The 42,910-nt window shown below is 68.6% G+C and carries 40 protein-coding genes (1 of these 40 running past the window's edge); 20 read left to right on the top strand and 20 right to left on the bottom strand.

Annotation, left to right across the window (positions count from 1 at the left end):
* Positions 1-60: 60 nt before the first annotated feature.
* On the bottom strand, positions 61-1,281 hold the full coding sequence (locus JC881_RS18545) for a THUMP domain-containing class I SAM-dependent RNA methyltransferase (protein ID WP_198787171.1): 1,221 nt from the start codon (positions 1,279-1,281) through the stop codon (positions 61-63).
* A gap of 103 nt (positions 1,282-1,384) precedes the next feature.
* Between JC881_RS18545 and JC881_RS18540 the strand changes: the two genes are divergently transcribed.
* The 5 genes from JC881_RS18540 to JC881_RS18520 all read left to right on the top strand — a co-directional run bounded on the left by JC881_RS18540 (position 1,385) and on the right by JC881_RS18520 (position 5,755).
* Entirely contained in the window at positions 1,385-3,154 is a 1,770-nt protein-coding gene (locus JC881_RS18540) for an ATP-binding response regulator (protein WP_233101874.1), read from the top strand.
* Positions 3,155-3,196: 42 nt separating this feature from the next.
* Positions 3,197-3,790, top strand: coding sequence for a cytochrome b (locus JC881_RS18535; RefSeq protein ID WP_198787169.1), 594 nt, complete (start codon positions 3,197-3,199; stop codon positions 3,788-3,790).
* 13 nt (positions 3,791-3,803) lie between these two features.
* Entirely contained in the window at positions 3,804-4,379 is a 576-nt protein-coding gene (locus tag JC881_RS18530) for a YceI family protein (protein WP_198787168.1), read from the top strand.
* A gap of 76 nt (positions 4,380-4,455) precedes the next feature.
* Complete coding sequence (locus JC881_RS18525; RefSeq protein WP_198787167.1) at positions 4,456-5,088, top strand: YceI family protein; 633 nt, start codon at positions 4,456-4,458, stop codon at positions 5,086-5,088.
* Between the two features lie 19 nt (positions 5,089-5,107).
* On the top strand, positions 5,108-5,755 hold the full coding sequence (locus JC881_RS18520) for a LysE family translocator (protein WP_198787166.1): 648 nt from the start codon (positions 5,108-5,110) through the stop codon (positions 5,753-5,755).
* Positions 5,756-5,849: 94 nt separating this feature from the next.
* Here JC881_RS18520 and JC881_RS18515 read toward each other — a convergent pair whose 3' ends face one another.
* The 7 genes from JC881_RS18515 to argS all read right to left on the bottom strand — a co-directional run bounded on the left by JC881_RS18515 (position 5,850) and on the right by argS (position 14,196).
* Complete coding sequence (locus JC881_RS18515) at positions 5,850-7,460, bottom strand: phospholipase D family protein (RefSeq protein WP_198787165.1); 1,611 nt, start codon at positions 7,458-7,460, stop codon at positions 5,850-5,852.
* A gap of 10 nt (positions 7,461-7,470) precedes the next feature.
* Positions 7,471-9,060: an RNA polymerase factor sigma-54 gene (gene rpoN, locus JC881_RS18510; RefSeq protein ID WP_198787164.1), complete on the bottom strand. Its 1,590-nt coding sequence runs from the start codon at positions 9,058-9,060 to the stop codon at positions 7,471-7,473.
* A gap of 154 nt (positions 9,061-9,214) precedes the next feature.
* On the bottom strand, positions 9,215-10,009 hold the full coding sequence (gene lptB, locus JC881_RS18505; protein ID WP_198787163.1) for an LPS export ABC transporter ATP-binding protein: 795 nt from the start codon (positions 10,007-10,009) through the stop codon (positions 9,215-9,217).
* Positions 10,006-10,722: a lipopolysaccharide transport periplasmic protein LptA gene (lptA, locus tag JC881_RS18500; protein ID WP_198787162.1), complete on the bottom strand. Its 717-nt coding sequence runs from the start codon at positions 10,720-10,722 to the stop codon at positions 10,006-10,008. The genes lptB and lptA overlap by 4 nt, the downstream gene beginning before the upstream one ends.
* Positions 10,723-10,917: 195 nt before the next feature.
* Positions 10,918-11,565 (bottom strand): thiol:disulfide interchange protein DsbA/DsbL, encoded by a 648-nt coding sequence (locus JC881_RS18495; RefSeq protein WP_198787161.1) that lies wholly within the window; start codon positions 11,563-11,565, stop codon positions 10,918-10,920.
* 166 nt (positions 11,566-11,731) lie between these two features.
* Positions 11,732-12,499, bottom strand: coding sequence for an SPOR domain-containing protein (locus JC881_RS18490; protein ID WP_198787160.1), 768 nt, complete (start codon positions 12,497-12,499; stop codon positions 11,732-11,734).
* An 11-nt stretch (positions 12,500-12,510) separates the two neighbouring features.
* Positions 12,511-14,196, bottom strand: coding sequence for an arginine--tRNA ligase (argS, locus tag JC881_RS18485; RefSeq protein WP_198787159.1), 1,686 nt, complete (start codon positions 14,194-14,196; stop codon positions 12,511-12,513).
* A 131-nt stretch (positions 14,197-14,327) separates the two neighbouring features.
* Here argS and JC881_RS18480 point away from each other — a divergent pair, with 131 nt between their 5' ends.
* Positions 14,328-14,672, top strand: a complete 345-nt coding sequence (locus tag JC881_RS18480) for a hypothetical protein (RefSeq protein ID WP_198787158.1) — start codon at positions 14,328-14,330, stop codon at positions 14,670-14,672.
* Positions 14,673-14,738: 66 nt separating this feature from the next.
* Here JC881_RS18480 and JC881_RS18475 read toward each other — a convergent pair whose 3' ends face one another.
* The 6 genes from JC881_RS18475 to JC881_RS18450 form a co-directional block, all read right to left on the bottom strand.
* A complete protein-coding gene (locus JC881_RS18475; protein WP_198787157.1) occupies positions 14,739-16,778 on the bottom strand; it encodes a spermidine synthase in 2,040 nt (679 codons plus the stop codon).
* A 6-nt stretch (positions 16,779-16,784) separates the two neighbouring features.
* Positions 16,785-17,237 (bottom strand): DUF2214 family protein, encoded by a 453-nt coding sequence (locus JC881_RS18470; RefSeq protein WP_198787156.1) that lies wholly within the window; start codon positions 17,235-17,237, stop codon positions 16,785-16,787.
* Positions 17,238-17,430: 193 nt separating this feature from the next.
* Positions 17,431-18,357 carry a LysR family transcriptional regulator gene (locus tag JC881_RS18465; protein WP_198787155.1) on the bottom strand — a complete coding sequence of 309 codons (927 nt, stop codon included), beginning with the start codon at positions 18,355-18,357 and terminating at the stop codon, positions 17,431-17,433.
* 40 nt (positions 18,358-18,397) lie between these two features.
* A complete protein-coding gene (locus JC881_RS18460) occupies positions 18,398-19,384 on the bottom strand; it encodes a Bug family tripartite tricarboxylate transporter substrate binding protein (protein ID WP_198787154.1) in 987 nt (328 codons plus the stop codon).
* Between the two features lie 5 nt (positions 19,385-19,389).
* Positions 19,390-20,589 carry a CaiB/BaiF CoA transferase family protein gene (locus tag JC881_RS18455; protein WP_198787153.1) on the bottom strand — a complete coding sequence of 400 codons (1,200 nt, stop codon included), beginning with the start codon at positions 20,587-20,589 and terminating at the stop codon, positions 19,390-19,392.
* Positions 20,582-21,517, bottom strand: a complete 936-nt coding sequence (locus JC881_RS18450) for a hydroxymethylglutaryl-CoA lyase (RefSeq protein WP_198787152.1) — start codon at positions 21,515-21,517, stop codon at positions 20,582-20,584. The genes JC881_RS18455 and JC881_RS18450 overlap by 8 nt, the downstream gene beginning before the upstream one ends.
* 127 nt (positions 21,518-21,644) lie before the next feature.
* On the opposite strand from JC881_RS18450, the gene JC881_RS18445 reads away from it, so the two are divergent.
* Positions 21,645-22,385 carry an IclR family transcriptional regulator gene (locus tag JC881_RS18445; RefSeq protein WP_198787151.1) on the top strand — a complete coding sequence of 247 codons (741 nt, stop codon included), beginning with the start codon at positions 21,645-21,647 and terminating at the stop codon, positions 22,383-22,385.
* A 3-nt stretch (positions 22,386-22,388) separates the two neighbouring features.
* On the opposite strand, the gene JC881_RS18440 is transcribed toward JC881_RS18445, so the two are convergent.
* A complete protein-coding gene (locus tag JC881_RS18440) occupies positions 22,389-23,357 on the bottom strand; it encodes a Bug family tripartite tricarboxylate transporter substrate binding protein (RefSeq protein WP_198787150.1) in 969 nt (322 codons plus the stop codon).
* A 53-nt stretch (positions 23,358-23,410) separates the two neighbouring features.
* On the bottom strand, positions 23,411-24,388 hold the full coding sequence (gene hisC, locus JC881_RS18435; RefSeq protein ID WP_198787149.1) for a histidinol-phosphate transaminase: 978 nt from the start codon (positions 24,386-24,388) through the stop codon (positions 23,411-23,413).
* A 264-nt stretch (positions 24,389-24,652) separates the two neighbouring features.
* On the opposite strand from hisC, the gene JC881_RS18430 reads away from it, so the two are divergent.
* The 3 genes from JC881_RS18430 to JC881_RS18420 all read left to right on the top strand — a co-directional run bounded on the left by JC881_RS18430 (position 24,653) and on the right by JC881_RS18420 (position 29,303).
* Complete coding sequence (locus JC881_RS18430; protein WP_198787148.1) at positions 24,653-26,827, top strand: malate synthase G; 2,175 nt, start codon at positions 24,653-24,655, stop codon at positions 26,825-26,827.
* Between the two features lie 132 nt (positions 26,828-26,959).
* On the top strand, positions 26,960-28,237 hold the full coding sequence (locus JC881_RS18425; protein ID WP_198787147.1) for an MFS transporter: 1,278 nt from the start codon (positions 26,960-26,962) through the stop codon (positions 28,235-28,237).
* Between the two features lie 43 nt (positions 28,238-28,280).
* Positions 28,281-29,303, top strand: a complete 1,023-nt coding sequence (locus JC881_RS18420) for a hypothetical protein (RefSeq protein ID WP_198787146.1) — start codon at positions 28,281-28,283, stop codon at positions 29,301-29,303.
* A gap of 15 nt (positions 29,304-29,318) precedes the next feature.
* Here the strand turns inward: JC881_RS18420 and JC881_RS18415 are convergent, their stop codons facing one another.
* On the bottom strand, positions 29,319-30,098 hold the full coding sequence (locus JC881_RS18415) for a hypothetical protein (RefSeq protein ID WP_233101873.1): 780 nt from the start codon (positions 30,096-30,098) through the stop codon (positions 29,319-29,321).
* A gap of 4 nt (positions 30,099-30,102) precedes the next feature.
* A complete protein-coding gene (locus tag JC881_RS18410) occupies positions 30,103-30,330 on the bottom strand; it encodes a hypothetical protein (RefSeq protein ID WP_198787144.1) in 228 nt (75 codons plus the stop codon).
* A gap of 402 nt (positions 30,331-30,732) precedes the next feature.
* Between JC881_RS18410 and JC881_RS18405 the strand changes: the two genes are divergently transcribed.
* Positions 30,733-31,311 carry a fasciclin domain-containing protein gene (locus JC881_RS18405; RefSeq protein ID WP_198787143.1) on the top strand — a complete coding sequence of 193 codons (579 nt, stop codon included), beginning with the start codon at positions 30,733-30,735 and terminating at the stop codon, positions 31,309-31,311.
* A 25-nt stretch (positions 31,312-31,336) separates the two neighbouring features.
* On the opposite strand, the gene JC881_RS18400 is transcribed toward JC881_RS18405, so the two are convergent.
* The gene (locus JC881_RS18400; RefSeq protein WP_198787142.1) at positions 31,337-32,272 is read right to left on the bottom strand and encodes a LysR substrate-binding domain-containing protein; all 936 of its coding nucleotides are present in this window, start codon (positions 32,270-32,272) and stop codon (positions 31,337-31,339) included.
* A gap of 82 nt (positions 32,273-32,354) precedes the next feature.
* On the opposite strand from JC881_RS18400, the gene JC881_RS18395 reads away from it, so the two are divergent.
* The 4 genes from JC881_RS18395 to JC881_RS18380 all read left to right on the top strand — a co-directional run bounded on the left by JC881_RS18395 (position 32,355) and on the right by JC881_RS18380 (position 35,074).
* The gene (locus JC881_RS18395; RefSeq protein ID WP_233101872.1) at positions 32,355-32,690 is read left to right on the top strand and encodes a DUF2917 domain-containing protein; all 336 of its coding nucleotides are present in this window, start codon (positions 32,355-32,357) and stop codon (positions 32,688-32,690) included.
* A 32-nt stretch (positions 32,691-32,722) separates the two neighbouring features.
* Positions 32,723-33,526, top strand: a complete 804-nt coding sequence (locus tag JC881_RS18390) for an enoyl-CoA hydratase-related protein (RefSeq protein WP_198787140.1) — start codon at positions 32,723-32,725, stop codon at positions 33,524-33,526.
* Positions 33,527-33,590: 64 nt separating this feature from the next.
* A complete protein-coding gene (locus tag JC881_RS18385) occupies positions 33,591-34,847 on the top strand; it encodes a 6-phosphofructokinase (RefSeq protein WP_198787139.1) in 1,257 nt (418 codons plus the stop codon).
* Positions 34,844-35,074 (top strand): cysteine-rich CWC family protein, encoded by a 231-nt coding sequence (locus tag JC881_RS18380; RefSeq protein WP_198787138.1) that lies wholly within the window; start codon positions 34,844-34,846, stop codon positions 35,072-35,074. The genes JC881_RS18385 and JC881_RS18380 overlap by 4 nt, the downstream gene beginning before the upstream one ends.
* Here the strand turns inward: JC881_RS18380 and JC881_RS18375 are convergent.
* Positions 35,065-36,411 (bottom strand): zinc-binding metallopeptidase family protein, encoded by a 1,347-nt coding sequence (locus JC881_RS18375; protein ID WP_198787137.1) that lies wholly within the window; start codon positions 36,409-36,411, stop codon positions 35,065-35,067. The two genes, JC881_RS18380 and JC881_RS18375, sit on opposite strands and share 10 nt — an antisense overlap.
* 128 nt (positions 36,412-36,539) lie before the next feature.
* Here JC881_RS18375 and JC881_RS18370 point away from each other — a divergent pair, with 128 nt between their 5' ends.
* The 5 genes from JC881_RS18370 to JC881_RS18350 all read left to right on the top strand — a co-directional run.
* Positions 36,540-38,051, top strand: a complete 1,512-nt coding sequence (locus JC881_RS18370; RefSeq protein ID WP_198787136.1) for a DHA2 family efflux MFS transporter permease subunit — start codon at positions 36,540-36,542, stop codon at positions 38,049-38,051.
* Positions 38,052-38,121: 70 nt separating this feature from the next.
* Positions 38,122-39,264, top strand: coding sequence for an ABC transporter substrate-binding protein (locus tag JC881_RS18365; protein WP_198787135.1), 1,143 nt, complete (start codon positions 38,122-38,124; stop codon positions 39,262-39,264).
* Between the two features lie 41 nt (positions 39,265-39,305).
* Positions 39,306-40,073, top strand: coding sequence for a class II glutamine amidotransferase (locus JC881_RS18360; protein ID WP_198787134.1), 768 nt, complete (start codon positions 39,306-39,308; stop codon positions 40,071-40,073).
* 114 nt (positions 40,074-40,187) lie between these two features.
* On the top strand, positions 40,188-42,389 hold the full coding sequence (locus tag JC881_RS18355; RefSeq protein WP_198787133.1) for a TonB-dependent receptor: 2,202 nt from the start codon (positions 40,188-40,190) through the stop codon (positions 42,387-42,389).
* Positions 42,389-42,910: the beginning of a PepSY-associated TM helix domain-containing protein gene (locus JC881_RS18350; protein ID WP_198787132.1), read on the top strand. 801 nt of this gene lie beyond the right edge of the window; 522 of the gene's 1,323 nt are visible here — the first part of the coding sequence; its start codon is at positions 42,389-42,391; its stop codon lies beyond the right edge, outside the window. The genes JC881_RS18355 and JC881_RS18350 overlap by 1 nt, the downstream gene beginning before the upstream one ends.

Raw genomic sequence — 42,910 nt, 5'->3', positions numbered from 1 at the left:
GGCCGGGGGACATTCGCGAAACAGAGCCCACCGTCGGCGGGAGTGCCGCCCCGAAGGAGCCTATTTCCGCGCAGACCCCGCGACCATGTCGAAGCGGAACAGCCGGCATTCGATCGGCCCGTTCCACATCGGCACGCGGCGCGATTCCTTCAGCCGCATCTGCTTGGGCAGCTTCAGGTCCGGCGTCAGGACCCAGGCCGTCCACCCGGCATAGTTCTTCTTCCAGTGGGTGGCCAATTGAGGGAAGAAATCGCTGCCGTCGCCCTCTTCGGTCTGCGCGGATTCGCGTGCACCCGCACGCGCCACGCCACCGACTTCGATCCGTTCGCCATAGGGCGGATTGAGCATGATCACCCCACCCTCGGCCGGCGGCATGCGCTGCAGCGCGTCGCCGCCGCGGAACTCGATGGCCTCGGCCACGCCGGCGCGCTCCGCGTTGCGCTCGGCGAAGTCGACCATGCGGTGCGACACGTCCGAGCCGAAGATCGCGACGCTGCCCGGCTTCACGGCCGATTGCGCTTCCTTCTTGATCGCGTCCCACACGTGCGCCTGGAACGGCAAGAGCTTCTCGAAACCGAAGCGCCTGAGCGAGCCGGCCGCGATGCCGCGCGCGATCTGGGCCGCCTCGATGGCGATGGTGCCGCTGCCGCAGCAGGGGTCGTACAGCGGCTCGTCGGCCACAGCGCCCGTCTCGGGGTTCCACCAGCCGCTGGCCGCTAGCATGGCGGCGGCCAGGGTTTCCTTCAGCGGGGCATCGCCCTTGTCCTGGCGCCAGCCGCGCTTGAAGAGCGGCTCGCCCGAGGTGTCGATGTAGAGGGTGCAGCTGTCGGTGGTCAGGTGGGCAAACACGCGGGTGTCGGGCCACTGGGTCTCGATGCTGGGGCGCACGCCGTTGGCCTTGGCGCGAAAGCGGTCGGCGATGGCGTCCTTGATGCGCAGGGTGGCGAAATTCAGGCTCTGCAGCGGGCTGTGCTGGGCGGTGGTCTCGATCTTGAAGGTCTGCTTGGGCGTGAACCAGATCTCCCAGGCCACGCCGCTCGCGATGGCGTACAGGTCGTTTTCGTTGCGGTAGGGCGCATGGGCCAGCTCGACCAGCACGCGCTGCGCGAGCCGGCTGTGCAGGTTCAGCTTCAGGGCGTCGCGCCAGTCGGCGCGCACTCTCACGCCACCGCGCAGCGTGAGCAGGTCTTGCCCGACGCGGCCGGTGAGGGCGTGCACCTCCTGGGCGAGGAATTCCTCGACGCCGGCGGCGCAAGGCAGGAAAAAGGAAAGATCGTTCACGGAAAGTTGGCCATCGGGAAGCCCGACTAGGGGCCTGCATTGTCGCCGCGTCACAGAGCTTCTCTATATAGTCGATTTGCCGATGAATCCCACCCCCGCACCCATGGTCGCCCCGCCCGCCGACGCCAGCAGCGACCGCTTTGCGATCCAGTGCGAGGTGCTGCGGCTCTCGATCCGGCCCATCGGGCCGGTGCTGCTGGTGCAATACCTGCTCAATTGCGGCGTGGCGGCGCTCTTCGCCTGGCAGTACTCGCTCACCCGCGCGCTGGTGTGGATCGCGCTCATCACCGGGGTGACGGTGATGCGCGGCTTCTTCCCCCAGCGCCTGCCCGACCCCTTCACGCCCCCGAGCCTGCGCCGCGCCCAGCGCGTGCACACGCTGCGCACCGCCATCTGGGAGCTGGCGCACGGGCTGGCCGGCGTGCTGCTCTTCAACCCCGAGCGGCCCGACCAGCAACTGCTGCTCGGCCTGATGCTGATGGGCATGACGCTGTCGTCGGCGTTCTCGGTGTCGTTCTATACGCCGGCCACGCAGCTGGCGATCACGCTCTTGCTCGCGCCGGTGATCGTCACCGGCCTCACGCTGGGCGCGCCGACGATGATGGCCGTCTCGGTGATCGGCATCGGCCTCACGGCCATGATGTGGAAGCTGGTGGCCGAGCGCTCGCGCCAGCTGGAGGAAAACATCGGCCTGCGCCTGAACGAGCGCACGCTGCGCGAGCAGGCGCTCGCGGGCCTGCGCGCCTCCGAGCAGGCGCAGGCCGAGCGGCTGCGTTTCTTCTCGGCGGCCAACCACGACCTGCGCCAGCCGGTGATGGCCATCGGCCTGCAGGCCGAGGTGCTGCGCCAGCAGCTGGACACCGGCGCGGACGCCGGCGCCGTGCAACACACGGTGGTGTCGCTCGCGCGGGCGCAGCAGGCGCTCGAAGGGCTCACCAACCAGTTGCTCGAAATCGGCCGCATCGAGGCGGCCGTCGATCCGCTGCGGCCGGTGGCGGTGGCGCTGGCGCCGCTGCTGCAGGACCTGGCGCGCCAGGCCGGCGATGGCCGCGTGACGGTGCGCTGCCCGGCCGGGGCCGTCGCGTGGACCGATGCCGTATCGCTGCGCCGCGTGCTGGCCAACCTGGTCGACAACGCCGTCAAGTTCACGCCGCGCGGCCGCGTGCTGCTGGCGGTGCGGGCGCGGCACCGGGGCGCCGAGCGGGCCTGGCGCGTCGAGGTGCGCGACAGCGGCATCGGCATCGCGGCGGATTCGCAGGAGCGCGTGTTCAACGACTTCGAGCAGATCGGCAATGCCGAGCGCAACCTGCAGCACGGGCATGGCCTGGGCCTGGCGATCGTGCGGCGGCTGGCGGCGCAGCTGGGCATCGAGGTGTCGCTGCGCTCGGCGCCGGGCCGGGGCTCGGTGTTCGGCTTCGAGCTGCCCGCAGCGCTGGGCTACGGGGCGGCGGCCACGCAGATCGCCCCCGCGCCGCTGGCCACCCCCGGCGCCGCGCTCGCGCTGCGCCCGGGCCTCGCGGTGCTGGTGGTGGAAGACAACGCGGTGGTGGCCGACAGCCTGTTCGCGCTGCTGCGGCAATGGGAGGCGCAGCCGCGCGTCTATGCGAGCGCCGCCGAGGCGCTGGCGCTGGCCGACCTGCAGGCGATCGACGTGGCGCTGTGCGACATCCGCCTGCCGGGCGCGCTCGACGGCGTCGCGCTCGCGGAGCGGCTGCAGAAACAGAACCCGGCGCTCACCATCGCGCTGATCTCGGCCGACATCAACGAGGCCACGCAACGGCTTGCCGCCGAACGCGGCTGGCATGCGCTGCGCAAGCCCGTGCAGCCGGACGAACTGCGCGGCGTGCTGCTGCGGGCCCAACGGCCTGCCTGACCTCCGGGATATGCTCCGCGCACAGGCCCTCCCCTGCACCCGATGTCCGCCGACACCCCTCTTCACCCCCAAGCCGCCCGCCTGCGCTATGGCACCGTGGCCATCGTGCTGCACTGGCTGCTCGCGGCCATGATCGTCGGCTCGCTGGGCGTGGGGCTCTACATGACCGGCCTGCCGTTCTCGCCGCAGCGCATCAGGCTCTACAACTGGCACAAGTGGGCCGGGGTAACGATTCTTCTGCTGTCGGCGCTGCGGCTGCTGTGGCGGCTCTCGCACCGCCCGCCCGTGATGCCCACGCAGGTGCTGGCCGCCATGCCGCGCTGGCAGCGCGCGGGCCGCCGCGCGAGCCATGCGCTGATGTACCTGCTGTTCTTCGCGGTGCCGCTCTTCGGCTGGGCCTACACCTCGGCGCTGGGCATTCCGGTCGTGTGGTTCGGCGTGCTGCCGCTGCCCGACTTCATGCCGGTCGACAAGGACCTCGCCGAGGCCCTGCTCAAGCCGCTGCACAAGGCGAGCGCCTTCACGCTGGCCGCGGTGGCGCTGCTGCACACCGCGGCGGCGCTCAAGCACCACTGGATCGACCGCGACGGTCTTTTGAAACGCATGTGGCCCGCGTCCGACCGCCCACGCCACTGAAGGAACCCGCCCGATGACGCGCCTCTTTTTCCCGAGCCTCGCGGCACTGGCCTTCGCGGCGGCCATGCCCGCCGCGGCCGATCCCTCCGCGAAGCTGGTCGCCGACAAGAGCCAGATCGCCTTCGTGAGCAAGCAGATGGGCGTGCCGATGGAAGGCGCCTTCAAGAAGTTCGACGCGCAGATCGCCTTCGACCCGAAGAAGCCCGAAGGCGGCAGCATCGCGCTGCAGATAGCCATCGCCGGCGCCGGTTTCGGCGTGGCGATGAGCGATGCCGAGTTGCCCAAGGCGCCGTGGTTCGACGCCGAGAAATTTCCCCAAGCCACGTTCCAGTCGAGCGCCATCAAGGCGCTGGGCGAGGGCAAGTTCGAGATGGCGGGCAAGCTCACCATCAAGGGCACGTCGAAATACGTGACGGTGCCCTTCGCCATCGCGCCGGCCGGCGGCAACTATTCGGTGGCCACCGGCAGCTTCACGCTCCAGCGCCTGGACTACAAGGTGGGCGACGGCGAGTGGACCGACACCTCGGTGGTCGGCAACGACGTGCAGGTGCGCTTCAAGCTCACGCTCGCGGGCCTCGGGCCGCTCTGAGATTTCAACCCTTTCGACTGCACACCCCGCTCTCACATTCCATGCCCCTCATTCCATGCCCCACATTCCCACCGCCATGAAGAAGCTCCTCCTCGCCTCGATGCTGTCGGCCACGGCGCTGCCGTTCGCCGCTGTCGCCCAGGAATACACGGCTCCCGCCGTGGCCGCCAAGCCCGCAGGCGGCCCCGTGAAGAACGGCAACTACGTGATCGACCCCACGCACACCTTCGTGATGTACGAGATGGGCCACTACGGCACCACCACCAACCGCGGCCGCTTCAGCACCAAGGACGGCTCGGTGCAGATCGACGGCACGGGCGCCAGCGGCAAGGTCGACATCACGATGGACATCGGCACCATCAACACCGGCGTGGACCTGCTCAACCGCCACGTGCAGAGCAAGGACTTCTTCAACGTCGCCGAATTCCCCACCGGCCGCTTCGTGGCCGACCGCATCGACTTCAGCGGCGACAAGGTGGTCGACGTGCCGGGCACCCTCACGCTGATGGGCCAGACCAGGCCCGTGACGCTGAAGGCCGTGCGCTTCAACTGCTACCTGAATCCGCTGATCAACCGCCAGGTGTGCGGCGGCGACTTCGAGACCACCGTGCAGCGCAGCGACTGGGGCATCAACTGGGGGCTGAACTTCGGCTTCGAGAACAAGGTGAAGCTCCTGGTGCAGGTCGAAGCGGTGAACGTGCAGCAATGACGACGCAAGGACGCACGCGATGATGGACACCACCCTCTCCCTGCTCGGCATCGCCGGCGCGATGACCGTGGGCGCGATGAGCCCCGGCCCGAGCTTCGTCATGGTTGCGCGCACGGCCGTGGCGTCGCGCAGCGACGGGCTCGCGGCGGCACTGGGCATGGGCGCGGGCGGCCTCGTGTTCGCGATCGCGGCGCTCGCGGGGCTGCAGGCGGCGTTTCTCGCGGTGCCGGGGCTCTACCTCGCGATCAAGGGGTTCGGCGGCGCTTACCTGATCTACCTGGGATTTCGCATCTGGCGCGGCGCGCGGCAGCCGCTCGCGATGGCACAGGACGCCGATGCCTCGTCGGCCCGGCCGCAAGGCCGCGGCGGGCGCACCTTCCTGCTCGGGCTGGCCACGCAGGTCAGCAATCCGAAGACGGCCGTGGTCTACGCGAGCATCTTCGCGGCGTTCCTGCCGCGCGAGGTGCCACTGGTGCTGGCGCTCGCGGTGCCGGTGGTGATCTTCTGCATCGAGACGGGGTGGTACGCGATCGTCGCGCTCGCGCTGTCGTCGGCGGCGCCGCGTTCGGCGTACCTGCGCTACAAGGCCTGGATCGACCGCGCAGCCGGCGGCGTGATGGGCCTGCTGGGCCTGCGGCTCGTGTGGTCGGCCGTGCGCGAAAGCTGAGGCCCCACCCGTTCGGGCTGAGCTTGTCGAAGCCTCGCGCGGCGCTTCGACAAGCTCAGCGTGAACGGCACTTTTGCAAGCAAGCCGCCAGGGATCACAGCAGGCTCTCCGGCGTCAGCGGCGCCAGCAGTTCGAGCATCGTGCGGTCCCAGAAGCCGGAGTCGGGCTCCTCGTTCAGCACCGTGGTCTTGCCCGCGTCCTCGCTGATCCATTCGATGTGCGCTTGCCCGCTGCCTTCCACGAAGCGCAGCCGGTAGGCGCCCTGCTGCTTGAGCACATCGATGAGCTTGAGCGCCTGCTGCGCCATCTCGGGGCTGCGGATGAAGAGGCCGATCTCGGTGTTGTGCGTCTCCGAGCGCGGATCGAAATTCATCGAGCCGACGAAAAGGATGCTGCGGTCGATGACGGCCGACTTCGCATGCAGCCGCCCCACCGAAGTGCCGAACAGCCCGAGCCGCACGCTGCGCCGCGTGCGCGTGGTGCTCAGCTCGTAGAGGTCGGCGCCGAGCTTGAGCATCTCGGGCCGGTAGCGGCGGTAGGCGGTGTGCACCAGCGGCTCGTCGGTGGCCGCGAGCGAGTTGGTGACCACGCTGATCTTCACGTTGCGCTGTCGTATCTCCTTCATCACCTCCAGCCCCGCGGCGCCCGGGATGAGGTAGGGCGAGACGATGGTCACCTCGCTGCGCGCGCGGCGCATCTGCTCGACCACGTTGTAGCGCACGCTGTCGACATCCAGCAGTGGCACGCCGCCGTACGACGCGGCCTTGCCGATCACGCGGTCGGGCGAATCGGCATAGGCCTCGGCCAGCGTCCAGATCAGGTCGAGCTTGCCGGCGTTCAGGTCCTCGGCCATCGGGCTGTAGCCCAGCAGGTCGTTGGGCGCGGGCCTGGGCGGCGGGGGCGTGGTGTCGGGGCCGGTGGCGGCGTCGAAGCGCCTTTGCAGTTCCTCGCGCGAGAGGTCGCTCGCGACGATCGCCTCGACCGGCCGCACGTAGATGCTGTTCCAGTACTGGTCGAACAGCACGCCCAGGCGCGGGACGAGCGCGCCGGCCACGAAGGTGTCCAGGTCGAGAAAGTTCTTGCCGGCCGTGCGCGTGAAGTACTGGTTGCCGATGTTTCGCCCGCCCGCCACCGCCATCGCGCCGTCGGCGATGAAGAGCTTGTTGTGCATGCGCCGGTTGACGCGGCTGAAGTCGAACAGCGACGCGGCAAAGCGCTTGAGCAGGCTGCCGCGCCCGGCCGGGAACGGATTGAACAGGCGCAGCTCCACGTTCGGCGTGGCGGCCAGGCCGCGCAGGAGTTCGTCTTCGCCCGACGTGTACAGGTCGTCCATCAGGAGGCGCACGCGCACCCCGCGCTCGGCCGCGTCGCGCAGGGTGCGCAGGAGGTAGCGTCCTGTCTCGTCGTTCTCGATCTGGTAGTACTGCACGTCCAGCGTGCGCTGGGCGCGGCGCGCGAGCTGGATGCGGGTGTCGAAGGCGAAGTCGCCGCCGGGCATCAGGCGAAAGCCGCTCAGGTCCGCATCGGGCTGCGAGGCCAGCGCGATGCGGCCGAGCGCGGTGTCGGTGGAAGCGGCGATGGCCTTGGTGGGCGCGCGCGGCGCCTCGTCGGGCAAGGTGGCGCAGCCGGTGAACAGCAACGCGGTTGCGATGGCGAAGACCCAATGCCCACAACGCGACCAACGCGACAGCAGGCGACGGGTCATCGGCGGCTTTCTACAGGGCCTTGCGCAGGTTGGCCGGCGCGATGCGCAGCGCCTCGCGGTACTTGGCCACGGTGCGGCGCGCGCACTCGATGCCCTGCTCCTTGAGCATCTCGGAGATCTGGCTGTCCGACAGCGGCTTCTTGATGCTCTCGGAGCTCACGAACTGCTTGATGAGCGCGCGCACCGCGGTGCTCGACGCATTGCCGCCGGTCTCGGTGCCCAGCGCCGAGCCGAAGAAGTACTTGAGCTCGACCGTGCCGAACGGCGTGGACATGTACTTGGCGGTGGTCACGCGCGAGATGGTCGATTCGTGCAGGCCCAGCTCGTCGGCGATCTCGCGCAACACGAGCGGGCGCATCGCGAGCTCGCCGTGCACGAAGTAGCTCTTCTGGCGCTCCACGATGGCATTGCTCACGCGCAGGATGGTGTCGAAGCGCTGCTGGATGTTCTTGATGAACCAGCGCGCCTCCTGCAGCCGCTGCGACAGCGCCTGGCTGCCCTCGCCCTTGTGCGACTTGAGTGCGCCCGCGTAGATGTCGTGCACGCGCAGGCGCGGCATCACCTCGGGGTTGAGCATGACGCGGAACTTGATGTTGGTGCCGCGGCCGGTCTTGGTGACGATCACGTCGGGAATGACGATGTTGCGCTCGACGTCGACGAAGCGGCGGCCCGGCTTGGGCTCCAGGCGCGCAATGATCTGCAGCGCCGAGCGCACCAGCTCTTCGTTGGTGCGCGTGAGCGTGGCCAGGCGCTTGAAGTCGCGCCGCGCGAGCAGCTCCATCGGCTGCTTGCAGATCGCGATGGCGGTCTTGCGGACAAGTTCTTCGTCCTCGGTCTCGTCTTCGCTCGCGAGCGCGCGCAGCTGGATGCCCAGGCACTCGCCCAGGTCGCGCGCGCCGACGCCCACAGGCTCCAGGCTCTGCAGCAGGCCGAGCGCCACCTGGAAGTGGTGCACGAGCTCGTCGAACTGGTCGTTGTCGTCGCCCGCCAGGCCCGAGGCCAGCGCGGGGAGCGAGTCTTCCAGGTAGCCGTCGTCGTTGAGCGATTCGATCAAGAAGCGCAGCGCGGCCCAGTCGTTCTCGTTCAGGCGCAAGCTCAGCGCCTGGCGGTGCAGGAACGATTGCAGCGACTCCTGGCTGCGCGCGAGTTCGGTGGCGTCGGCGCGTTCGTCGTCGCCCAGGTTGTTCTGGCGCGCGGGGGCGTCGCTGCCCCACTCGCTGTCGTCGGGCGCCATGTCGACGGTGCCGTCGCCTTCCCAGTCGGGCTCGCGCTCGGCGATTTCGGCGGCGGGGCCGTCGGTGTCGGGGGTCGAGGTGGTTTCGCTGGAAGTGGTCGCGCTGCTGGGTGGGGCCGAGGCGAAATCGCTCTCGCCGTTTTCACCCACGTCGTCGCGCGGGGGCGGCGTGTCGACGGCGTCGAGCCCGAATTCCTCGCGCGCCGCTTCTTCCGCGGTGCGTTCGAGGAACGGGTTCTCGTCCAGCATCTGCTCGACCTCCTGGCTCAGTTCGAGCGTGGAGAGCTGCAGCAGGCGGATCGACTGCTGCAGCTGTGGCGTGAGCGCCAGATGCTGCGAGACGCGAAGGGACAGCCCTTGCTTCATGAAGAAATGGCTCCCCCCCAGGCTGCGCGCTGCGCGCTGCGCCTACCCCCTACCGGGGGCGGGCCGGCCGCTTCGGGCGGCCGTGCGCGGCGGCCCCCGCGAAAGAACTCCGCGCGGGCGCTGACCACGTCCATCCTTAACCCTCGCCGCACGATCACATCCGGAAGTGCTCGCCCAGGTACACCCTGCGTACCTCGGCGTTGTCGACGATCTCCGAGGGTGTGCCTTGTGCCAGCACGTGCCCGTCGCTGATGATGAAAGCGTGATCGCAGATGCCCAGCGTTTCGCGCACGTTGTGGTCGGTGATGAGCACGCCGATGCCACGTTCCTTCAGGAAACTGATGATCCGCTGGATCTCGATCACCGCGATCGGGTCGATGCCGGCGAAAGGCTCGTCCAGCAGGATGAAGCGCGGTTGCGTCGCCAGCGCGCGCGCGATCTCCACGCGGCGGCGTTCGCCGCCCGAGAGCGCGAGCGCGGGCGAATCGCGCAGGTGATCCACGCGCAGGTCGGTCAGCAACTCGGAGAGGCGCTCTTCGATGTGCTTTTTCGACAGCGCCACCACCTTGCCGCTCTCGTCGGGCTCGCGCTGCAGCTCGAGCACGGCGCGCACGTTTTCCTCGACCGTGAGCTTGCGAAAGATCGACGCTTCCTGCGGCAGGTAGCTCAGGCCCATGCGGGCGCGGCGGTGGATCGGCATGTGGGCGATCGGCTCGCCGTCGATGGTGATCTCGCCCGCGTCGGCGCGCACCAGCCCGACGATCATGTAGAACGACGTGGTCTTGCCGGCGCCGTTGGGGCCGAGCAGGCCGACGACTTCGCCCTTCTGCACGTCCAGCGAGACGTCCTTCACGACGGTGCGGCTGCCATAGCTTTTCTGCAGGCCGCGCGCGACCAGGCGGCTGCCCGGGACGTTGTTGGCTTCCTGGATTCCGGCGTGTTCGATCACTTGCGCCCTTCTCCCTCTCCACCGAGCGTAGTGGTCGAGCGCAGGCCGGTGCCGGGCGCGGGGGTGGGAGCCGGTGCCGCGGGCTTCGCGCCGGCCGGGGCCGAGGCGCCTGGCTTGGGCGCGGTGGCGGCCTTCGGGGTGAGGATGGTCTTGACGCGGCCGCTGGGGGTCGATGCGTTCACGGCGGTGTTCGGCGGCACGGTGGAGCCGTTGACCGTGTAGGTGTCGTTGCTCTGGTCGTAGACGATCAGCGCGCCCTGGCTCTCGTCGTTCGGCGTGGCGCCCAGCAGGCGGCGCATGGTGGCGTTGCGGATGAACTTGACGTTGTCGGCGCGGCTGTCGTACTCGATGACTTCGGATTCGCCTTCGATCCACTCGTCGGGCGCGTTGCGCTTCTGCTTGTAGTAGGCCCGCTTGCCGGGTGCCGCCGTGACCACGCCGTACTGGTAGCCCTCGGCGTCCTGGCGCACATCCAGGCGCGCGCCGCGGATGATGATCGTGCCCTTGGTGACCAGCACGTTGCCGGTGAACACGCTGGTCTGCTTCAGGTCGTCGTACCGCATCGCATCGGACTCGATGTTCATCGGCTTGGTGCGGTCGGCGGTCTCGGCCAGGGCGCCCGAGGCGATGCCGGCCAGCAACAGCGCGCCGATGGCCAGGCGGCCGATGCGACGAATGAGGGGGGTGTGGTGTGGGTAGGAGGGCAATGTCATAGAGGCACGAAACTTGCTCTGAACCATTGTATGCGGCGGATTAACACTGGTTACCAGCGCCGATGAAAAAGGCCCGCCAAAGCGGGCCAGGTGTCCCTCTCGGGAGACACCGCGCAACCGGCTCCGCCGGACCGCAAGTGTCGCCCCCTGCAAGGGGGCAGGCGCAGCGGACACGAAGCGCCGCGCAGCCTGGGGTCAGCCCTTCTTCGCTTCGCCGACCAGGAAGTTGACGACCTGCAGCACGTTGCTCATGTTGCCGGCGGTCTCGCCGTCCACGTACCAGCGGCCGGCCACAGCCATCGCCGGCACGCCGGCCACCTTGTAGGCATCGGTCATCTGCGAGGCGCGCTTGGCCTTGCTGGCCACGCCGAACGAGGTGAAGACTTCCTTGAACTTGGCGCCGTCGATGCCGTTGGCCGCGACCCAGGCAATGATGTTGGCGTCGCCGTTCACGTTCTGGCGCTGCTTGTGGATCGCGTTGAAGACCTTGGGCTGGAATTCGTCGACCTTGCCCAGCGCCTCGAGCGCGTAGTACAGGCGCTGCTTGGCTTCGACGTCGTTGCCCACGAAAGGCACCGGGATGCGGCGGAAGGCGACTTCCTTGGGTGCCGTCTTGGCCCAGGCTTCGAGGGCGGGCTCGAAGTCGTTGCAGTGGGGGCAGTTGTACGAGAAGAACTCGACCACCTCGACCTTGCCGGCCGGCGCATCGACCGGCACGCGCTTGTCGAGCACGAGGTACTCGGAGCCGGCCTTGGGCGTGCGCGCCTGGGCGTGGGCCGGATTGGCGGCCAGCGAAAGCAGCCCGAGCGAAGTGGCGGCCAGCGAAAAGTCACGACGTTTCATTGAAAGGGTTCTCCTGTTGGTACGGCAGACTGAGCCGGCGCGCGGCGAGGAGTTCCTCGCAAGCTGGACACACGGCGCGCCCGGGGCGCTGAATGGTGGCGGTGAATGGCGGCGACAAGCGCCGCGCGGCGAAGCTTAAAGGCTATTCGTGGCAGCCGCAGCCCGGTCAGCGCTGCACGCGGACCAGGGCCGATTCCAGACCGCCACCATCGAGCCGTTCCTTGAGCCGGTCGGCGTCGTCCTTCTTGTTGAACGGACCGGCGCGCACGCGGTAGACCGTGCGGCCGGCTTGCTCCCGCTCGGTGACCCGGGCCTCGACGCCCATCAGCGACAGCTTGGCGCGCTGCGCCTCGGCGTCGTCGGTGGTGCGGAAGGCGCCGGCCTGCACGAAGTACATGAACGGATCGGCGCCGCCGGAAGACGCCGCCGCGGCGCTGTTGCTGCTGCTCGGCGCGGCGGACGCCACGGTCGTGCTGCCCGAACCGGTGCCCGCGCGGGCCCGGGCGAGGTCGCCCAGCGGATCGTTCGACGCCGGCAGCGCATTGGCTTCGGCCGGCACGGGCGCCGCGCGCGTCGGCTTGGGCGCGACCACCACGGGCACCGGCGCGGCGGCCGGGGGCGGCGTGCCGGGTGCGACGGCGGTGGTGCTGGTGGCGGGTTCGCCGGTGATCGGGTTGACCGGGCCGGTGGCGGCCGGCGGTGTCGGCCTGGCGGCGCCGGCCTTGCCGGCCAGTGGCGCGTTGGGGTCCCAATCGCGGTTCTTGCGGGCTTCGGCTTCGTCCTGCTCGGCGCCGCCCTTCTGCGTCTTGGTCACGAACGGGATCGGCACCTTGGTCACGTAGACCGCGATGCCCAGCGCGACGCCCAGGCCGAGCACCAGCCCGATGATCAGGCCGATGACGATGTTGCCGCGTTGTCTGGTTGTCTTCTTCATGGGAGTGAGGTTCACATCTTGCTCGGCGCACTGACGCCGAGAATCGCGAGGCCATTGTGCAGCACCTGCGCGATCGCGGCGACAAGCGCCAGGCGGGCCAGCTTGACCTTTTCGTCGTCCACCAGGATGCGTTCGGCGTCGTAGTAGCTGTGGTAGCTGGCCGCCAGTTCACGCAGGTAGAAAGTGACGTCGTGCGGGGCGAAATCCTTCGACGCAGCAGTGAGCATGGCCGGGTACTTGGCCAGCAGCAGCATCAGCGCCTGCGCGGCCGGGCTCTCCAGCGGCGACAGGTCCACATCCTTGAGCGTGGCGGCGTCGCCACCCCAGCCGGCCAGCACCGAGCAGATGCGCGCATGCGCGTACTGCACGTAGTAAACCGGGTTGTCGTTGTTTTTCGTCACCGCGAGATCGACGTCGAAGGTGTATTCGGTGTCGGGCTTGCGGCTCAGGAGGAAGAAGCGCACGGCGTCCGTGCTGGTCCACTCGATCAGGTCGCGCAGCGTGACGTAGCTGCCGGCGCGCTTGCTGATCTTGACCTCTTCGCCGCCCTTCATCACACGCACCATGGTGTGCAGCACGTAGTCCGGGTAGCCCTCGGGGATGCCCTCGCCCGCGGCCTGCAGCCCGGCGCGCACCCGCGCGATCGTGCCGTGGTGGTCGGTGCCCTGGATGTTCACGACCTTGTGGAAACCGCGCTCCCACTTGGCGATGTGATAAGCGACGTCGGGCACGAAGTACGTGTACGTGCCGTCCTTCTTCTTCATCACGCGGTCCTTGTCGTCGCCGTAGTCGGTCGACTTGAGCCAGAGCGCGCCCTCTTCCTCGTAGGTCTTGCCGGCCGCCACGAGCTTGCCCACCGCGGCTTCGACGCGGCCGCTGGTGTAGAGGCTGGACTCCAGGTAATAGTTGTCAAAGCGCACGCGGAAGGCCTGCAGGTCCAGGTCCTGCTCGCGGCGCAGGTACGCCACGGCGAATTCGCGGATCGAATCGATGTCCTCGATGTCGCCGCTCGCGGTGTATTCGCGGTCGTCCGACTTGACGGTCTTCTTCGCCTTGAAGTCCTCGGCGATGTCGGCGATGTAGTCGCCGTTGTAGGCCGGGGCCTTCTCGCCGCTCGGCCATTCGGCGTCGCCGGGCTTGAAGCCGCGGGCGCGCAGCTGGGTGCTGTTGGCCAGCGTCTGGATCTGCACGCCGGCGTCGTTGTAATAGAACTCGCGCCAGACGCTCTCGCCCTGCGAGGCGCGCAGGTTGCAGATGGCGTCGCCCAGCGCCGCCTGGCGGCCGTGGCCCACGTGCAGCGGGCCGGTCGGGTTGGCCGAGACGAACTCGACCAGCACCTTCTCGCCGGTGGCCGGCTGCTGGCCGAAAGTGCTACCCGCGGACAGCACCTCGCGCACGATCTGCTGCTTGGCGGCGGTCTTCAGGCGGATGTTCAGGAAGCCGGGCCCGGCGATCTCGATGGCCTCGACCCATTGGCCGAAAGCGGGGGTGGCGAGCAGCGCAGCGCTCAGTTGCTCGGCCAGTTCGCGGGGCTTGCGCGCGAGCGGTTTGGCCAGCTGCATGGCGGCCGTGCTGGCGAAATCGCCATGCGCGGCCACCTTGGGCGATTCGAACGCGGCTTTGGCGCCGGCACCGGGGGAGAGGGATTCGAGCGTGTTCGCGAGCGCCGCGAGCAGCTCCTGTTTGACCAATAGCATCCGCGAATTTTACCGGGGGCAAACCCGGGCGCAGTTGACGATGGTCATCCGATCGTTGCCGCCGCCCGTTACGATGGGCAGCCCCGGGGCGGGGCACCTGTCACAACTCCACCTTGCAAGGACATATCACCATGAAGAAGTTCCTTTCCCTGATCGCCCTGGGCGCCTGCCTTTCCTTCGGCGCCGCGCAGGCACAAGACAAGGCCCCGGCGCCCGTCACAGCCCCCGCTGCCGCCGCTCCTGCTGCCGCAGCGCCCACCGCCGGCGCCACCTGTGACGCCAAGGCCATCGACAAGAACGGCAAGCCCCTGGCCGGCGCCGCCAAGGCCAGCTCCATCAAGAAGTGCGAGAAAGACACCAAGGCCGCCGCCGCCCCCGCATGTGCCGCCAAGGCCATCGACAAGAACGGCAAGCCGCTGGCCGGCGCCGCCAAGAACAGCTTCATCAAGAAGTGCGAAAAAGACGCCAAGGCCTGAAGCCCGCGCCACTCTGAAAGCAAAGCCCGCCCCGCGCGGGCTTTTTTCATGGCCGCCCGGCGGCCGCTACTTCAGCACGCCCAGCAGGTTGTTGAAGTCGTCGGTCCAGGGCCGGGCGCCAGCCACCGGCGCGATGGCCGACGCCGCGGTGCCCACTGGTTCGCGCGCCAGCGTTTGTGCCTCACGCGCGACCAGCACCCAGTCGGTGTCGCGCAGCCAGGCGACGTCGGCGGTGTCGTCGTGCACCAGCACCGCGTGCAGCCCTTTGCTCTCGGCGATCTTCGCGACCACCGGCGCCAGCGCGAGGAAGCGGTTGGTCACGTGGAAGGCGACGATGCCGCCGGGCCGCAGGTGACGCAGGTAGACCTCCATCGCCTCCGCGGTGATCAGGTGGATCGGCACCGAGTCGCCCGAGAACGCATCGACCGCCAGCACGTCGAAGCCCTGCGCGGGCTCGCGCTCCAGCGCCAGGCGCGCGTCGCCCAGCACCCGCTCGATGCGGGCCGGGCTGTCGCGCAAAAAGCTGAATTCGCTCTCGGCCAGCGCGAACACCTGCGGATTGATCTCGTAGACGCGGTAGACGTCGCCCGCCCGGCCGTAGCCCGCGAGCGTGCCCGCGCCCAGCCCGATCAGCCCGACGCGGCGCGGCCCCGCGGGCGCGGCGGCGATCGCGCGGCCGACGCCCGAGGTGCGGCCGTAGTACGAGGTCGGCTCGCTGCGGCGCGCCGCCAGCAGGAACTGCTCGCCGTGCTTGACCGAGCCGTGGAACATCTGCCGCACATCGTCGGCCGGGTCGTCGCGCCGGTGATCGATGGTGACCAGCGTGCCGTAGAAATTGCGCTGCATGACGCGCGCGCCGGCCGAATCGCCCTGCACCTGCAGCACCAGGAACCACGCGCAGCAACCCGCGACCGCCACGCAGGCCCCCTGCAGCCAGCGCCGGCGGCGCAGCACCGCGGCCGCCACCAGCGCCGTGAGCACCAGGCCGATGCCCAGCTCGTAATAGGCGGGCAGCACGTGCGGTGCGACCAGCCCCACCGCGACGCCGCCGAGCGCGCCGCCCAGCGACAGCATCAGGTAGAAGCGCGTGAGGTACCGCGGCCCCGGCCGCAGCCGCGCCATCTCGCCGTGCAGGAACATGCACAGGGCGAAGAGGCCCGCCGCGTAGATCGGCAGCGCCGTCTTCACGTTGGTGCCGACGGCGTCCTGCAGCCCGAAGGCGCACAGCAGCAGCATCGCGGCCGCGAGCGGCAGGAACACGCCGCGCCGGTACCAGCGGTCGCTCTCGAAGCACAGCACGAAGGTCAGCAGGTAGAGCGTGAGCGGGAGCACCCAGAGGAAGGGAACGGCCGCCACGTTCTGGGTGATGTGGTTGGTCACCGCCAACAGCAGCCAGGAGCCCAGCGCGGGCAGCGCGAGCCACAGCAGGTAGTCGGCGGCGCGCGGCGGTTGCTCGGCAGGGGCAGCCGCCGCATCGCCGGCTGCTTGCGGCAGCGCCGCGTCGGCCCAGCGTCGCGCCACGTACAGCGTGGTGCCGCTGCACAGCGCGACGAACGCCCCGTAGCCCCACGACCATCCGTGCGCCTGCTGCAGCAGCGAACTGCGCGGCTCGATCAGCACCGGATAGCTCAAGAGCGACAGCAGCGACGCCAGGTTCGACAGCGAAAAATACCGGTACACCTGCGCGCCCCACGGCGTGCGCGCCACCCACGACTGCACCAGCGGCCCGGTGGTCGAGAGCAAGAAATACGGCAGGCCGATGGTGCCCAGCAGCAGGCCCAGGATCCACAGCGTCGGGTCTTCGGCGCCCGTCGGCTTCCAGCGCGCGCTGGTCACGATCGGCAGGAAGGCCAGGCTCGCGAGCAGGAGCGCAACGTGCAGCGCCGCCTGGGCGCGCACCCGCAGGTGGCGCGTGATCCAGTCCGAATACGCGTAGCCCGCGAGCAGCACGACCTGGAAGAACACCATGCAGATCGACCACACCGCGGCCGAGCCGCCGAACCACGGCAGGATCTGCTTGGCGATGAGCGGCTGGACCAGGAACAGCAGGAACGCGCTGCTGAAGATCGTGCCGGCAAACAGGAACTGGATGCCGGCGGGTCCCATGCCGGCTTACTTGCCGAAGCCGCGCGCGAGGAACACGGCGACCAGCGGAATCAGCGCGATCAGGTGGGCCTGCACCATCACCAGCTTGCGCGTCTTCCTGATGTCGTCTTCCAGCGGCAGCTTGCCGGTGGAGCGCAGCGTCTTGCGCCAGCGAAAGTAGGTGAGCGTCGGAAAGATCGACAGCACGCCCACGATGATGAAGAGCCCCAGCTTCACGTGCAAGAGCGGGTTGGTCCAGTACCAGGCCGTGCCCTTCACGCCCCACCAGGTGCGTGCGATGCCGGTGACGAGCACCGCGATGGCGGCGATGCCGTAGACCATGTCGACCTTGGCGAGCCGCTCGACGACCGCGGCATTGAGCCACTGCACGCGGCACAAGGCGGCCTCACTGGAAATGAACACGACCATCGTGAGGATGGCCAGCAAGTGCAGGTAGGCGAGGATGGCTTCGAGGGTCATCGATGGCTTTCAAGACTAGAGCTCGCCCCCAGGCTTCGCGCACTTCGTGTCGCTTCGCCAACCCCCTACCGGGGGCAACACCTGCGGCCCGGCAAAGCCGGTTCCGCGGTGTTTCGCGAAGAGAGCCGTGGGGACATCGGCCGTTTTTAAATGCAAACTGATTGTGACGCCGCTAACGCCGCTTCAGGCCGCTTCAGGCCGTTCGTCCCCAGAATTCCGGTTGTCCGTACTGGTCCTTGAGGAAATCAAGCCACAGTCGCACCCGCAGCGGCAGGTGCTTGGCGCCCGCGAACACCGCGTAGATGCCGTTGGGCGGCGCGGCGAATTCGTCGAGCACCGGCACCAAGAGGCCCGCATCGATCTCGGCCTCCACCTCCCAGGTGCTGCGCCAGGCGATGCCGTGGCCGGCCAGGCACCAGTCGTGCAGCACCTGGCCGTCGGAGCAGTCGAGCGGGCCGCTCGGGCGCAGGTGGATCAGCTCTTCCACGCCCGCCTCGCTGGTGACCCGAAAGGCCCAGCCGCGCGTCTGCGAGGCATCGCTCGATAGCGTGAGGCAGGCGAAGCGCGACAGGTCGCCGGGGTGTTTGGGCGTGCCGTGGCGGCGCAGGAAATCGGGCGTCGCCACGCAGCGGCGGCGGTTGTCGGCCAGGCGCACGCTCACGAGCGAGGAGTCGGGCAGGTCGCCCACGCGCACCGCGCAATCGAAGCTCTCACCGGTCACGTCGACCACACGGTCGCTGAGGTTCAGCGAGATGGTCACTTCCGGGTGCATCGCATGAAAGCGCGGCACCAGCGGCGCGACGTGGCGGCGCCCGAAGCCGGCCGGCGCCGTCACGCGCAGGTGCCCGCTCGCCTTGACGCCGCCGGCGCTCACGCTGGCCTCGGCATTCGCGAACTCGGTGAGCAGCCGCTGGCAGTCTTCGAGGAACGCGCTGCCCTCGTGCGTGAGCGTGATGCGCCGCGTGGTGCGCACCAGGAGCTTCACGCCCAGCCGCTCTTCCAGCGCATCGAGCCGCCGCCCCATGATCGCGGGCGCCACGCCCTCAGCCTTGGCCGCGGCCGTGAGGCTGCCACGCGTGGCGACCGAGACGAAGGATTCGAGTTGCTTCAGGCGGTCCATGGGGCGGAAACTATATCGCCCACCGCCCGGAAGGCACTTCTTATTCGGGCCTCACGCCCGCGTCGCGCACCGCCACGCCCCAGCGCTCGTGCTCCGCCTTGATGTACTGCGCCGCCCGCTCCGGACTGCCGCCCACCGGCACGCTGCCCTCGGCCTGCAGCTGCGCGATGGTCGCGGGCTTGGCGAGCGCCTTGTCGATGGCGGCGTTGAGCTTCTTCACGATGTCGGCGGGCGTGCCGGCCGGCATGACGACGGCCTTCCAGTCCACCGCCTCGAAGCCCTTGTAGCTCTCGCCCACGGTCGGCACGTCGGGCATCACCGGCAGGCGCTGCGCCGAGGTGACGGCCAGCGCGCGCAGCTTGCCGCCCTTGACCATCGCGAGCGCGCCCTGCGGCGTGGCGAACATGTAGTCGGTCTGGCCGCCCAAGAGGTCGGTGATGGCCGGCGCGGCGCCCTTGTACGGCACGTTGAGCACCTTGAAGCCCGCGCGCTTGGCGAGCACTTCGCCGGCCATGTGGCCGAGCGTGCCGGTGCCGGCGAGCGCCTGCTTGATCTCGCCGGGCCTGGCCCTGGCGGCGGCCACCACGTCGGCCAGCGTCTTGAAGGGCGCATCGGTGCGCACCACCAGCACGACCGGCTGCGCCGCGACGATCGACACGGCCACAACGTCCTTCAATGCGTCGTAGGGCATCTTCGGAAAGAGCGTCGGGTTGATCGCGAGGTTGGCCGTCTGGCCAAGGCCGATGGTGTAGCCGTCGGGCTTGGCCTTGGCCACCACGTCGATGCCGATGTTGCCGTTGCCGCCCGCGCGGTTGTCCACGATGAAGGTCCACTTCGTGTCGTCGGTCACCTTCTGCGCGATGAGGCGCGCGACGATGTCGGTGGCGCCGCCCGGGGTGTAGGGCACGACCAGGCGCACGGGCTTGTCGGGCCAGGCGGCGGTGTCTGCGGCAATGGCCGGCAGAGCGGAAAGGCATGCAGCGGCTGCGGCGCAAGCCAGCAAGGCGCGCCGTGGGGTGAGAAACATGGGGATCAGTCTCCGAGGGTGATGTGGTGTGACTTGAGGGCCGCGATCTCTTCGTCGCTGTAGCCCACTTCCTTGAGCAGCTCATGGCTGTGCTCGCCGATGTGCGGCGGCTGCAGCCGGATGCCGGGGCGCTGGCCGCCCAGCGTGAACGGCGCGAGCGGCACCTTGGCCATGTGGCCGTCGTTCATGCGCACGGGCGCCAGGCCTCCGGTGGCGTTCAGGTGCGGATCGTCGAACAGCTCCTGCGGCTTGGTGATGGGCGCGAAGGGCAGCTCGTTCTGCTCGAACACCGCGGCGAGCTCGGCCGCGCTGCGCCCGGCCAGGTGCGAGCGCAGGATCGGCATCATCCATTCGCGCGCGCGCACGCGGTCGTTGTTGGTCTTCAGGCGCGGATCGGCCAGCATGTCTTCCAGGCCGAAGGCCTTGCAGAAGATGGCCCACTGCTTGTCGCTCACGGCCGCCAGAAAGATCTGCTCGCCGTCCTTCACCGTGAAGACGTCATACACCGCCCAGGCCGAGATGCGGCTGGGCATCGGGTCGGCCGCCTTGCCGGTGGCGGCGAACTGCATCATGTGCTGCGCGACCAGGAACACGTTGTTCTCGAAGAGCGCGGCCTGCACCTCGCAGCCCTTGCCCGTGGCATCGCGCTGGCGCAGCGCGGCCATCGCGCCGATGGCGCCGAACATGCCGCCCATGATGTCGTTCACGCTGGTGCCCGCGCGCAGCGGGTCGCCCGAACGGCCGGTCATGTAGGCGAGGCCGCCCATCATCTGCACCACTTCGTCCAGGGCCGTGCGGTGGTCGTAGGGGCCGGGCAGGAAACCCTTGTGGCTCACGTAGATGAGGCGCGGGTTGAGCTTGGAAAGCGTCTCGTAGTCGAGCCCCAGTTTCTTCATCGTGCCGGGCTTGAAGTTCTCGCTCACGATGTCGGCGGTGGCGATCAGGCGCAGCGCGGCCTCCACGCCTTCGGGTTGCTTCAGGTCGAGCGCGATGCTCTTCTTGTTGCGGTTGAAGGTCGGAAAGAAGCCCGAGCCCGAGCCGAGCAGGCGGCGCGTGTTGTCGCCCTCGATGGGCTCGACCTTGATGACCTCGGCGCCGAGGTCGGCCAGGAGCAGCCCGCAGGTCGGGCCCATGACCATGTGGGTGAATTCGACGACGCGGATGCCCGCATAGGGCAAGGAGGGCGGAGGATTGGCTTCAGACATGTGCGTGGTGTTCCTGGACAAAGCCCTTGGGCAGGCCGGCCTCGGGCGTCATGCCGTAGACCGGTTCACCGGGCAGGCCCGCCATGAGCGGCGCGCGCGCCGCGATGAGTTTCTCGATGTCGATGCCGGTGCGAACGCCCATGGCCTCGAACATGAAGACGAGGTCTTCGGTCACCGCATTGCCCGAAGCGCCGGGCGCGTAGGGGCAGCCGCCCAGGCCGCCGAGCGAGGCGTCGAAGGTGCGCACGCCCTCGTCCCACGCGGCCAGGCAGTTCGCGATGCCCAGGCCCCGCGTGTTGTGCATGTGGGCCGCGCCGGCGTGCGTGCCGAGCTCCGCGCGCAGGCGCTTGAAGAGCCGGCGCACCTGCGCGGGATTGGCGTAGCCCACGGTGTCGGAGAGCCCCGCTTCCTCGGCACCCGCTTCGATGCATTGCGCGGCGAGACGGATCACATCGTCTTCCGGCACCAGCCCTTGCAGCGTGCAGCCGAAGGCCGTGGAGATGCCGGCTTCGAGCTTGACTTGCGGCGCGAGCGCGCGGCGCAGGTCAGAGATGGCGCGCACCTCCTCGACCATCTCGGTGGGCGTCTTGCGCACGTTGGCCAGCGAATGCGCCACGCTCGCCGACACCGGCATCGTGAGCTTGTGCACGCCCGCTTCCAGCGCGGCCTCGGCGCCCTTGCGATTGGGCACCAGCGCCATCACGACGAGGCCGGGCAGCGTGATCGCGTGGCGCACCACGTCGGCGGCATCGGCCATCTGGGGCAGCAGCTTGGCGGGCACGAACGAGGCGACCTCGATCTCGCGCACGCCGGCGGCGTAGAGCGCGTCGATCCAGCGCAGCTTGTCGGCCGTGGGCATGGTGGCCTTGACCGATTGCAGGCCGTCGCGCGGGCCGACCTCGCTGATGAGGACGTCGGGGGGTGTCATCGACTTCGTCTCCTTTGGAGCGATCCGGGATAAATCGTGGTGATCGCTTGACAGTTCTATTAGACAGAACTAGATTCCGTTTAACAGAATTAAACCGCCGATCGACTTTCCCTGTCAAGCGACGCCCATGCCCCGCAAAGCCCAGACCGAATCGGTTTCCGACCTCAACGCCGCCCCCGGCGGCGCCGCCGCGGTCGATCGCGCGCTGAGCCTGCTGTCGGCGTTCCAGGCGGGCGACGAGGCGCTGTCGCTCGCGCAGTTCGCCGAGCGCACGCAGCTCTACAAGAGCACGGTGCTGCGGCTCCTGGCATCGCTCGAACACGCGCGATTGATACGGCGTCAGGACGACGGCCGCTACGCGCTCGGCATGGAGATCGCGCGGCTGCACGGGCTCTACGCCGCGTCGCAGTCGCTCGACCGCATCGTGCTGCCGGTGCTGCGCGCGCTGGTCGCCGCCACCGGCGAAAGCGCGGCGTACCACGTGCGGCAGGACCAGGGCGAGAGCTGGGTGCGGCTGTGCCAGTTCCGCGTCGATTCATCGCATGTGGTGCGCGACCACGTGCGCGCGGGCGACCTCCTGCCCAACGACCGCGGCGCCGGTGCGCGCGTGCTGATCGCCTTCGGACCCGAAGCCGAGCGGCCGCGTGGCGCAAAGGAACGCAAGCTCTACGACGCGATCCGCGCGCAAGGCTTCTGCGCGCTGGTGGGCGACCGCACGGCGGAGCTCGCGGGCATCTCGGCGCCCGTGTTCCATGCGGACGACCGCCTCGCCGCGGCAGTCACGCTCACGATGCCGACGCACCGCTACGACGAGGGCTACATCGAGCCCGTGCGCGCGGCGGCCAAGGAGCTCAGCGGGCAGGTCTGAAATTCAGGATTCGGCCTTGAAGCCCGAGTTCTTGATCGGCATCTCCCAGCGCTTCAAATGCGCTGCTTGGATCGCGGCGAGTTCAGTCGGCCCCGCGTGCGCCGGCACGAGCCCCAGCGCGTAGATCCGATCCTGCACATCGGGCATGCGCAGCGCGTCGGCCACGGCCTTGTCGATGCGCGCCACCACCTCGGGCGACATGCCCGGCGGGCCGTAGAGCCCGAAGAACGCATCGGCCGTCACGTTGATGCCCGCCTCCTTCAGCGTCGGCACCTCGGGCAGCGCGCGGCTGCGCTGCTCGCCCGTCACCGCGAGGATGCGCACCTTGCCGGCGCGATGGTGCTCGATGGTTTCGGAGGCGGTGTCGACCATCAGCGGCACCTGCCCGCCGATCAGGTCCTGCGCAGCTGGCGCGCCGCCGCGGTAGGCGACGTGCGTCATCGGCACGCCCGCCGCCTGCGCCAGCAGTTGGCCCGCGAAGTGGGGCACCGTGCCCGCGCCCGAGGTCGCGTAGTTGGCCTTGGCGGGGTTGGCCTTCATCCACGCCAGCACCGTCTTCAGGTCGCCGGGCGGCGCGCCCGGGCCGGCGGTCACCGCGAAGTCGAAGGTGCTGCCGAGCGCGATCGGCGTGAAGTCCTTCGCTGGGTCGTAGCCGAGGTTCGCATAGAGCCACGGGTGGATCACCATCGCGCCGCTCGGCGAGAAGACCAGCACGCTGCCGTCCGGCGGCGAGCGCTTGAGCTCGGCCAGCGCGAGGCGCCCCGCCGCGCCTGGCTTGTTGTCGATGATGACGTTCTGCCCGAGCGAGACGCGCATCTTGTCGGCCAGGAGGCGCGCCACCACGTCCGCCGAGCCGCCCGGCGGAAACCCGATCAGGATGCGCGTGGTGCGCTCCTGCGCGAAGGCCGATGGCGCAAGCGCCGTGGCGGCAATGACGGCAGCGGCTTGCGCTGCGAACTGGCGGCGTTTCATGCTTCTGTCTCCTCGGGGGTCGTGGTGGAAATGAGGGCGGGCGCGACTGCCGCTCAGCGCAGCGCGGCGAGCAGCGCCTTGTTTTGCTCGGGCAGGCCGACGCTCACGCGCAGCCACTGCGGCAGGCCGTAGGGGCCGAGCAGCGAGACCTCGATGCCGGCGGCCAGGAGGCGCGCATGCACGGCCTGCGCGTCGCCGACCTGCACCATCAGGAAGTTGCCCGACGAGGGGATGTGCGTAAGGCCCAGCTCGGTGAAGCCGGCGGCGAGCTGGTCGCGTCCGGCGGTGTTCAGGTCGTAAGTGCGCGCGAGGAATTCCGTATCACCCAGCGCGGCCACCGCAGCCGCCTGGGCCGGCGTCGTCACGTTGAAGCGCGGGCGCTGCGCGTTCATGCGCGCCGCAAGCGGCGGCTGCGACACGCCATAGCCGATGCGCATGCCCGCCAGGCCGAAGGCCTTGGAGAAGGTGCGCGCCACGATGAGGTTCGGCAGGCGCCGCACCCATTCGATGCTGTCGTAGCGCTGCGCGGGCGAGAGGTACTCGGTGTAGGCCTCGTCGAGCAACACCGTCACGTGCGTGGGCACCGATTGCAGGAAGGCCAGCAGCGGCGCAGCATCGATGAAGGTGCCCGTGGGGTTGTTCGGGTTGGCGACGAACACGAGCTTCGTGTCGTCGGCGATGGCGGCGCGCATCGCATCGAGGTCGTGGCCGAAATCTTGCGAGGGCACGACGGTGGCGCGCGCATGGGCGTGCGCCGTGGCCTGCGCGTAGACGATGAAGCCGTACTGCGAATAGACGACGTTCTCGCCGGGCTTGAGGCTCACCTGCGCGGCGAGCTCGAGGATTTCGCTCGATCCGCTCCCGAGCGTGAGCCACTCGGGCGACACGTCGAGCCGGGCGGCCAGTGCATGCTTGAGCGCGGTGCCGTTGCTGTCGGGGTAGTTGCCCGCGCCTTCGAGGGCGGCAGCGGCGGCGCGGCGGGCCGACTCGGGCATGCCGAGCGGGTTTTCGTTGGAAGCCAGGAGGATCATTTCAGCGGACGGCGGATTATTTAAGAAGTTAAATATATCCCGCGGCCGCGGCACCTCTATCAGTGCCTACCCTTTGAGCCAAAAGCACCGTCGCAGCGCCATTACCTTCATTTTTGTCATTGATAAATCCCGCTTTCGGCTCTTACTCGTTCGTAAAGTATCGAATAAAGTTGACCTACGTCATTGCGACACCCACGTCTTTCGATTCCGCATTCCGCCGTGTTTCGCCGTATTCCGCCGTATTCCGATTTCCAGGAGAGAAAAATGACTGCCCGCACCCCCGCCCACGGACTCCAGGTCGCGACCGAACTCCACCGCTTCATCGAACAAAAAGTCCTGCCCGCCACCGGCGTGGCCAGCGACGTCTTCTGGAAGGGCTTCGACGCCATCGTGAGCGACCTCGCGCCCAAGAACATCGCGCTGCTCGCCGAGCGCGACCGCCTGCAGAGCGAGCTCGACGCCTGGCACAAGAAGAACCCCGGCCCGATCACCGACATGCCCGCGTACCGAGCCTTCCTGGAAAAGATCGGCTACCTGCTGCCGGCCCCCAAGGGCGCCAAGGCCACCACCGAGAACGTCGACTCCGAACTCGCGCTGCAAGCCGGCCCGCAGCTGGTGGTGCCGATCCTGAACGCGCGCTACGCGCTCAACGCCGCCAACGCGCGCTGGGGTTCGCTCTACGACGCGCTCTATGGCACCGATGCCATTCCCGAAACCGGCGGCGCCGAAAAGGGCAAGGGCTACAACCCGGCGCGCGGCGCCAAGGTCATCGAGTTCGCGCGCAACGTGCTCGACCAGGCCGCGCCACTGGAAAACGGCTCGCACAAGATGGCGACCGGCTACAGCGTGAAGGACGGCAAGCTGGTCGTCGCGCTGCAGAGCAGCAGCACGGGCCTGGCCGACGCCTCGCAGTTCATCGGCTATCAAGGCGATGCCGCGGCGCCGTCTTCGGTGCTGCTCAAGCACAACGGCATTCACCTGGACATTCGCATCGACCGCAGCACCGCCATCGGCAAGAGCGATGCGGCCGGCGTGAGCGACCTGGTGCTCGAAGCCGCGCTCTCGACCATCCTGGACCTGGAAGACTCGGTGGCCGTGGTCGACGCGGCCGACAAGGTGGTCGCGTATGCGAACTGGCTGGGCATCGTCGAAGGCACGCTGACGGAAGAAGTCGCCAAGGGCGGCAAGACCTTCACGCGCGGCCTGAACGCCGACCGCGAATACACCGGCGCCGACGGCAAGCCGGTGAAGCTGCACGGCCGCTCGCTCATGTTCCTTCGCAACGTGGGCCACCTGATGACCAATCCGGCCATCCTGTACGCGGGCGGCAAGGAAATTCCGGAAGGCATCCTCGATGCCGTGGTGACCACCACCATCGCCACCATCGACTTGAAGCGCAAAGGCAACTCGCGCACCGGCAGCATCTACATCGTGAAGCCCAAGATGCACGGCCCGGCCGAAGTGGCCTTCGCGAGCGAACTCTTCGGCCGCGTCGAGCAGCTCTTGGGCCTGCCCGCCAACACGGTGAAGCTGGGCATCATGGACGAGGAGCGCCGCACCAGCGTGAACCTGAAGGCCTGCATCGCCGAAGCGGCCGCGCGCGTGGCCTTCATCAACACCGGTTTCCTCGATCGCACCGGCGACGAGATGCACACCGCCATGCTGGGCGGCCCGATGATCCGCAAGGGCGACATGAAGTCCAGCGCGTGGATCGGCGCCTATGAAAAGAACAACGTGCTGGTCGGCCTCTCGTGCGGCCTGCGCGGCAAGGCGCAGATCGGCAAGGGCATGTGGGCCATGCCCGACCTCATGGCCGCGATGCTCGAACAGAAGATCGGCCACCCCAAGGCCGGCGCCAACACCGCCTGGGTGCCCTCGCCCACCGCCGCCACGCTGCACGCGCTGCACTACCACCAGGTGAGCGTGACCGCGGTGCAGCAGGAGTTGGAGAAGATCGACGCCGACGCGGAACGCGACAACATCCTCAACGCGCTGCTGCAGGTGCCGATCGCGCCCGAAGCCAAATGGACGGCCGAAGAGCGCCAGCAGGAAATCGACAACAACGTGCAGGGCATCCTGGGCTACGTGGTGCGCTGGATCGACCAGGGCGTGGGCTGCTCCAAGGTGCCCGACATCCACAACGTGGGCCTCATGGAAGACCGCGCGACGCTGCGCATCTCGAGCCAGCATATCGCCAACTGGCTGCTGCACGGCGTGGTGACCAAGGCGCAGGTCGACGAGACCTTCCAGCGCATGGCCAAGGTGGTCGATGAGCAGAACGCGGGCGACGCGCTCTACCAGCCGATGGCCGGCAACTTCGCGACCTCGGCGGCGTACAAGGCGGCGCAGGACCTGGTCTTCAAGGGCATCGAGCAGCCGAGCGGCTACACCGAGCCGCTGCTGCATGCATGGCGTTTGAAGGTCAAGGGCGAAGCCTGATCCGCATCTGTCCGGCATTCCGCCGGGCTTGAGCGAATGAACGAACGGCGCCCGAGGGCGCCGTTCTGCATGAGGGGCGGCATGCCATTAGCATTCGTGCCGCTCTCTCTTCTTTCGGATCTTCCCCTCTCGATGAACACGAACGCGGCACCGCCGCCCTCGCCTCGGCCTTCGCGCTGGTCGACCTCCGCGGCCGCCATGCTCGTGGCCCTCGCCAGTGCCTTCGCGCTGAGCCAGGCCTTCCGCACCGTCGGCGCCATGATGGCCACGCCGCTGAGCACCCACTTCGGCCTCTCGCCCCAGCAACTGGGCACGTGGGCCGGCACCTTTCACTTCATGTTCGGGATCATGCAGCTCGCCATGGGCGTGTCGATCGACATGTTCGGCGTGCGACGCACGGTGCTCACCGCCTTTCCGCTGGCCATCGCGGGCGCGGCGCTGTGCGCTGTGGCGCCGAGCTTTCACATGCTGCTGCTCGGACAGGCGCTGATCGGCGTCGGCTGCGCGCCGGCGTTCCTCGCGTGCACGGTGTTCATCGCGCGGCATTTCGATGCCTCGCGCTTCACCGCGATGTCGGGGCTGGTGATGAGCCTGGCGGGCCTGGGCATCGTGTTCACCGGCACGCCGCTCGCGTTGCTGATCGAGGCCGCGTCATGGCGCGCCGGCTACACGGTGCTGGCCGCGTTCGCGGTGCTGTCGTGGATCATCATCTTCTGGCGCGTGCGCGAACCGGCGCGCGCGGCGGACCCTGCGCCGCAGTCCGCGCCGGCGGAGCGGCAGTCGCTGCGCAAGGCGGTGCGCGAACTGCTGCCGCTGTTCGCGATGCCGCACACGCTGGGCCTCTTGTGCTTCGCCTGCGTGTCGTATGCCGCCTTCATCACGCTGCGTGGCCTCTGGCTCGGGCCGGTGCTGCACGAGCGGCATGGCCTGTCGCTGGTCGCCAGCGGCAACGTGGCGCTGGTGATGACGGTCACCGGCATGATCAGCCCCGCGCTGTTCGGCCGCCTGGACCCGGGCCCCGCGCGGCGCACGCGCTGGATGATGGGCTGCGCCTCGGCCGGTGCGCTGATGTTCGCGGCGATGGCGTTCACGCATTCGCGCGCGGTCGACATCGGCCTGCCGATCGTCTACGGGCTCATCTCGGGCTACAGCGTGCTGCAGTACGCGTACACCAAGAACGGCTACCCCGCCGCGATGACGGGGCGTGCGATGGCGCTGATGAACATGGCGATGTTCCTCGGCGTGTCGCTGATGCAATGGACGACCGGCGTGGCGGCGTCGTGGGGCGTGGCGCATGGGGTCGAGCCGTTCCGTGCGGTGTTTCTCACGGTGGCGGGGATGCTGGCGGCGGGGACGCTTGCGTTCGCCCTGCTGCCGCGCGCGCCGGTGCCTGCACGCGCCGGCGCCTGATCGCAGGACTGGGAGCGGCGCTCCCGCTTCTATCATCCCGCCGATGGACCCTCGCATTCACGATGCGCTCGCGCGCTGCCTCCACGCGATCAACCTCGACCACGCCTTCGGCTACTACCCGAGCGCCGAGCAGAAGGCCCAGCTCGATGCGTTGGCCATAGGGATCCAACCGCTGATCGAGGCGCTCGCCGCCGAGCCCTACGCAGGCAAGGGGCTGGGTTGCGGGTATCTCGGACATCGCGGCTATCGCACGCCGTGGGCCGCCATGATGTATCGGCTGCGGGACAGCCGCAGCAGCCACAGCCTGAGCTGGAAGGATCGCCTCGAAGTCCTGTTCGACACGGCCGGCCTCGACGCGACGGAGATGCTGGCCTGGACGCTGCAGGTGGAAGACGACATCCTGCGCGACCATCTGCTGCTGCACATCGCGGCCGATCTCGCGATCGAAGGCGATATGGCGCGCGTCGAAGAGGAGATCACGCCGCGCCTGCGCCCCGACATGGCGCACCGCGCCGACCGCGTGCTGCTGATGGAATACGCGCGTCGCGGCGATGTCGACGCTTTTCTGCGAAAGCACAAGAAGGCCAGCCAGCGCCAGGAGCGCCACACGCTGCTCGATGCGCGCGCGTTGCTGGTCGAGCAGATGGCCACGCAGCAAGGCCTCGATGCGGCGCTGCGCTTCAGCGAAGCGACCCAGGGTTTCGGCGACAGCTATCGCGCGGCGGCCATGCGCACCTATGCGGCCACGGTGGATGTGGCGACGATGCGCGCGTGGATCGCGGCGCATGCGACGCTGTTTGCAACGGCACCTGGGCTGGAAGAAGAACTGCTGGTCACTGCCTATGCCAAGGGGCCGCGACCCGATTCCATCGACGACGACGACCCGTTCGACGAACTGTTCGCCAGGGTCGATGCGATCGACAAGTCGCTGCGCCACGGGGACGCTCGCCTGCGCGATGGGCTATTGCTCGACCTGGGCATTGCTGTGGGACCGGGCGCGCGCCGGCTGCAGTGCCGCAAGAAGATCGGCAACGCGTCGATCAAGCGCGAGCTCGACAGCCCGTAGCGGTGGCGCGCTGCCTCAAGCGGCATCGCCAAGACGCGCCCGCACTTCGCGGCGGCTCAGTTGGCGCTTGGCTGCCGCGTAGACATCGTTGCGTCCGTACAAGCCGCAGTGGGTGGGCATGCCGGGCGCGGGGCGTTGCGCCGCGCCGCTGCGGGTGACGAGGCAACGACGCAGCACGTCGTAGCGCCTCTCCTCCGGCTGCGTCGCGCCAGCCCTTTCAGGAAACTGCGCGAGCTTGATCTCGAACCAGCAGCTGTCGACGCAGTGCCATTGCGTGGTCTCGTCGATCACGTGATAGACCGCGTACGGCACGTCGCCGCGCTGCGCGGCCCACGTCTTGCGGTCGGCACGTCGTGCAGCTTTCGCCTCAGCCAGTCGCCGGTTGGGCAGCAGGATGCCGGTGACCGGATGCACGAACAGCTCGACATTCGGCGCCTCGCGCAACGGCACGCTGCGGTGCGTTCCCCAGCGATGCGGCGGCACGCAGACCTCGCCATCGCGCAGTTCGGCACGGCGTTCCACGAAGTCGTCGATGTGCTGGAAGATGTGCGCCTGTACCGTGCTGCGGCGGTCGATGCCGCTGTTGAGTTCGGCATACACCTTGTCCCACGGCCGGTGCACCTGCTTGTGCAGCCAGCGCTTGAGCGGTGCGAGGTTCTCGTTGAGCCCCTTCGGGTGGTCGTAGCCGCGCTTCATGCCCAGGTGCGAACCGCGCTCGCGGCTGTTGCGAAAGGCGCGTCCGTCGCCTTGCACGCCACCGCCGCGGCGCGGGCGTTCGACGATGACCTTGTCCATGTCTTCACGCATCGTCGCCCCCTCGCCCCACGCTGCGTGCGGCCTTCTGCAACGCGACCTTCTGCGCGCGCCGCTCCGCGCGGTGGGTGCGCAGGTGGCGCCCGGCGCCCTGGCTCGATTCGCGGCGCGCCATCGCGGCCACCACGGGATTGCGAGGTGCCGTGGACGGCACCGAAAAGTAGAACCGGCCCAGACGCTTGTCGTCGTCGCGGGCCTTTCGTTGAGCACTCATGTGCGCACACTCCAGAAACAAAAAGGCCCCGGCGAATGGCTGCGCGGGGCCTTTGTCGACAAGGCCTCGGCGGATGCATGGATGCACATCCGGCCGGGGCGGTCGGTGTGCGGGTCAGGTGTTCAGGAAACGGTTCATTGAATTGGTTTGTCGCCCGGGAGGTCGGTAGTCGCCAGGCGCGGTGGAAAGAAACTGTTGCTGAAAAACGAAGGGCGGATTCTGTCGAGCCGCTGCGCGATGCGCAAGCGCCACTTGCAACGCTGTGGCGCAAAGCCGACGCGCCGATGCGCGGTGAATCCAGTTGCGCGGGCCTGCCGTATTGGTCTCAAGCGCATCGCGCCTCCGAGCTGTTGGCGGTTTCCACAGAGAACCTCGACAACCATTTCTTTCCAGGAGACTTCCATGAAAAAACTCGTGATCGCACTCGGCGTTTCGGTCCTGCTCGGCGCTTGCGCGGGCGGCATGGGGATGAGCGGCAGCGGCAGCTCCGGCATGTCGTCCAACCCGATGGTCGGCGGCGCCGCGATGTACCCGACCAAGGACATCGTCGACAACGCCGTGAATTCGAAGGACCACACGACGCTGGTCGCCGCCGTCAAGGCCGCGGACCTGGTCGGCACGCTCAAGAGCCCCGGCCCGTTCACCGTGTTCGCGCCGACCAACGCCGCCTTCGCGGCCCTGCCGGCCGGCACCGTCGACACGCTGCTCAAGCCCGAGAACAAGCCCACGCTGGTCAAGGTGCTGACCTATCACGTGGTGCCCGGCAAGATGGACGGCCCCGCGCTCATGAGCGCGATCAACGCGGGCGGCGGCAAGGCCGTGCTCAAGACCGCCAGCGGCGGCACGCTCACCGCGACGATGAGCGGCAGCAACGTGATGGTGACCGATGCCAAGGGCGGCACCGCGATGGTGACGATCGCCAACGTGTACCAGTCGAACGGCGTGATCCACGTCGTGAACAAGGTGCTGCTGCCGGGCTGATCGCCCTCGATGCAGCGGACCTGCGTCAGGTCCGCTGCGCCGCCTCGGCTTCGTCGCGCAGCCATTGCGCGAAGTCCTGCGCGTCGCGGTTGCTCGCGGCGCGCCTGGACATCTCGATGAAGTAGCCGCGGTGCGATGCGGCGCCCTCGCCGAGCGGCGCCACGAGCCGGCCGTCGCGCACGAGTTCGCGCAGCAACGGCAAGCGCCCGATCACCACGCCCTGCCCCGCCACCGCGGCGGCCACCGCATCGGCGTATTGCGTGAAGCGCAGCGTGCTCTTCATGCGCAGGTCCTGCAGCCCCATCACCTTGAGCCACGGCTCCCAGTCGGCGGTCGGGGCTTCGCTGTGGTCCGGGTATTCGACGGTGAGCAGCGTGAGCCTGGAAAAGTCCGAGAGCTCCCGCAGCGATGCGGCCAGCTGCGGCGAGCACAGCGGGATCACCGACTCCTCGAACAGCGCCGGCCCCACACCGCGGCCGATGGGCGCGAAGCGCACCGCGAGATCGAGGCGGCTCACGTCCAGGTCGAGCACATCGAGCGTGGCCGACACGCGCACGTCCACCTGCGGATGCGTGCCGGTGAAGCGCGCCAGTTTCGGAATGAGCCAGAGCGATGCGAAGCCCGGCGTGGTGGTGATTGCCACCTGCCGCGGCGCTGCGCTCGCGCGCACGCGCGCCGTGGCATCGCGCAGCCGCTCCAGGCTGTCGGTGACCGCGCGTTGCAGCACGCCGCCGGCCTCGGTGAGCGCCAGCGCGCGATGGCGGCGCTCGAACAGCAGCACGCCCAGGCTGGCTTCGAGCTGCTGGATCTGCCGGCTCACGGCCGACTGCGTGAGGTGCAACTCGCCGGCCGCCAGCGTGAAGCTGAGCTGGCGCGCGGCCGCCTCGAAACTGCGCAGCAATTCCAGCGGCGGGAGTTCGCCGCTCGGCGTTCTGGAGGCTTTCGCATTCTCTGGATGCATGCAACGAGTTCCGAATGACCGCGTGTAAGGAAGGGGGCGACTCACTATATTCATTCGTATCCCGAATGCAATGGAGCTTGCCATGAGCACCCAACCGAATACCCGCCCGCCCGCTTCCTCGCGCTTTCACGTCAGCCTGCCGACGCGCACCGTCTTCGCCGTGCCCGACGGCGCGGGCGTGGGCATCGAGTGCCGCAGCGGCACCGTCTGGGTCACGCTGGACCGCGATCCGCGCGACATCGTGCTCGAGGCCGGCGAACGCTTCGACGGCACCGAGCACCGGCGCATCCTGGTGTCGGCGCTGACGGCGTCGTGCATCACCGTGTCGGATGCGCAGCCCGCCGCCATGCCGCTCGCGAAGCCAGCGCGCGCGTGGTCGCCCTGGCGACTTCGGCCCCACGGGTTGTCCCCGGCTTGACCGGCGTGCCATCGGCATCGACCCTCGATGCCATGGACTCCCAATCACCGATCCTCTATGAGCTGGCCGACGGCATCGCGACGCTCACGCTCAACCTGCCGGCCAAGCTGAACCCCATCGCGCACGGGCTGCAGGTCGAACTGCGCGACGCGCTGGAGCGCATCCGCGACGACCGCGCGGTGCGCGCCGTGATCCTGACGGGCGCGGGCAAGGCCTTCTGCGTGGGCGCCGACCTGAGCGCGATGGCGCCGGGCGAAGAAGGCAAGTCGCTCGGCACGCAGACGGCCGAGTGGATGCAGTCGCTGAGCAATCCGCTGATCGAGACGCTGCGCACGCTGCCGGTGCCGGTGGTGGCCGCGGTGAACGGCGCGGCAGCCGGCGCGGGCGTCGGGCTGGCGCTCGCGGCCGACGTGACCATCGCGGCGCGCAGCGCGTACTTCTATCTGCCCTTTCTCCCGAAGCTGGGCATCGTGCCGGACCTGGGTTGCACCTGGGCCATTCCGCGGCGCGCCGGCAAGGCGCGCGCGATGGGCATGGCGCTGCTCGACGAACGCCTAAGCGCGGGCCGCGCGGTGCAATGGGGCCTGATCTGGGCCTGCGCCGACGACGAGCAATTGATGGACGATGCGCGCGCGATCGCGCAGCGCCTCGCACGCCTTCCGGCGCATGCGGTGATCGAAGCGCGCGAAGCCTTCGAAGCCTCCGAGCGCCACACGCTGAAGGAGCAGCTGCACTACGAAAGCGAACGCCAGCGCGAGCTGATCGACCGCCCGACCTTCCGCGAAGGCGTGAGCGCGTTCCTCGAGAAGCGGTCGCCCACGTTCGAGAGCCGCTGACATCCTGACACCCTGAAAACTGCCGGCACTGGCGCCTGACATAGGGCTGCGGGAGAATGCCCGCATGCCCATCCTCAACGCCTTCTACGCCCAGTCGGGCGGCGTCACTTCGGTCATCAATGCGTCGGCCTGCGGCGTGATCGAGACGGCACGAAAACACCCGGACCGCATCGGCAAGCTCTACGCCGGACGCAACGGCATCATCGGCGCGCTGACCGAAGAGTTGATCGACACGGGCGCCGAATCGGCCGAGGCCATTGCGGCGCTGCGCACCACGCCTTCGGGCGCGTTCGGTTCGTGCCGCTACAAGCTCAAGTCCCTTGAAAAAAACCGGCGCGAATACGAGCGGCTCATCGAAGTGTTCAAGGCGCACGGCATCGGCTATTTCTTCTACAACGGCGGCGGCGATTCGGCCGACACCTGCTTCAAGGTGAGCCAGCTGTCGCAGTCGCTCGGCTATCCACTGCAGGCCATCCACGTGCCCAAGACCATCGACAACGACCTGCCGCTGACCGACTGCTGCCCGGGCTTCGGCTCGGTCGCGAAATACGTGGCGGTGTCCACGCTCGAAGCCTCGTTCGACGTGCGCTCGATGGCGGCCACCTCGACCAAGGTGTTCGTGCTCGAGGTGATGGGGCGGCATGCGGGATGGATCGCCGCGGCGGGCGGGCTCGCCGCAGACCGGGGCATTCCGGTGGTGGTGCTGTTCCCCGAGATCGAGTTCGACAAGGCGCGTTTTCTCGCGCGCGTCGATGCGCTGGTCACGCAGCACGGCTATTGCTCGGTCGTGGTGTCCGAGGGGTGCCACTACCCCGACGGCACCTTCCTCGCGGAACAGGGCACGCGCGATGCGTTCGGCCATGCGCAACTCGGCGGCGCCGCGCCGGTGGTGGCGCAGATGATCAAGGACGCGCACGGCCACAAGTTCCACTGGGCCGTGGCCGACTACCTGCAGCGCGCGGCGCGGCACATCGCCTCGGCCACCGACGTGAAGCAGGCCTACGAGCTGGGCCAGCGCGCGGTCGAGCTCGCGCTCGAAGGCCGCAACGCGGTGATGCCGACGATCGAGCGCACGTCCGACGTGCCCTACGCGTACACCCTCGGCAGCGCGCCGCTCGAATCGGTGGCCAATGTCGAGAAGCCGATGCCGCGCGATTTCATCTCGGACGACGGCTACGGCATCACCGAGAAATGCCGGCGCTACCTGCTGCCGCTGATCGAGGGCGAGGACTACCCCGCGTACCGCGACGGCTTGCCCGTCTACGTGACGCTGCAGAACGTCGCGGTGGCCAAGAAGCTGCCGGCTTTCGAACTCGCATGACGACAGCCACCACCGCCGCGGTCATCGACGCCACGCGCTGCCCGCTGTGCGGCGAATCGAACCGCTGCGCAATGGAAGTCGAACGCGAGACGGGCCAGGCGCAGCCGCCGTGCTGGTGCATGCAGGTCGACTTCAGCAACGCGCCGCTCGCCAAACTGCCGGAGGCGATGCGCGGCTTGGCTTGCATCTGCGCACGCTGCGCCGCGGGAACGCCGCCTCAGGACTGAACGCCGCCCTGGGATTGCGATTGCGATTGCGTTTGGGATTGCGACTGCCCCTGTTCGGGCGCAGTCTCGACCGGCTCGGCTGCCGCCACATCGCTGGCCACCACCATCGTCGGCGCCGATCCGGGCCGCTGCTCGGTGATCACGCGGTGGATGAACTGCAGCTTGCCCACCGCCGCGCGCGGCAGCACGAAGGGGTAGTAGTCGGGCTGCCCCATGCTGCGCGACAGCTCGTTGAGGACGTTGGTCAGCAGCACCCAGCCGTTGATGAAGTCCAGGAATTTCGCGGCATCGGGATGCTCCGGCTGCCAGAGGTCTGCGGCAGTGAAGAGGTCGCTCGTGAGTTCGACGTTGGTCGCATCGACGCCGAAGCTCATCGCGGTGTCCGCGGTGTCAGCCATGTGCAGGTAGTGGGCCCAGGTCTCGGCCCAGTCTTCCCACGGATGCGTGCTCGCGTAGCTGCTCACGAAGCGGTCGGCCCAGTCGGGCGGCGGGCCCTGCTCGTAGTGGATCTGCAGCGCGGCGGCGTAGTCGGCGCGGTCGTCGCCGAAGAGCGCGCGGAAGTCGTCGATCCACGGCGTGGGCAGCACCAGGAGGTCCCAGTAGTAGTGGCCGATCTCGTGGCGGAAGTGCCCCAGCAGCGTGCGATAGGGCTCGCGCATTTCGGCGCGGATGCGTTCGCGCACGGCGTCTTCGGCCTCTTCGGCGTTGAGCGTGATCACGCCGTGCTCGTGGCCGGTCATGACGTGCGGGCCGCCGGGCATGTTGCTCAAGAAATCGAATGCGAGGCCGTGCACCGGATCGGCATGGCGGCTCACCACCGGCAGGCCGAGCGCGAGCAATTGCGAGACGAGGCGGCGCTTGGCGGTCTCCAGCTTGCGCCAGAGTTCGCCGTTGCTCTCCACCGAGAGATCGGGAATGGTGCGGGTGACGCTGCACGCGAGGCAGTAGCCCGGCGCGAGGTCCTGGTTGTCGGGAGGAATGGTCTCGCTTTCGCGCGGCACTTCGATCATCCAGCTGCAGGCAGCGGGCGTCATGAGGTTCGCGCAGCGGTGGTAGGTCTTGCCGTGCGGATCGCCGAAGACGGTGAAGGTGTCGGGCAGCGCCCCCTCGCCGTCGGCCGGCGCGAGCGGCATGACGCCCAGGCGATCGATCACGTAGCCGAGCGGCGTGTGGCAGGCCAGGCATTCGCTGTTGCGAAGGAACACGGGGCGGCCGCACTGGCAGCGGTAGGCGCGGCTCACGGTCGGCGCGGCGAGCTCGGTCGCGAGCGTGGGCGCGGCTTCCGGCTCGCCGTTGGCGGGCTGTTCGTTGACGGGATCGTTGATCGGGGAGTCCATGTTGTTGTCTTCTTGGCGCTGACGCGGAGGGGACAGCCGCTGCATTGTGCGACCGCCCGTTGCGGCCTTCGCCGCGCAAACACCGATATGCTTGTAGGACGACGGACCCCGAGACATTCCGCCGCCCCATGACCTCCCCACCCACGCCCGAAACCGCGCCCACGCCGGCGCCGCCCTCCATGGGCATCCTGCGCGAACGCTACGGCGAGCGCTACCGCTGGTATCTGCTGATGTCGGTGATGGTGGGGACGATGGCCTCGATCATGTCCTCGACCATCGTGAACGTCGCGATCCCCGGCATGAGCCACCACTTCTCGCTCGGCCAAGAGCGCGCGCAGTGGGTGAGCTCGGGCTTCATGGTGGCCATGACAGTCTCGATGCTCACCACGCCGTGGCTGCTCTCGCGCTACGGCTACCGCCGCACCTACGTGGGCACGATGCTGCTGCTGCTCGTGGGCGGCATCGTGGGCGGGCTGGCCAACAACTTCTCGCTGGTGCTGTTCGCGCGCGTGGCCGAAGGGCTCGCGGCGGGCGTGGTGCAGCCCATTCCGGCCATCATCATCCTGCGCGCCTTCGAGCCGCACGAGCAGGGGCGCGCGAGCGGCATCTTCGGCATGGGCGTCGTGCTGGCGCCGGCCATCGGGCCGAGCATCGGCGGGGTGCTGGTCGACCTGTTCGGCTGGCGCTCGATCTTCTTCATGGTGGTGCCGTTCTGCCTGGCCTCGATCTGGCTGGCCTACAAGTTCGTGCCCAGGACGGCGCCGGGCGGCGTGGCCGCGGTGCGCGGCGGCGGGCTCGATGCGCGCGGCCTCGCGCTGGGCACGGTCGGCACGCTGTGCCTCCTGAACGGGCTGGTCGAGCTGCGCGGGGATTCGCCGCTGCAGGCCGCGCTGCTGCTGGGCGGCGCGCTGGTGTCGTTCGCCGCCTTCGTCTGGTGGCAGCGCCGGCTCGCGGCCTCGGGCGGCACGCCGCTCATGAACCTCGCGCTCTTCAAGTACCGCCAGTTCGCGATGGGCAGCGTGGTGGCCTTCATCTACGGCACGGCGCTCTTCGGCTCGACCTACCTGTTGCCGGTGTACATGCAGGTGGGGCTGAGCCTGTCGGCGTCGCACGTGGGCACCATTCTTCTGCCGGCCGGCATCGTGCTGGCGGTGACCATCGCCGGCGTCGGCCGGCTGGCCGACCGGCAGCCGACCTGGGTGCTGGTGACCGTCGGCCTCGCCCTGCTGGCGGCCTCTTTCGCGCTGATGATGGTGCTCAGGCTGGACAGCGCGATGTGGCTCCTGGTGGCGTTCGCGATCATCGGGCGCATCGGGCTGGGGTTCATCCTGCCGTCGCTCAACCTGGGCTCGATGCGTCCGCTGGCCAAGCCGCTGATTCCGCAGGGCGCGAGCGCGATCAACTTCGTGCGCATGCTGGGCGGCGCGGCCGGCGTGAGCCTGTGCGCGATCGTGCTCGAGTGGCGCCTTGCCGCGCACGGCGATTCGCTGGCCAATCCGGTCAGCAGCCCGGCGCGGCTGGCGGCGTTCGACGAGGTGTTCGCGATGCTGGCGGGGCTGTGCGCGCTGGCGATCTGCGCGGCGTGGCAGTTGCGCGAAGGACCAAAACAGGCCGACGGGACGGCACGCAACACGGGGTAAACACCGGCGGACCTGGAAGGCGCTTTCGCATTCAATTGTTATCAGTTGTATCTGATAACGAAACGGTTCCATGCATCGCAGAAATTTCATCGCCGCCTCGGCTGCGGCAGCGGCCGGACTCGGCCCTCTTTCCTTTCCGGCCCATGCCGCCGAGAGCGGCGTCACTGATGGCGAGATCGTCCTGGGCCACACCGGCATCCTGAGCGGTCCGCTCGGCGTGCCGGTCAAGGTGGTGATGGCCGGCGCCGGCCTGGCCTTCGATGCGGTCAATGCGCAGGGCGGGCTGTCGGGCCGCAAGATCCGCGTGGTTTCGCTCGACGACGAGCTCAAGCCCGAGAAGGCCCTGGCCAACTACGAGAAGCTGCTGGCGGAGCACCGCGTCTTCGCGTTCTTCGGCTGCGTGGGCTCGGGCACCACCGCCGCGGGCGCCAAGGTCGTGAACCAGAGCGGCGCGCCGACGGTGGGCGGCTATGCGGTGTCGGATTCGGCCCGCGAGAAGATGGGCGCCGCGGGCTATTTCGTGCGCGCCACCTTCGCGCGCGAAGCCCAGGCGCTGGTGCAGCACCTGACGACCATCGGCGTCTCGCGCATCGCCGTGGCGTACCTGGACAACCCCGGCGGCGCGGAAGTCGCGAAGCTGGTCGAAGCCGCGCTGGACACGCTCAAACTCAAGCCCGAGGCCGCGGTGGCGGTCAAGGGCGACGGCACGGGCAACGAAGCATCCGGCAAGGCGCTGGCGGACAGCAAGGCGCAGGCCGTGATCATGTACCTGGGCGGCGGCATCGGCGGCGAGGTGATGAAAGCCGCCTGGGCGGCCGGCGGGCGGCAGATGTTCTACGGCATGTCGATCGTGCCGGGCGACGTCACCGCCAAGCTGGTGGGCGACAAGACCAGCGGGCTGGCCATCTCGCAGATCGTGCCGTACCCGTGGAGCGAGGTCGACGCCACCGCGCGCGAATTCCGCCAGCTGGCCGAGCGCGCCAAGGTGGACCTGGGCTACCTGAGCTACGAGGGCTATGTGAATGCGCTCGTGATGATCGAGGGCCTGCGCCGCACCGGCCGCGACCTCACGCGCGCCAAGCTGCACGCCGCACTGAAGGCGATGAAGCTGCGCATCGGCGGCATGGAGATCGACTTCACCGGCGCGAGCAACACGGGCTCGCGCTTCATCGAGATGGTGCGCGTGACCAAAGAGGGCAAGTTCATCCGCTAGCTGCGCGCGAGGGCGGCGCGAATCGCGGTCTAATCGCCTGCATGTGTCAATTGCTAGGGATGAACTGCAACACGCCGACCGACGTGACCTTCAGCTTCACGGGGTTCGCGCAGCGCGGCGGCCGCACCGACCACCACGCCGACGGCTGGGGCATCGCGTTCTTCGAGGACCGGGGCCTGCGCCATTTCGTGGATCACCAGCCGGCCTGCGAATCGCCGGTGGCGGAGCTGATCCGGCGCTATCCGATCCAGAGCCGCAACGTCATCGCGCACATCCGCAAGGCCACGCAGGGCGAGGTCAACCTGCAGAACTGCCACCCGTTCGTGCGGGAGCTGTGGGGGCGCTACTGGGTGTTTGCGCACAACGGCGACCTGAAGGATTTCCGGCCGCGCCTGCACGGCAATTTCCATCCCGTGGGCAACACAGACAGCGAGCACGCCTTCTGCTGGCTGATGCAGGAGCTGGCCAAGTCGCACGCGGGCGTGCCGAGCATCGAGGAGCTGACGCTCACGCTGCGCGAACTGGCGCCGCAGCTCGCGAGCCACGGCACCTTCAACTTCATGCTGTCGAACGGGCAGGCGCTCTGGGCGCACGCGTCGACCAACCTCTGGTACGTGGAGCGGCGGCATCCGTTCGTGACGGCGCAGCTGTCCGACGAAGACCTGGAAATCGACTTCGCCCAGCACACCACGCCGACCGACCGCGTGGCCGTGGTGGTGACCACGCCGCTCACCACCAACGAGACGTGGACGCCCTTCGCGCCGGGCGAACTGCATGTGTTCGTGGACGGGCAGCGGGCGGTCCGCTGAAGACTTGACGAAGACTTTTTACTGACACTTTTTTGCAACAGTGCAAGAAAGTATCGATGGCGGGGCTGCGCGAGAGAATAATAACGGTTCTCATTTGCGCACATCAGACCCTCCATGCCCGCTCCGTTTTTCCCTCTTCGCCCGACCGCGATCGCGTCGCTCCTCGCCCTCAATGCCCTGACGGCGATGGCCCAGACCCCCGCTGCCGAGCCCGCGCCGAGCGCTGCCCTGGCCCCCATCACCGTCGAAGCCAGCGCCGACGCCTCGGCCGAAGGCCTGGCCAAGCCCTTCGCCGGCGGCCAGGTGGCGCGCGGCGGGCGCGTGGGCATCCTGGGCAACCAGGACATGATGAGCACGCCGTTCTCGAGCACCAACTACACCAACGAACTGATCCAGGACCAGCAGGCCAAGAGCGTGGCCGACGTGCTGCTCAACGATCCGTCGGTGCGCCAGGCGCGCGGCTTCGGCAACTTCCAGGAGCTGTACGTGGTGCGCGGCTTCCCCGTGTATTCGGACGACGTCTCCTACAACGGCCTCTACGGCATGCTGCCGCGCCAGTACATCGCCTCTGAATTCTTCGAGCGCGTGGAAGTGTTCCGTGGCGCCAACACCTTCCTGAACGGTGCCGCGCCCGGCGGCAGTGGCATCGGCGGCGCGATCAACCTGCTGCCCAAGCGCGCGCCCAACGAGCCGCTCACCCGTGTCGGCTTCGGCGTGCAGAGCGGCGGCCAGGGCTTCGTGAACCTCGACCTGGCGCGCCGCTTCGGTCCCGACGACAGCCTGGGCGTTCGCGTGAACGCCGTGCGCCGCGAAGGCGGCACCGGCGTCTTCAAGGAAAGCCAGCAGCTGAGCGCCTTCGGCGTCGGCCTCGACTGGCACAGCCGCAACGTGCGCCTGTCGGCCGACTTCGGCTACCAGGACTTCGACCTGAAGGACGGCCGCCCGAGCCTCACGCCCTCCTCGACGCTGCCGATCCCGCGCGCGCCCGACGCGAAGAGCAACTTCGCCCAGCCCTGGACCTACTCGAAGGAAAAGGACAAGTTCGCCACCTTCCGCGGCGAAGTCGACATCACCGACAACATCACGGCCTGGGCCGCGGGCGGCGTGCGCCGCAGCGACGAAGACAACGTGCTGTCGAACCCGACCCTGGTCAATTCGTTCGGCAACACCAGCAACACGCGCTTCAGCAACACGCGCAAGGACCGCATCGGCACCGCCGAGATCGGCGTGCGCGGCAACTTCACCACCGGCCCGGTGAAGCACACCGTGGTGGCCTCGGCCGCCACGTACAGCAACGACCGAGACAACGCCTACACGATCTCGCGCGGCGCCGTTCTCAACAACATCTACGCGCCCTTCTTCTCGCCCTACCCGATCGCCAACAACTTCACCGGCAACACGCTCGAAGACCCGCGCCTGACCGACAAGATCGACACCTCGAGCATCGCCGTCGCCGACACCATGTCCTTCATGGAAGACCGCCTGCTGGTCACGCTCGGCGCGCGCCGCCAGACCATCAAGCAGACGAGCTTTGCCTACAACACGATCAAGGAATCGAGCGCCTACGACAAGAGCAAGACCACGCCGGTGGCCGGCGTCGTGTTCAAGATCACGCCGACCGTGTCGGCCTACGCCAACTACATCGAAGCCCTGGTCAAGGGCAACGTGGCGCCCGGCACGGTGAACAACCGGCCGGTCACCAACGCCGGCGAGGTGTTCGCGCCGTACCAGGCCAAGCAGAAGGAAATCGGCGTGAAGTACGACGGCGGCACGCTGGGCGCGAGCGCCGCGTTCTTCACCACCGACCAGCCGGTCTACCAGTACTCGGGCCAGTCCTACGGCCTCTACGGCAAGCAGCGCAACCAGGGCCTGGAGTTCTCGGTGTTCGGCCAGCCGGCCAAGGGCCTGCGCCTCCTGGGCGGCCTGACGCTGCTCGACGCCAAGCAGAAGAACACGCAAGGCGGTGTCACCGACGGCCTCACCGCCATCGGCGTGGCCAAGCAGCAGGCCAACCTGGGCGCCGAGTGGGACGTGCCGGGCGTGCGCAACCTGTCGCTGAATGCGCGCCTGCTGTACACCTCCAAGCAGTACGCCAACGCCGCCAACACGCAGCAGATTCCGGGCTGGACGCGCTTCGATATCGGCGCGCGCTACCTGGTCGATCTGGGCAACGGCCGCGCGCTCACGCTGCGCGCGCGCATCGACAACCTGTTCAACAAGTCGTACTGGGGCTCGGTGGGCGGCACGCAGGGCTCCAACTACCTGGTGATGGGCGCACCGCGCACCGTCTCGGTGAGCGGCACCATCGACTTCTGATGCGTGCGTTCGCGACGGCCATTCACCGCTGGGCGGGCCTGGCGGTCGCGCTGTTCCTCATCGTCTCGGGCCTGACCGGCGCCGTCATCTCGTGGGACCACGAGATCGACGGCTGGCTCAACCGCAAGCTCTACGACACGCAAAGCCGCGGCCCCTTCAAGGACCCGTTCGCGCTGGCCGCCGCGGTCGAGGCGCACGACCCGCGCGCGCGGGTCGCGTATATGCCGCTCGGCTTCGAGGAAGGCCACGCGGCCGGCTACTTCGTGCAGCCGCGCACCGATCCGGCCACGGGCAAGCCCTTCAGGCTCGGCTACAACCAGGTCTTCGTCGATCCGGTCACGGCCGAAGTGCGCGGGCGCCGCGACTCGACAGCGATCTCGCTCAAGCCCGAGACGCTGATGCCGTTCCTGCGCAAGCTCCACTACATGCTGCACGTGCCGGCGATGTGGGGCACCGACCGCATCGGCTGGTGGATCATGGGCACGGTGGCGCTGGTGTGGCTCATCGACAGCTTCGTCGCG

The organism is Variovorax sp. IB41 (assembly GCF_016405905.1).
GTDB lineage: Bacteria > Pseudomonadota > Gammaproteobacteria > Burkholderiales > Burkholderiaceae_C > Variovorax.
The sequence above is the reverse complement of the archived record's forward strand: the minus strand, read 5'-3'. Positions and strand labels throughout refer to the sequence as shown.

Bases quoted from the DNA above. Each gene is read 5' to 3' on its own strand.
- JC881_RS18540 (WP_233101874.1), top strand. From the start codon at position 1,385: ATGGTCGCCCCGCCCGCCGACGCCAGCAGCGACCGCTTTGCGATCCAG.
- JC881_RS18535 (WP_198787169.1), top strand. From the start codon at position 3,197: ATGTCCGCCGACACCCCTCTTCACCCCCAAGCCGCCCGCCTGCGCTAT.
- JC881_RS18530 (WP_198787168.1), top strand. From the start codon at position 3,804: ATGACGCGCCTCTTTTTCCCGAGCCTCGCGGCACTGGCCTTCGCGGCG.
- JC881_RS18525 (WP_198787167.1), top strand. From the start codon at position 4,456: ATGAAGAAGCTCCTCCTCGCCTCGATGCTGTCGGCCACGGCGCTGCCG.
- JC881_RS18520 (WP_198787166.1), top strand. From the start codon at position 5,108: ATGATGGACACCACCCTCTCCCTGCTCGGCATCGCCGGCGCGATGACC.
- JC881_RS18515 (WP_198787165.1), bottom strand. From the start codon at position 7,460: ATGACCCGTCGCCTGCTGTCGCGTTGGTCGCGTTGTGGGCATTGGGTC.
- rpoN (WP_198787164.1), bottom strand. From the start codon at position 9,060: ATGAAGCAAGGGCTGTCCCTTCGCGTCTCGCAGCATCTGGCGCTCACG.
- lptA (WP_198787162.1), bottom strand. From the start codon at position 10,722: ATGACATTGCCCTCCTACCCACACCACACCCCCCTCATTCGTCGCATC.
- JC881_RS18495 (WP_198787161.1), bottom strand. From the start codon at position 11,565: ATGAAACGTCGTGACTTTTCGCTGGCCGCCACTTCGCTCGGGCTGCTT.
- JC881_RS18490 (WP_198787160.1), bottom strand. From the start codon at position 12,499: ATGAAGAAGACAACCAGACAACGCGGCAACATCGTCATCGGCCTGATC.
- argS (WP_198787159.1), bottom strand. From the start codon at position 14,196: ATGCTATTGGTCAAACAGGAGCTGCTCGCGGCGCTCGCGAACACGCTC.
- JC881_RS18480 (WP_198787158.1), top strand. From the start codon at position 14,328: ATGAAGAAGTTCCTTTCCCTGATCGCCCTGGGCGCCTGCCTTTCCTTC.
- JC881_RS18475 (WP_198787157.1), bottom strand. From the start codon at position 16,778: ATGGGACCCGCCGGCATCCAGTTCCTGTTTGCCGGCACGATCTTCAGC.
- JC881_RS18470 (WP_198787156.1), bottom strand. From the start codon at position 17,237: ATGACCCTCGAAGCCATCCTCGCCTACCTGCACTTGCTGGCCATCCTC.
- JC881_RS18465 (WP_198787155.1), bottom strand. From the start codon at position 18,357: ATGGACCGCCTGAAGCAACTCGAATCCTTCGTCTCGGTCGCCACGCGT.
- JC881_RS18460 (WP_198787154.1), bottom strand. From the start codon at position 19,384: ATGTTTCTCACCCCACGGCGCGCCTTGCTGGCTTGCGCCGCAGCCGCT.
- JC881_RS18455 (WP_198787153.1), bottom strand. From the start codon at position 20,589: ATGTCTGAAGCCAATCCTCCGCCCTCCTTGCCCTATGCGGGCATCCGC.
- JC881_RS18450 (WP_198787152.1), bottom strand. From the start codon at position 21,517: ATGACACCCCCCGACGTCCTCATCAGCGAGGTCGGCCCGCGCGACGGC.
- JC881_RS18445 (WP_198787151.1), top strand. From the start codon at position 21,645: ATGCCCCGCAAAGCCCAGACCGAATCGGTTTCCGACCTCAACGCCGCC.
- JC881_RS18440 (WP_198787150.1), bottom strand. From the start codon at position 23,357: ATGAAACGCCGCCAGTTCGCAGCGCAAGCCGCTGCCGTCATTGCCGCC.
- hisC (WP_198787149.1), bottom strand. From the start codon at position 24,388: ATGATCCTCCTGGCTTCCAACGAAAACCCGCTCGGCATGCCCGAGTCG.
- JC881_RS18430 (WP_198787148.1), top strand. From the start codon at position 24,653: ATGACTGCCCGCACCCCCGCCCACGGACTCCAGGTCGCGACCGAACTC.
- JC881_RS18425 (WP_198787147.1), top strand. From the start codon at position 26,960: ATGAACACGAACGCGGCACCGCCGCCCTCGCCTCGGCCTTCGCGCTGG.
- JC881_RS18420 (WP_198787146.1), top strand. From the start codon at position 28,281: ATGGACCCTCGCATTCACGATGCGCTCGCGCGCTGCCTCCACGCGATC.
- JC881_RS18415 (WP_233101873.1), bottom strand. From the start codon at position 30,098: ATGGACAAGGTCATCGTCGAACGCCCGCGCCGCGGCGGTGGCGTGCAA.
- JC881_RS18410 (WP_198787144.1), bottom strand. From the start codon at position 30,330: ATGAGTGCTCAACGAAAGGCCCGCGACGACGACAAGCGTCTGGGCCGG.
- JC881_RS18405 (WP_198787143.1), top strand. From the start codon at position 30,733: ATGAAAAAACTCGTGATCGCACTCGGCGTTTCGGTCCTGCTCGGCGCT.
- JC881_RS18400 (WP_198787142.1), bottom strand. From the start codon at position 32,272: ATGCATCCAGAGAATGCGAAAGCCTCCAGAACGCCGAGCGGCGAACTC.
- JC881_RS18395 (WP_233101872.1), top strand. From the start codon at position 32,355: ATGAGCACCCAACCGAATACCCGCCCGCCCGCTTCCTCGCGCTTTCAC.
- JC881_RS18390 (WP_198787140.1), top strand. From the start codon at position 32,723: ATGGACTCCCAATCACCGATCCTCTATGAGCTGGCCGACGGCATCGCG.
- JC881_RS18385 (WP_198787139.1), top strand. From the start codon at position 33,591: ATGCCCATCCTCAACGCCTTCTACGCCCAGTCGGGCGGCGTCACTTCG.
- JC881_RS18380 (WP_198787138.1), top strand. From the start codon at position 34,844: ATGACGACAGCCACCACCGCCGCGGTCATCGACGCCACGCGCTGCCCG.
- JC881_RS18375 (WP_198787137.1), bottom strand. From the start codon at position 36,411: ATGGACTCCCCGATCAACGATCCCGTCAACGAACAGCCCGCCAACGGC.
- JC881_RS18370 (WP_198787136.1), top strand. From the start codon at position 36,540: ATGACCTCCCCACCCACGCCCGAAACCGCGCCCACGCCGGCGCCGCCC.
- JC881_RS18365 (WP_198787135.1), top strand. From the start codon at position 38,122: ATGCATCGCAGAAATTTCATCGCCGCCTCGGCTGCGGCAGCGGCCGGA.
- JC881_RS18360 (WP_198787134.1), top strand. From the start codon at position 39,306: ATGTGTCAATTGCTAGGGATGAACTGCAACACGCCGACCGACGTGACC.
- JC881_RS18355 (WP_198787133.1), top strand. From the start codon at position 40,188: ATGCCCGCTCCGTTTTTCCCTCTTCGCCCGACCGCGATCGCGTCGCTC.